We start from the raw sequence: 55,264 nt of genomic DNA on the forward strand, positions 1-55,264 counted from the left end.
TGCCGAGGAACATAAATAGAAAGAACGTAACGCCATGATTGAAGAAATTGGCTTTCACGTCAGCGGGTTAGCGCGTATTCCGCGCGCGATTGCTGGCATTTTGCAAACTAATCGTCAATTGATGTGTCGATAAAAACGGGCATTGTAAGAAGGTGTTTCGCGCAGGAGGCGTTTCGCTGATTTACACTGCCACCACCAAACTCATCTGTAACAAGGAAATAACTATGGGCGTGCTTAGCGAGTTCAAGGCCTTCGCGGTCAAAGGCAATGTGGTCGACATGGCCGTCGGTATCATCATCGGCGCGGCGTTCGGCAAGATCGTTTCGTCGTTTGTCGGCGACGTGATCATGCCGCCGATTGGCCTGTTGATCGGTGGGGTGGACTTCAGTGATCTGGCTGTCACGCTCAAAGCGGCCCAGGGCGATGCGCCCGCAGTGGTGCTGGCTTACGGCAAATTCCTGCAGACGGTGCTGGATTTCGTGATTGTCGCTTTCGCGATCTTCATGGGCGTCAAAGCCATCAACCGCCTCAAGCGCGAAGAAGCCGTGGCGCCGACCGCGCCGCCGATCCCGAGCAAGGAAGAGCAACTGCTGGGCGAAATCCGCGACCTGCTCAAAGCGCAGAACGAGCGGCCCTGAGGCATTCGCTACACATTGAAACGGCACCCGCGGGTGCCGTTTTCGTTACCAGTAATTCTCCACCGCGACCTGCCCCGGCTTGCGCGTCAGGCTCAGGCGCATGTCGCGCTGTTTCAGCAAGGCGCGGGTGTCGTCGATCATCTGCGGATTGCCGCACAGCATCACCCGCGAATGCTCTGGCGAGAGCTCAACTCCTGCCGCTCGCTCCAGCTCGCCATTTTCGATCAACGTGGTAATCCGGCCCTGCAACGCGCCTGGATGGGCTTCGCGGGTCACGGTAGGGATGAACTGCAACTTGTGGACGTATTCGCTCAGATAGTCACGTTGCGCCAACCCGGCGATCAACTCCTGGTAAGCCAGTTCCCGCGCCTCCCGCACGCTGTAAACCAGAATGATCCGCTCGAATTTCTCCCAGACCTCGAAGTCCTGCAGGATCGACAGAAACGGCGCCACCCCGGTGCCGGTCGACAATAACCACAGGTCTCGGCCGTCGACAAAGCGATCCAGAGTGAGATAGCCGAACGCCTGGCGCTCGACCATCAAGCTGTCGCCAACCTGTAGCCGGCTCAGCTCACTGGTGAATTCGCCGCCCGGCACGACGATGGAAAAGAACTCGAGAAACTCGTCGAACGGCGACGACACCATCGAATAGGCGCGCCAGACCGTACTGCCATCGGCCTTGGTGACGCCCAGCCGGGCGAACTGGCCGGCACGGAAGCGAAAACCGGGATCGCGGCTGGTGCGCAGCGTGAACAGGTTCGGCGTCAACGGTTGCACATCGAGCAAGGTCTGGGTGGTGTACTTCTCGGCACTGGCAGTCATGAGGCACTCCTTGAAACGATTGCCCACAGTGTCCCGCAAAATCGCGCTGCCAAACACCCGTGATTGGTAATGGTATTACCAGGATCTGCGTTGCGCATTCGATATGTTGTCAAGGTCGTATTTAAAGTAATAACTTGAGATGGCAATCTGAATATAACAGGCTGTATTGCTAAGAACGCTTTATGAATAACCTTCAGATATAAATCTCGAAATAATGTAAGGCAATTCTTCGGAATGATCCTACACTTCGATTCGTGCCGGGTCTTTTGGATCCATTCGGCGCCCCGCTATCAGGACATGGAGGCGAAAGCTCATGGAAACGTGGAAGGAATCACAACTCAAACAATTGACATTTGCCAAGGGCATAGAGGCGGCTTATCCGATCCTGCTGAGATTTGCCGAAAACCTGGGTTTTAATTTCTGCGCCATCGCGGTCACCTCACCCAATCGCGAAGTTCATCTGAACGCATTGCAAATCAATAATTACCCGAAAGAATGGAACACCCAGTACAACAAAGAAAACTACCGCAACATCGATCCCGTAATAGCGCATTGCAATCACTCAATATTGCCGATCGTTTGGGAAGAAAGAGTTTTCACTGATGCGCCCGAGTTGTGGCAGGCGTTGAAAAACAACGGGCTGCAGCATGGCTGGTCGCAAGCGTTTCATGACGAAGCCAGCGGTTTGTGCAGCATCATCAGCCTGGCCCGGACCCACTGCCCGATCAGCCCGCTCGAGCTATATGAGCATTACGGTTATCTGTTCTTCGCCAACCGACACTTCAGCGAATTATATGCGCGCACCGTTCCAATACAGGACAAGCCCAGCAGGCCCAGGCTATCGTCCCGGGAGCTGGAAATCATGAAACTTTCCGCCATGGGCAAGACCGCTCACGACATTTCGCGAATCCTCAGCCTGAGCGAACGCACCGTTAACTATCAGGTACAAAACGTCATCGAAAAATTCAACGTCTGCAACAAGATTTCCGCAGTGATTGCCGCCGCTCGGGCCGGGATCATCTGACAGCTGAACGTTATCGCGCGGTAATCCTGCAAGTATTTGCCCGCAAAAAAACGTACCATTCAGGCCTTTCCGAGTGATGACGCATACCGCTTGCATCGCAGTCCACTCGGTCGGATCCCGTCGCACGACATCCAGGCCACGGGATATCTGCCGAATATCCTGAGTCCCCGTCCCATGCCTTTGCTCGAAACGCCTTTCGCCCAACTCGACCTGATCCGCCAGCCCGAACAGCAGAATGAACCGCTGCAAGCATTCGACGCGGCAGACGAATACCTGCTCAATCATCTCGCCAGCGAACAACTGGCGAGCAGTACCCGCGTGCTGGTGCTCAATGACAGCTTTGGCGCCCTGGCGATCAGTCTGCTGGGCAAGGTCGAAGTCAGCAGCAGCGGCGACTCGTTCCTGGGTTTCGTTGGGCTGGAAAAGAATCTGCTGCGCAACAGCCAGGCGTTCGATGCAATCCGTCCGATTCCGGCAAGCGAGCCTTTGGTGGGGCCGTTTGACCGGGTGCTGATCCGCGTTCCCAAGACGCTGGCGCTATTGGAAGAGCAGTTGATCCGCCTGCAAGGACAACTCGCTCCCGGCGCGCAAGTGATCGCCGCCGCCATGGTCAAGCATCTGCCGCGCGCTGCCGGCGATCTGCTCGAGCGCTACATTGGCCCGGTACAGGCGTCGCTGGCAGTGAAAAAGGCGCGATTGCTGATCGCCACACCTGAAAGCAAAGCGCCCGCCACGTCTCCTTACCCGACCCGCTATCGCCTCGACGAACCGGCGATCGAACTGCTCAACCACGCCAACGTATTCTGCCGCGAAGGCCTCGACATCGGCACCCGCGCGTTTCTGCCGCATCTGCCGAAAAACCTTGGCAGCGCACGGGTCGCCGACCTCGGTTGCGGCAACGGTGTTCTGGCAATCGCCAGCGCCTTGCAGAACCCGGATGCGCATTACACGCTGGTCGACGAATCGTTCATGGCGGTGCAATCGGCTGCCGAAAACTGGCGCGCGGCATTGGCCGATCGCGACGTGATCGTGCGCGCTGGCGATGGTCTTGCCGGGCAGGCGCCGCAGTCGCTGGACGTGGTGCTGTGCAACCCACCGTTCCATCAGCAGCAGGTGGTCGGCGATTTCCTCGCCTGGCGCATGTTCCAGCAGGCGCGCGAGGCGCTGGTGGTCGGCGGTGCACTGTACATCGTCGGCAACCGGCATCTGGGCTATCACAGCAAACTGGCGCGCCTGTTCCGCGGTGTCGAGCAAGTCGCGGCCACGCCGAAATTCGTCATCCTCAAGGCGCGCAAATAAATCTGCGGCATAAAAAAACCCTCCGTGAGGAGGGTTGCAAACCCGTACCCGAAGGCGCCGGGACGGGATGTTTCAGTGGGTGGTCAAACCTGCGGCATTCATGAACATGCGCATCAGGCTGGCGGCGATGAACAACACGCCGACACTGCCAACCCAGATCAGGGCCAACCAGCCGAGCCGCTGCCACAGCGGCTTTTTTTCGGCTTCTTCAATGTCGTGCAGGGAATGTTTGCCGTTCATTGCATCGATCTCCGTTAAGCCAAGGCGTCACTGCGGACGCCTTCGCCAGCAGGCTCGCTCCCACAGGGCAAGCCCAGCATGGGATTAGTGGTAACCGTCTTCGTGGGTGACCTTGCCGCGGAATACGTAGTAGCTCCAGAAGGTGTAACCGAGGATGAACGGAATGATGAACAGCGTGCCGACCAGCATGAAGCCCTGACTTTGCGGCGGCGCGGCGGCGTCCCAGATCGAGATCGACGGCGGCACGATGTTCGGCCACAGGCTGATACCCAAGCCGCTGTAGCCGAGGAAGATCAGCACCAGGGTCAGCAGGAACGGCGTGTAGTTGGCATTACGTGCCACCGCGCGAATCAGGCCGTACAAGGTGACCAGCACCAGAATCGGCACCGGCATGAACCAGAACAGATTCGGCATGCTGAACCAGCGCGAAGCGATTTCCGGATGTGACAGCGGTGTCCACAGGCTGACGATACCGATCACTGCCAGCAGGACAAACGCCAGCGGCCGCGCCAGATCATGCATCTGCTCCTGCAACTTGCCTTCGGTTTTCATGATCAGCCAAGTACAGCCGAGCAAGGCATAGGCCACCACCAGCGCCGCACCGCAGAACAGCGTGAACGGCGTCAGCCAGTCCAGGGAACCGCCGGCGAACTGGCGGTTGACCACCGGCAAACCATCGATGAACGCACCGAGCGCCACGCCCTGAAAGAACGTCGCGGCGATCGAACCACCGATAAATGCCTTGTCCCACAGGTGACGTTTTTCATCCTTGGCCTTGAAGCGGAACTCGAAGGCCACGCCGCGAAAGATCAGGCCCATGAGCATGAAGATCAGCGGCAGGTACAGCGCCGACAACACCACCGAATAGGCCAGCGGGAAGGCGCCGAACAACGCCGCGCCACCCAGCACCAGCCAGGTTTCGTTGCCGTCCCAGACTGGCGCGACCGTGTTCATCATCACGTCGCGATCGGTCTTGCCGGGTACGAACGGGAAGAGAATGCCGATGCCCAGGTCGAAGCCGTCCATGACCACGTACATCATGATGCCGAAGATGATGATCACGGCCCAGATCAGCGGAAGATCGATACCCATGAGTCAAATCTCCTTGGTCAAGCGAGTGTTGTCTTCGTGCTCGCCCTCGGCCGGATCGTCGGCTGCGGACAGCGGACGCGCCGGGGTGCGTTTCTTGCCTGGACCACCGTCCGGCGTTTCGCTGCCTTCGCTGATCTTCGGCCCTTTGCGTACCAGACGCATCATGTAGCCGAGACCGGCGCCGAACAGGGCGAAATAGACCACGACGAACATGATCAGGGTGATGCTCATCTGCATGAAGCTGTGGTTGGACGAAGCATCGGCAGTGCGCATCAAGCCGTAGACCACCCATGGCTGACGGCCGATTTCCGTGGTGAACCACCCGGCGAGAATCGCGATCAGGCCGGACGGCCCCATCCACAAGGCCAGATGCAGGAACGGCCGCGAGGTATACAGCGACTCACGCTTGCGCAGCCACAGGCTCCACAACCCGGTGAAGATCATCAGGAAACCGAGGCCGACCATGATCCGGAACGACCAGAACACGATGGTCGAATTCGGCCGGTCTTCCGGCGGGAATTCCTTCAGTGCCGGCACTTGCTTGTCCAGCGAGTGGGTGAGGATCAGGCTGCCGAGGTAGGGAATCTCCACTGCGAACTTGGTGCGTTCTTCTTTCATGTCCGGCCAGCCGAACAGGATCAGCGGCGTCGCCTCGTCGCCATGGTTTTCCCAGTGGCCTTCGATCGCGGCGATTTTCGCTGGCTGATGCTTGAGCGTGTTGAGACCGTGGAAGTCGCCGATCACTGCCTGGATCGGCGCGACGATCAACGCCATCCACATCGCCATCGACAGCATGGTGCGGATCGCCGGGTTGTCCCTGCCGCGCAGCAGGTGCCAGGCCGCCGACGAGCCGACGAAGAACGCCGTCGCGACGAACGCGGCCGTGGCCATGTGCATCAGCCGGTAAGGGAATGACGGGTTGAAGATGATTGCCAGCCAGTCGGTGGGGATCACCTGACCGTTGACGATTTCAAAGCCTTGCGGGGTCTGCATCCAGCTGTTGGAGGCGAGAATCCAGAAGGTCGAAATCAGCGTGCCGATCGCCACCATCACCGTCGAGAAGAAGTGCAGGCCGCGCCCGACCTTGTTCCAGCCGAACAGCATCACGCCAAGAAAACCGGCCTCGAGGAAGAACGCTGTGAGCACTTCATAAGTCAGCAACGGCCCGGTGACGGCACCGGCGAAGTCGGAGAACCGACTCCAGTTGGTGCCGAACTGATAGGCCATGACCAGCCCGGAAACCACGCCCATGCCGAAGTTGACGGCAAAAATCTTCGACCAGAAATGGTAGAGATCGCGGTAGGTGTCGTTGCGGGTCTTCAGCCACAAACCTTCGAGCACTGCCAGGTAACTCGCCAGGCCAATGGTGATGGCCGGGAACAGAATGTGGAACGAGATGGTGAACGCGAACTGAATTCGGGCGAGATCGAGAGCCTCTAAACCGAACATATGGCTTCCTCTGTCAGGTAATACGGGTAGCTGGCCCGGAGGCCTGCACCACTGCCCCCACGGATATGGAGTGCGGCGAATTCGGATTCGTTCTTTTTTTGCAACCATCGCAACGCAGGGAGTCTGGCCAAATGGCCGCCAGATCAGTTCCGGTCGGGGTCTTGATCTGGATCAAGCAACGTTGAAAGAGTAGTCCCATTTCTGCCAATGAACTGCGTGGTGGTTTGCCGCGTGACAAGTTGCCTCACTCTCCTGTGGCCAAGGGATTTATCCCCGTTGGGTCGCGCAGCGGCGCCAAAATCTCGAAGCGACGACTGCTGCGCAGCCGAACGGGGATAAATCCCCTCACCACAGGGTTGATTGTCAGCATGAAAGATCAATGTCTGGCTAAGTGAATTGTTTCTCGTAGCAACTTCCTGTTACAGACTGGTGATAATCTCGCCGTTCACTCGTCCAAGACCTGCCTTCAGATGCCCACACAAGAGCCCCTGCTGTTACGTCACCATCGTCCGTTCCTGGCTTTCTGGCTGGCGCGGATTTTCACCGCCAGCGGTTTTCAGATGCTTACAGTGGCGATCGGCTGGAACCTGTATCAACTGACCGGCAACGTGCTGGATCTAGGTTTGGTCGGGCTGGTCGAATTCGCCCCGCGCGTGCTGTTCATGCTGCACACCGGGCATGTCGCGGATCGCTATGACCGGCGCAAGGTCGCCGCGCTTTGCCAGTCGTTGCAGGCGTTGATTGCCTTGGCGCTGGCTATCGGCAGCGCCAGCGACAATGTCACTCGCGAGATGATTTTCATCCTTGCCTTTCTGCTCGGCGCCGCTCGTTCGTTCGAAATGCCAACGACACAGGCGCTGCTGCCCAGCATCGTCCCCAGTGCGCTTTTTCCCCGCGCAGTTGCCGCCGCGCAATCGGCGCAACAGTCGGCCACTATCGTCGCGCCGGCCCTCGGCGGCTTGCTGTATGCATTCGGCAGCGTCTGGGTCTACGGCCCGACCGTGCTGCTGTACGTGATCGCCTGTTCGCTGATGCTCAACCTGCCGGCACGCCAGACGCCATTGAATAAAGGCAAAGCCACGCTGGACTCGCTGCTGGCGGGGATTCGCTTCATCCGCAGCCGCCCGGACATCCTCGGCGCGATCTCCCTGGACTTGTTCGCCGTGTTGCTCGGCGGCGCCACGGCGTTGCTGCCGGTGTTCGCCAAGGACATTCTGCTGACCGGCCCGTGGGGCCTTGGCCTGTTGCGCTCGGCGCCGGCGGTGGGTGCATTGCTGATATCGCTGTTTCTCGCGCGATTTGCCGTGGAACGCAATGTCGGCCGGGTGATGTTCACCGCCGTCGGCGTCTTCGGCGTCGCCACCATCGCGTTTGGTCTGTCGACCTCGTTCTGGTTCTCGCTGGCGGTGCTGGTGGTGCTCGGCGCAGCGGACATGATCAGCATGGTCATCCGTGCCTCGTTCGTACAACTGGAAACCCCCGACGAAATGCGCGGCCGGGTCAGCGCGGTCAATGGCTTGTTCATCGGCGCTTCCAACCAGTTGGGCGAATTCGAATCCGGCCTCACCGCCCACTGGTTCGGCACCGTGCCGGCAGTGGTCATGGGCGGGATCGGCACGCTGGTAGTGACGGGGACGTGGATCAAACTGTTTCCGACGTTGGCAAATCGGGACCGGATGCATGTGCCGGTGGAAGAGAAGGCCTGAGTTTTTTGGAAAAAACTCACCTGCTCAGCACATATCAAACGACAACGTGCGGTACAAAGTTACCGCACTGAGTGTAATGTATCGCCTTACACTCGCCGCCATGATCAAATCCTGTTTTGTCGGTTCGGATATCGAATTGGTCGATTATCTGGACTACCACTGACAGGAGGCAGGCTCATGCCCATGCACAACCCGCCACACCCCGGTGAAACCTTGCTGCTGGATGTCTTGCCTGAGCTTGGCCTCAGTGTGAGCGAGTTGGCCCGGCATCTGGGTTTTGCGCGCCCTCACCTTTCTCGCGTGCTGCACGGACACGCACCGATCAGCCCGGACCTGGCAGTGCGACTTGAGCGTGCAGGGATTGGCAAGGCGCGCGTGTGGCTAGGAGTTCAAACCGACTACGACCTGTGGCAAGCAGAGCATCGCGAGCAACCGAAGATTGAACCCATCGCTGCCCACGGCTGATCCTTCAGGCCATCAACTCCCCCGCCACCCTCGCCCGCAATGCCTTGCCACTGAGCTGCTCGACCAGGGTCAAGGCAAATTCCAGCGCCGCGCCCGAGCCTTGGGCGGTGATGCAGTTGCCGTCGACCACCACCGGTTGATCAGCAAACGTACAGCCGGACAACTGATGGCTGGCGCCGGGCAGGCAGGTCATGCGTCGCTGGCGCAGCACGCCTGATGCTTGCAGCGCGAGAGCCGGAGCTTCGCCGATGGCGGCGAACAGGCGGCCGGCGCTGGCCTGGTCCTTGAGCAACTGCTGCAAGGGCTGATGCGCCGCCAGATGCTGCGAGCCGACGGCACCGCCCGGCAGCACGATCAGGTCGAAGCTCTGCGCGAGCACATCGACCAGCATGCCATCGGCGGTCAGGCGGGTGCCGCGCGCGCAGGTCAGCATGCGCCGGCCTTCGATGCTGGCGGCGACCACTTCGATGCCGGCGCGGCGCAGCACGTCGATCAGGGTCACGCTTTGCAAATCGTCGATGCCCTCGGCGAGGGCAATCAGGGCTCTGGAAGTCATGGGCGCTTTCCGCTGGGTGGTCTGTAAAGCGTAGTCAGCTTTGTCCCACCCTGTTCGAAGACAGCCGTTACTTGATGTAAAGCTGGGTCGATAGCGTGTTGCGCGGAGCGTTGATCGAGGTGTTGCTGAAGCTGAAGGTGCCTTCCTGTTTGCCGGCCAGATCGAAGGTATAAAGAGAACCGACGGTTTTGCTGCCAGGCGTGCACTCGGTGAGGTTGCCATTATCGAAGGCGCACACCGGGCCTCGGGTGCCGTTGACCTCGAAGCCATCCAGAGTCACGTGTGGCTGATTCTGGCCATAGCCGACTTCCAGCACGTAGACCTTGATGTTCGGACCGCTGTGATTGCACTGGGTTTGCGGCTGGTTATCGGCAATATCTTCCAGGCCGCAGGACGGTGATTGAACCTTAATCACCTTCACCTCGGTGAGCGGAGGCGCCGAGGCCGCGAACGCCGGAGCTGTCAGCAGCAGTGCTGCAATCCATCCGAAAATCCTGATCCAACCGTTGCGCATGCCTGCCCACTCCAAAAAATCAGCGCGCAGTATGGCGCAGTTGTCGGCTGCGCAAAACTTCGCCGACGATCGACACCAACATCCGCCAAATTCCTCACGCGGCTGGTATGATGCGCGGCTTTTTCCGGCCCACGACAATTTTCCAGGCGCTTGCGACGGTCTGTGCTTTGCTGTTGAGGTCGATACATTCACGGCGCCACGCGCGCCACGGGGAGCAGACATGCTGGAAAGGCTGTTTCAACTCAAGGCACACAACACCAACGTGCGCACCGAAATTCTTGCGGGCGTCACGACTTTCCTGGCCATGGCTTACATTCTGTTCGTCAACCCGAGCATCCTCGGCGAGACCGGCATGGACAAAGGCGCGATCTTTGTCGCCACCTGCCTGGCGGCCGCCATCGGCTCGACCGTGATGGGCCTGATCGCCAACTACCCGATTGCTCTCGCTCCGGGCATGGGCCTGAACGCCTTCTTTACCTACACCGTGGTGCTGCACATGGGCCACACCTGGCAGGTGGCGCTGGGTGCGGTGTTCATTTCCGCCGTGCTGTTTTTCCTGCTGTCGATCTTCCGCATCCGTGAATGGATCATCAACGCCATTCCGCTGCCACTGCGCTCGGCGATCGCCGCCGGTATCGGCCTGTTCCTGGCGCTGATCGCCCTGCACAACGCGGGTATCGTGGTCAGCAACCCGGCGACCATGGTCGGCCTCGGCGATCTGACCAAGCCGGCACCGATTCTGGCGACCGTCGGCTTTGCCGTGATCGTAGCTCTCGAAGCACTGAAGGTGCGCGGCGCGGTGCTGATCGGCATTCTCGCCGTAACCATCGCCTCGATCGTACTGAACGTCACCGAGTTCGGCGGCATCATGTCAATGCCGCCGTCGCTGGCGCCGACCTTCCTGCAACTGGACATCAAAGGTGCGCTGGACATCGGTCTGGTCAGCGTGATCTTCGCTTTCCTGTTCGTCGACCTGTTCGACAACTCCGGGACCCTGATCGGCGTCGCCAAGCGCGCCGGCCTGATGGGCAAGGACGGCCACATGCCGAAAATGGGCCGCGCGCTGATCGCCGACAGCACGGCGGCCATGGCCGGCTCGCTGCTGGGTACTTCGACCACCACCAGTTACATCGAATCCGCTGCCGGCGTCAGTGCCGGTGGCCGCACGGGCCTGACCGCCATCGTCGTGGCAATCCTGTTCCTGCTGGCGCTGTTCTTCTCGCCCCTGGCGGCCAGCGTTCCGGCATTCGCCACCGCGCCAGCGCTGCTGTTCGTCGCCGTGCTGATGACTTCGGGCCTGGCGGAAATAGACTGGGACGACATCACCGTGGCAGCACCGGTTGTGGTCACCGCACTGGCGATGCCGTTCACCTATTCGATCGCCAACGGCATCGCCTTCGGCTTCATCGCCTGGACTGCCATCAAGCTGCTGTCCGGCCGTGCCCGTGAGCTGAACCCGGCGCTGGTGATCCTGTCGATTCTGTTTGTGATCAAGTTGGGTTGGTTCAACGCATGACTTTCGATTCCCAAGCCTACGCCGAACAACTCGAAGCCAAGGTCACGCGTTTGCGTGAACTGCTGGCACCTTTCGATGCACCCGAGCCGACGGTGTTTGACTCGCCGCTGCAGAACTTCCGCCTGCGCGCCGAATTCCGCCTGTGGCGCGAGGGCGGCGAACGGCATTACGCGATGTTCTCCCAGGACGACAAGCGCACGCCGATCCTCATCGAGGAATTTCCGATTGCCAGCCTGCGCATCAACCAGTTGATGCCGCAGTTGAAGGCCGCGTGGCAAGCCAGTTCGGCGCTGAGCCACAAGCTGTTCCAGGTCGAATTCCTGACCACGCTGGCCGGCGACGCGATGATCACCCTTTGCTATCACCGTCCGCTGGACGAGCACTGGCATGCGGCGGCAACTCAGTTGTCGGCAGATCTGGGCGTGAGCATCATCGGCCGCTCCAAGGGCAAGCGCGAAGTGCTCGGCCAGGACTATGTCGTCGAGAAACTCGAAGTCGGCGGCCGCACCTTCAGCTATCGCCAGCCCGAAGGCGCGTTCACCCAGCCCAACGGCACGGTGAACCAGAAGATGCTCAATTGGGCATACGAAGCCTTGGGCGATCGCAGCGACGATCTGCTCGAGCTGTACTGCGGCAACGGTAACTTCACCCTGCCGCTGGCGACTCGCGTGCGCAAAGTGCTCGCCACCGAGATCAGCAAGACTTCGGTCAACGCGGCCCTGAGCAATCTCAGCGAAAACGCTGTGGATAACGTCACGCTGGTGCGTTTGTCCGCCGAGGAGCTGACCGAAGCGCTCAACGAAGTGCGCCCGTTCCGTCGCCTGCACGGCATCGATCTGAAGAGCTACGAATTCGGCAGCGTCTTCGTCGACCCACCACGCGCCGGCATGGACCCGGACACCTGCGAACTGACCCGGCGCTTCGACAATATCCTCTACATCTCCTGCAACCCGGACACCCTGGCGGCCAACATCGCCCAGTTGCATGACACCCACCGCATTACAAAGTGCGCGATGTTTGACCAGTTCCCGTGGACCCATCACATGGAATCCGGTGTGCTGCTGACCCGGCGTTGATTGCGGGTATCTGATACGCAAAAGCCGTCATGATTGACGGCTTTTTTGTGGGTGCTATGGCGCAATATCAGTTTTGCGTGGACGCCCGCCTTTCTTGCCATTGGCTCGTGCGGCTGCAGATTTGGCAGCACTGCTTTGACGCCCGTTGCGCGAGGCGACGACCGACGCGGCCATCCGCATAAGCGGCGGGCTCGCTGAAATCATTCCGGCAATGGAAATATCCAGATCCTTGCCCTCATGGCACAGCGCAGTGCCGGCGAAGCCGATCGTCAGACTTGCATAATCGGCCGCTTCGAACCCCGCGAATTCGGGATACAGCTTCACCGGAAGCAACACACCGCTGCCGTCCTCGAAACGAATGACCAAAGAGGATTCTTCGAAACTCACTGACACGGCCTGCAAACTATTGGCCTGTCGTACTTCGCCAAGTGTGATGGCGGCATCGAGCATCTCTTCCGTCAGGGGGCGATGCACCGACGGTTTTGCCTTGATGACCTTCATAATTCGATCTCAACTCCTTCCAATTTGCCGATCAAGGACAGCAGCACTTTGTCTTCATCGGGGTCATAGCGCGCCGATCCGATCCTGTAGGTCTCGTCGGTGACTGGTTTCATTACGGGCACTTCGTTTGCCTGGCAGTCCCATATCTGATTATCGAGACAAGCGGTCTTCACGGCCGACCACCAGATCCCTCGTGCTCTACGCAAATGCGCCGGTTGTCCAAGTGACAGACACAAGCCGTTAAGCACAGTGAGCGGTGGTCGTCGGGACAACGGCACGACATCCCACAGATCAACTTCGTTGTGCCAGAAGCTGAACCGGAAGCGGGCATTCCAGGCACCCCCATCTACATGGGCGTGCGGTGGGCAGTGTTCGTCTCTCAACATGATGCGAATCGACATTCCCTTGTAGCTGCATATCTTCATGCTAACCCATCCGTTAGGTTAATGGATTTCAAGATCTCGAATTTCCTTTCGAGTCCGACGATCGGTTGCAACCGTGAACGTGGCGGAGGTCATCCAAGGCTAGCGGGCATGGGGGTCGAGGCCTGAGAAATGAACGGAAAAAACGTAAGAAAAGCTGTCGTTACGTTTTGAAATCAGGACTCGCCTGAATATGGCTGTGCGATCACCGAACATAAAACGCGCGGGGCATTCCTGTTCAATTGACCGATGTAACCATCTAGTACATTTTACCTCCACAGGCTTAAACCTCTCGGCCCATGCCAAAAACAATAAGTGGAGTTACCCCCATGTCCCCTATCGTTCTGGTGCTTAACGGCCCGAACCTGAACCTGCTTGGCACCCGCGAGCCGGCGACTTATGGTCATGAAACTCTGGCCGATATTTCGGCACTGTGTGGTCGCGCGGCTGACGAGTTCGGCCTGACCGTGGAATTTCGCCAGACCAATCATGAAGGCGAGCTGCTCGACTGGATTCACGCCGCGCGCGGTCGTTGTGCCGGGATCGTGATCAATCCGGCGGCGTGGACGCACACGTCCGTGGCGATTCGCGATGCGCTGGTCGCCAGTGAATTGCCGGTGATTGAGGTGCATCTGTCCAACGTGCATGCCCGCGAGCCGTTCCGTCATCACTCGTTTGTTTCCGGCATTGCCACGGCGGTGATGTGCGGGTTCGGCAGCCATGGCTATCGCCTGGCGCTGGAGCATTTCAGCCAGCGGTTGCAGAGGTAAGAACCATGTCGCGTTCCAAGGTGATACTCGCCGGGCTGATCGGCGCCGGGATTCAGGCTTCACGCACGCCGGCATTGCATGAGCACGAAGGTGATGCGCAGGGCCTGCGTTATCTATACCAGCTCATCGACCTCGATCAATTGCGCCTCGACAGCAAGGCCCTGCCCGACTTGCTGCAAGCGGCGGAGCGAATGAATTACACCGGGCTGAACATCACCTTCCCGTGCAAACAGGCCGTCATCCCGCTGCTCGATGAGTTGTCGCCGGAAGCCCGTGGCATCGGCGCGGTGAACACGGTGGTGCTGAAGGACGGCAAGCGTGTCGGCCACAACACCGATTGCCTCGGTTTCGCCGAGGGTTTTCGCCGGGGTCTGACAGACGCTGCCCGTGAACGCGTCGTCCAGATGGGCGCCGGTGGCGCTGGCGCGGCGGTGGCCCACGCGCTGCTCAGCGAAGGCGTACGGCAATTGACGATTTTTGATGTCGACCGCGAGCGTGCCGAGAGCCTGGCAAGCAACCTGAATCAACATTTCGGCCCCAGTCGCGCGCAGGCCGGACTGGATTTGCCCGGGGCGCTGGAGCAGACCGATGGTCTGGTCAACACCACGCCGATGGGCATGGCCAAGCTGCCGGGTTCACCAGTGCCGGCCGGGTTGCTGCGCAGGGAAATGTGGGTCGCGGAGATTGTGTATTTCCCGCTGGAAACCGAACTGCTGCGCGATGCCCGCGCCTTGGGCTGCCGCACCCTGGATGGCGGCAACATGGCGGTGTTTCAGGCGGTGAAGGCGTTTGAATTGTTCAGCGGCGTGGTGCCGGATGCGCAGCGCATGCTTGAGCATTTTCAAAGCATGAATGGCTGAATTTCAAAGCGGCCCCTGTGGGAGCGAGCCTGCTCGCGAAGGCGTCGATTCAGTCAACGAACAGGGCGACTGACACACCGCTCTCGCGAGCAGGCTCGCTCCCACAGGGGAGATCGAGTCAGGCCTTCAGGTAGCGCAACACCGATTCGCAGATCATCTCGCGGTGGCGCTGCTTGATGGTTTCGTCCGGCAGGTCGATCTGGAAGATTTCCCCCAGCGTGTGGCGGTTCGACACGCGATAGAAGCAGAACGAACTGATCAGCAGATGCACGTCCAGCGCATCGATGCCACGCCGGAACAGACCTTCGTCCGCGCCTCGCTGCAGAATCCCGCCCAAGGTGTCGAGGATGGTGTTGTTCAGCGCCTTGATCGCATCGGAACGCTTCACGTACTCGGCGTTGTGGATATTTTCGATGCTGACGATGCGCACGAAATCGACGTTGTGATCGTGGTGATCGAAGGTGAATTCCACCAGGCGGCGGATCGCCAGCTCGGGCGGCAGCTCATCCAGATGCAGACGGTTCTCCGTGCTGCGGATATCGCCGTATAGCTTCTCCAGCACCTCGACGTACAACTGCTCCTTGCTGCCGAAGTAGTAATAGATCATGCGCTTGGAGGTGTGGATGCGCTCGGCGATCGCGTCGACGCGGGCGCCGGACAAGCCCTGCTGGACGAACTCGACGATCGCCTCCTGCAGGATGTTCTCACGGGTCTTTTCCGGGTTGTTCTTGCGACTCTTGCGCGGCACTGCGTCGGACTCGACAGCAGCGGCGGAAAGTTCTGAATTCATGGTCATCGCGGGCTCACGGCCATCACTGCACAAGCGGCGATTATGGGCCGCGCGGGACAGTGAAGGAAGCCGCGCAGCCGGTGTTTGATCCCGCGTTTACGAATTCCCTACAACTTCGCCTGACGCACCGCACCGCTGCGGGATTTGGCCATCGCCGCCAGCCGCACCGCGACGTTGGCCGCGCCGTAGCCGGCATAGCCATTCTTGCGCTGGATGATCTCGAAGAAGAACCGCCCCTCGAACGGCTCGGTGTAGACATGAAACAACTCGCCGCCCTGGGCATCACGGTCGTAGAGCACGTTGTAATAGGCCAGTTCGCTGAGGAATTCATCGTCGAAATCGAAACGCGCCGCAAGGTCGTCGTAGTAGTTGAGCGGGATGTCCAGCAGCGGCACGCCGGCCTCTTTGGCGCGACTGACCTGGGCGAAGATGTCGTCACAATCGAAGGCGATATGGTGCACGCCGGAGCCGCGATAACTCGATAGCGCATGCGAAATGGCAGTGTTGCGGTTCTCGGAGATGTTCAGCGGCAGCCGGATCGAACTGTCGCGACTGCGCAGTGCGCGGCTCTTCACCAGGCCGTACGGATCGGGCAGCACCACTTCGTCGTCGGCCTCGAAATCGAGCAGGCTTTTGTAGAACAGCACCCAACTGTCGAGGCTGTCGGCCGGCAGCGCCATGGCCATGTGATCGATACGCTTGAGGCCGCCGCCGGTCTGCGCGTCCGGCAACAGATTGAAATCGGTGCCGTACACGTCGGCGTCCGCATCGACCAGATAAATCAGGCTGCCGTCCGGTGCGCGCACCGCCGCCAGCTCCAGTTCATTCGGCCCGACCAGCCCGCGATAGGGCTGCCCCTTGTAAGCGACGGCGCGGGCCAGCGCACTGGCGCTGTCCTTGACCCGCACGGCCGTGGCGCACAGCGACGGGCCGTGGGCTTCGAAAAAGCTGTGGGCGAACGAATACGGCTCGGAGTTGAGGATCAGGTTGATATCGCCCTGACGCAGCAGGCTGACGCTCTTGGAGCGATGCTGCCCGGCCTTGGCAAAGCCGAGGCGTTGCAGCCAGTGACTGAGCTTCGCGCCCAGCGCTTCGTCGACGGCAAATTCGAGAAATTCCACACCGTTGTATTCGCTGGCCGGCGGCGTTTCGAAAAGAATTTCACGGTTGGCCACCGGCGTCGCTTCTTGCTCGAGACGCTGGCGGGTCTTCTCTTCCAGATACAGCAGCGAGCGCAAACCGTCGGCGGCGTTGGCCCGTGGCGGTGCGGCGCGGAAGCCGTCGTTGAAGATTTCCAGCGACAACGGCCCGGTATAGCCACTCTTGATGATCGGTGCGAGGAAACCCGGCAGATCGAATTCGCCCTGCCCCGGGAAGCAACGGAAATGCCGGCTCCACTCCAGCACATCCATGGCCAGGATCGGCGCGTCGGCCATTTGCACGAAGAAGATCTTCTCGCCGGGAATGTCGGCGATCGCGCTGGGATCGCCCTTCAGCGACAGGGTGTGAAAGCTGTCGAGCAGCACGCCGAGGTTAGGGTGATCAGCCTGACGAACGATGTCCCAGACCTGTTGATAAGTATTGACGTGACGGCCCCAGGCCAGCGCTTCGTAACCGATGCGCAAGCCACGGGCGCCGGCGCGTTCGGCCAGCAGGCGCAAATCATCGACGAGGATTTTTTGATCGCCGACACTGTCCGGCGAGGCGTTGCTGCAGACCAGCACCAGATCGGTGCCAAGCTCCTGCATCAGATCGAACTTGCGCTCGGCACGCTCCAGGTTACGCGCCAGACGATCACGGCGGCAGCCTTCGAAATCACGAAACGGCTGAAACAGGGTGATGGCGATCCCCAGATCGGCGCACATCTGTTTAATTTCCCGGGGACTGCCGTCGTAGTACAGGAGGTCGTTTTCGAAAATCTCCACGCCGTCGAACCCGGCGGCGGCAATGGCTTCGAGTTTTTCCGGCAGGGTGCCGCTCAAGGAAACGGTGGCAATGGAACGCTGCATGTTTCAACTCCCGGACTGCGCCGCTTTATCTTTACTGTAGGAGCTGCCGAAGGCTGCGATCGTTTGATCTTGATTGCCAAAACAGCAAATTCAAAAGATCGCAGCCTTCGCCAGCTCCTACCGGGGAATGGGTTTTTATAGTGAGGGAAATTATTGGCTGCATCCCTGCGCGCAGCAATTTAAAGTGTACTACCCGGTTAGTTTTGCGTGCGATTATCGAACACTAAGGCGATTTGGCGAATTGACGATTTTTTGTTCACTGCCCAACATCGGTTGCACATCGAGTCCGGCCACTAACCACCGGGCAAGGTGTTCGACAGAAAAGAACACCAAATAACAAATCCAAAAACGGGTGGAACACATGATTCCTTCACAGACTTCCCGCATGGCTCCGGCCATGAGCACTGCCACGGGTGGCATTGGCGACAAGATCCGCGGCGCCATGGCCGTCGGCAAGACCCGCTGGGGCATGCTGGCGCTGGTGTTTTTTGCCACCACCCTCAACTACATCGACCGCGCCGCCCTCGGCGTCATGCAGCCGATCCTCGCCAAGGAAATGAGCTGGACGGCGATGGACTACGCCAACATCAATTTCTGGTTCCAGGTCGGCTACGCGATCGGTTTTGTCCTGCAGGGACGCCTGATCGACCGGGTCGGCGTCAAGCGCGTGTTCTTCTGCGCCGTACTGCTCTGGAGCCTGGCCACCGGCGCCCATGGCCTGGCGACCTCGGCAGTCGGCTTCATGGTCTGCCGCTTCATCCTCGGTCTGACGGAAGCGGCCAACTACCCGGCCTGTGTAAAGACCACGCGCCTGTGGTTCCCGGCCGGTGAACGTGCAGTCGCTACCGGCATTTTCAACGCCGGCACCAACGTCGGGGCGATGTTCACGCCGATGCTGCTGCCACTGGTCCTGCATGTGTGGGGCTGGCAAGCGGCGTTCCTGTGCATGGCGGCACTCGGCGGCATCTGGCTGCTGTTCTGGGGCTTGAAGTATTTCAATCCGGAAGATCACCCGACGGTGAAGCAGTCGGAACTCGATTACATCCAGCAGCAAGTCGAACCGGAACAGGCCCGCGTGCCGTTCAGCAAGATCCTGCGCATGCGCGGCACCTGGGCCTTCGCCCTCGCCTACTCGCTGACCGCGCCGGTGTTCTGGTTCTATCTGTACTGGCTGCCGCCGTTTCTCAATCAGCAATACAACCTCGGCATCAACGTGACGCAGATGGGCATTCCGCTGATCATCATCTACGTCACGGCTGACTTCGGCAGTGTCGGCGGCGGGATTCTGTCTTCGTTCCTGATTGGCCGCGGCATGAACTCGATCAAGGCGCGGCTGCTGTCGATGTTGCTGTTTGCCTGCTGCATCATCGGCGTGGTGATGGCCGCCGGATCGGCGAATCTGTGGGTGGCGGTGGCGGCGATCTCGCTGGCGATCGGCGCGCATCAGGCCTGGACTGCGAACATCTGGAGCCTGGTGATGGACTACACGCCCAAGCACATGATGAGCACGGTGTTCGGCTTCGGCGGCATGTGCGCGGCGATCGGCGGGATGTTCATGACCCAGATCGTCGGCCACATCCTCACCGTCACCAACAACAACTACACGGTGCTGTTCACGCTGATCCCGGCGATGTACTTCCTCGCACTGACGTGGATGTACTTCATGGCACCGCGCAAGATTCCGACCGTTACCGAATAACCTGCCTGCATACATCCCATTGTGGGAGCGAGCCTGCTCGCGAAGGCGTCACGTCAGCCGCTGAATATGGCGACTGACCCACCGCTTTCGCGAGCAGGCTCGCTCCCACAAGTTGTACCGGGATCCGCTCTTCAGCGCCGGCTCTGCTGCCACGCTGCCGCCAATCCGCTGCAACAGATCACCGCGATACCGATCACCGTCAACCCGCTCGGGGTGTGATTGAACAGCAGCCAGCCCAACAACCCGGCAAAGACGATTTGGCAATAGCCGAACGGCGCCAGCAAGGCTGGTGCGGCGTGACGGAAGGCCTGGGTCAGGAACAGATGCGCCGTCATCCCGCAACTGCCCAGCGCCAGCATCAGAGCGGCGTGAGTCCACGTCGGCACTTGCCAGAAGAACGGCACCAGCGCGCTCATCACCAGGGTATTGCACAGGCCGGCAAAGAAGTTGCTGGTGGTCGGACTGTCGATTTCGGCGAGCTTGCGCGTCAGCAGTTGGTAGAAGCAGAAGAACAGCGCCGAGCAGAACGGCAGCAGGATCGCCGGGGTGAACAGTTCGCCGCCCGGGTGGACGATGATCAACACGCCGATGAAGCCGCAGATCACCGCAATCCACTGCCCGCGCGTCACGCGTTCCTTGAGCAACGGCACCGATAACGCCGTCACCAATACCGGCGCGAGAAAGTTGACCGCCGTGGCTTCCGCCAGCGGGATGTACAGCAGCGCCGTGGTGAAAAACAGGCTGGTGCCGAGCAGGCACAGGGCACGGGCGAGCTGCCATAACGGTTTTTTCGTGCGCAGCACACGCAAGCCGGACTGCGGCAGGAAAATCCCCGCCATCAACAAGGTGTGCACCACATAGCGCGCCCACACCACCATCACGATCGGATAAAAACCGGAGAGGTATTTCGACAACGCGTCGTGGCTGGAAAACAGGAACGTCGCCACGACAATCAGCAGAATCCCCTTGAAGGGCTGGTTGACACCGGAGAGCGGGGTGCTGACGGTCATTGGCAATCTCTGAAAAAAATACCCGGGCGAGCGTTCGCGCTGGCGGCAATCGTTGTGGCAATCATAGTCGGCCGAGCTTTCAGCAACCGCACAGGTTGCACTCTTCTGCACCGGGAAACCGCCGCCAGGCAAAACCTTGAGGCAAGATTCCCGCCACTTCGGCGCCCGGCCAGTGTGCAACATCACAGACTGCCGTCGAAACAGGGGGTTCATGACTTCGACGGAAGAAATTCCTCTCGGGATTGAATTCACGGCCCGCTCGGCCGTCAATACCAGGCCCGCACCATGTGGGCGCGTGTGCATGGACGGACGACCGGACTGGCGCCACACTCACACAGCGGCAACACTCATCACCAGCAGATTCATCACCGGCAATAAAAGAGGATTCCCACATGCTATGGAAAAAAGGCCGACGCAGTGACAACGTCGTCGACGCCCGGGGTGATGATGCCGGCGGTGGCGGCGGCATGCGCTTCGGTGGCGGCAAGGGTCTGAGCCTGACCGCTATTGTGCTGATTGTCGGCATCGGCTGGCTCACCGGCCAGGACCCGATGCAGATTCTCGGCCAGTTGACCGGGCAGATGGAGCAGCCGGCGCCCTCCTCGCAAACCCGCCAGGCGCCACCGGCCAATGATGAACAGGCTGAATTTGTCCGCTCGATTCTCGGCGACACCGAAGACACTTGGGGTCCGATCTTCCAGCAGGCCGGACGCCAATACAAAGACCCGACACTGGTGCTGTTCAGCAATCGGGTGAACTCCGCGTGCGGCATGGCCACTTCTGCCACCGGCCCGTTCTATTGCCCGGCCGACCAGAAGGTTTATCTGGACATGGCCTTCTTCCAGGAAATGTCGCAGCGCTTCAAAGCCGCTGGCGATTTCGCTCAGGCTTACGTGATTGCGCACGAAGTCGGCCACCATGTGCAGACGCTGCTGGGCGTCTCGGCGAAGATGCAGGCGGCGCGTCAGCAAGGCCGGCAAATGGAAGGCGACGGCGGCTTGCTGGTTCGTCAGGAATTGCAGGCCGACTGTCTCGCCGGTGTCTGGGCGTATAACGCGCAGAAACGCTTGAACTGGCTGGAACCGGGCGACATCGAGGAAGCCTTGAACGCCGCCAACGCCATCGGCGATGATCGCTTGCAGCAACAGGGTCAGGGCCGCGTGGTGCCGGACTCGTTTACCCACGGTACGTCAGCGCAAAGGGTGCGCTGGTTCAAAACCGGATTCGCGCAAGGCCAGGTAAGCCAGTGCGACACCTTCGCGGCGAAAACCCTGTAAATGCATAAATGGCTTGTGGCGTTACTGTTCATCGCCGGCACCGCGCAAGCGGCCGGCGTCGATGCGATCAGCCCCGGTCGCCTGCAACTCAAGGCCGGGGAAATGGCAGTGGGCATCGGGCCGGCACCGGAAAAGATCGAGCGGGTGCTGATCGTCATTCACGGTCGCCTGCGCAACGCCGAGACCTACCGCAAAAGTGCGGAAAATGCCGCCGAACTCGCCGGGCAGACCGCGCACACGCTGGTGATCGCTCCGCAGTTTCTCAATGAAAGTGACGTCACCCTGTATTCCCTGCCGCCGACGGTGCTGCGCTGGCAGGGCAACGAGTGGATGGGCGGCGGCTTGTCCACCGGGCCGAATCCGCTGAGTTCCTACGCAGCGCTGGACGAAATAGTCGCGCGGCTCAGCGATCGCAAACAGTTTCCGGACGTGAAGCAGATCGTGATCTTCGGCCACTCCGGCGGTGGTCAGGTGGTGCAGCGTTACGCCCTGCTGGCCAAGGATCAGCCGGCGCTCAAGGCCAACGGCATTCGCTTGCGCTATGTGGTGGCCAATCCTTCTTCTTATGCGTACTTCAACGAGCAGAGGCCAGTGGCGTTCGATCACGCGCAATGTCCTGGCTTCAATCGCTGGAAGTACGGTCTGGCGGACATGCCGGTGTATGCCGGCGGGCAAACGCCGTTGCAGGTCGAGAGCGCTTACGTCAAACGCGAGGTGATTTATCTGCTCGGCCAGCAGGATGTCGACCCGGAACATCCGGCGCTGGACAAGAGCTGCGCGGCCGAGGCGCAAGGGGCTTACCGCTTGATGCGCGGGAAGCTGTATTTCGGTTATTTGCTGCGTCGCCATCCTGAGGGGGTCAATCAACGGCTGATTGAAGTGCCCGGGGTCGGGCATGACGGCGATGGAATGCTGACGTCGGCGGAGGGGCAGAAGGCGTTGTTCGATCAGTGAGTTTTTTGCTGAATCCACCGGCCCCTTCGCGAGCAGGCTCGCTCCCACATTTGGAATAACTGCCACATTTGGCATGCATTCCACTGTGGGAGCGAGTCTGCTCGCGAAGGCGTCCGATCAGACAACAACCATCTCAGCCCTGCAGCATCCGTCGCAACTCAACACAATCCTTCGCATGCCAATCGGTCAATTCCGGCCACGGGTTATCCGGCAGATTAACCAACACTGTCCGCGCCCCCGCTGCTCGGCCGCAATCCAGATCAAAGCGGTAATCGCCGACCATCACCATGTCACTGGCCGGCACTTGCCAGGCATCGGCCAGTTTCAGCAAACCGCCCGGATGCGGCTTCGGCGGTGCTTCGTCGCGACCCAGCACATCCTCGACCGCAAAGCAGTCGGCCAGGCCGATCGCCTCCAGCGTGACATGTGCCAGCTCCCGCGCATTGCGCGTGAGAATGCCGAGGCGATAACCGCGCGCATGCAGGTCGCGCACCAGCTCCACCGCGCCGGTGGCCGGGGTCGAGCCCAACGCCAGATCGCGTTCATGCTCAAGCAACCATGCATGTTTGGCCGCTGCTTCATCCGCTGGCAATGCAGCTAGATGGATGAGGATGTCGTCCTCGGGCGGAATCGCCAGCGCCACACGAATCGCGGCGAAATCATGCACGGCGACAGTCAGCGTGCCGTCCATGTCGAACACCCAATGACGAACCGCGGTCAGGCTCATGCCCAGTCCTTGCGATGGCGGATCAGGCCTTCCTGAGTCACCGAAGCGACCAGTTGCCCGGCCCGGTTGAACACGCTGCCACGGGAAAAACCACGGGAGTTGCCGGCCCACGGGCTGTCCATCGCGTAGAGCAACCAGTCATCGGCGCGCAGATCATTGTGGAACCACAGCGCGTGATCGAGGCTGGCGACCTGCATGTCTTTCTGCCAGACCGACTTGCCGTGGGGCAGCATCGAAGTGGTCAGCAGGCCGAAGTCCGAGGCGTACGCCAGCAGGTATTTGTGCAGCGCAGGAATGTCGGCCAGGGCGCCATCGGCGCGGAACCACACATATTTGATCGGATCGGCCGGTTGCGGGTTGTACGGATCCTTTTCGGTAACCGGGCGTACTTCGATCGGTTTCGGGCACAGCAGTTTTTCACGCATGTGCTCGGGAATCAGGTGCGCACGCTGCTGGATCAGTTCCAGCTCCGAGGGCAGGTTTTCCGGGCCGACCACCGCCGGCATCTGGCCCTGATGCTCGAAGCCTTTTTCGTCGTACTGGAACGAAGCGCTGCACGTGAAGATCGGGTGGCCCTTCTGGATCGCCGTCACGCGGCGGGTGCTGAAACTGCCGCCATCACGCACGCGATCAACCGAATAGACCACCGGCAACTTGGCATCGCCCGGGCGCAGGAAATAACCATGCAACGAGTGCACATGGCGCGCCTCTTCCACCGTCTGACTAGCCGCCGACAGCGACTGGCCGAGCACCTGACCGCCGAACAACTGGCGGAACCCCAGATCCTGGCTGCGACCACGGAACAGGTTTTCTTCGATCGGTTCCAGGGTCAGCAGATCGACCAGATCTTCCAGCACTTGGCTCATTCAGATTCTCCTCACACAAAGCAATGGCCGCGCAGTCTTGGCTGCGGCGGACGATTCAGGTTCTGGCACGGGCCAAATACGATGGCGGCCATTGTAAACGTCCGTGTCGGCTTATTCATGCAAGGTTTGCAGCCATTGTTCGCGGCTGATGCGATACAGAACATGACGGCGCAACGGGTGATCGAGCGCAAGCTTGGGGTGATCGAAATCATCCTGCGGATCGTGATGCATGCCGATCGCCTGCATGACCTTCTCCGACTGCGCATTCTGCCCGGCGGTAAACGAGACGATTTCCTCCAGTTTCAATTGGTCGAAACCCGCGCGCAGTGCCGTCCACGCCGCTTCGCTGGCGTAACCCAGGCCCCAGTGTTCCTTGGCCAGACGCCAGCCGATCTCCACCGCCGGGGTAAACGGCGCATCGAAGCCGACCACGCCCAACCCGGTGAAACCGATGAACTCGCCCGTGTCCTTGCGCTCCAGCGCCCACAGGCCAAAGCCGTGCTCGGCAAAATGTCCGCGCACGCGGCCGATCAATGCGGCACTTTCGAGCCGGGTCAACGGCGCTGGAAAGTAGCGCATCACCTGTGGATCGGCGCACATCGCGGCGAATGCCGGCAAATCCTCGTCCTGCCACTGACGCATCAACAAACGCGCGCTTTGCAGCTCCAGTATCGGCTCCATCGTCCCCTCCATTTCCATGCCGTTGAGTCTACATCGCTGGTAGGATCGTTCATTCTTTCCCTGGTTCTGCGCGAAACAAGCCATGCCCTTGCCGTTGATCTATCACGAAGACTACAGCCCCGAGTTTCCCGCGGATCACCGCTTTCCCATGGACAAGTTCCGGCTGCTGCGCGATCACCTGGTCGACAGCGGCCTGACCCGCGACGCCGACCTGCTGCGCCCGCAGATCTGCCCCAACGACATCCTCGCCCTCGCCCATGACCGCAGCTATATCGAACGCTACATGAGCGGCGAGTTGTCCCGCGAAGACCAACGGCGCCTCGGCCTGCCGTGGAATGAAGCGCTGGCGCGGCGCACCGTACGCGCAGTGGGCGGTTCGATCCTGGCGGCAGAGAAAGCCCTTGAGCATGGCCTGGCCTGTCATCTGGCCGGCGGCACCCATCACGCTCACTACGATTACCCCGCCGGCTTCTGCATCTTCAATGACCTGGCAATCATCAGCCAGTACCTGTTGCAGAGCGGTCGGGTCAATCGCGTGCTGATTTTCGATTGCGACGTGCATCAAGGCGACGGCACCGCGCGGATTCTGCATGACACGCCGGAGGCGATTACCGTTTCCCTGCACTGCGAAAAGAATTTTCCCGCACGCAAAGCCGAAAGTGACTGGGACATTCCGCTGCCCAAAGGCATGGGCGATGCCGATTATCTGCAGGTGGTCGATGACACGCTCAATTACCTGCTGCCGCTGTATCAACCGGATCTGGTGCTCTACGACGCTGGCGTCGATGTGCACAAGGACGATGCCCTCGGTTATCTGCAACTGACCGACGCCGGGGTGGCCGAGCGCGATGAACGGGTGATGCGCCATTGCCTGGGCCGCGATATTCCGGTGGTCGGGGTGATCGGCGGCGGCTACAGCAAGGATCGCCACGCCCTCGCCCGCCGCCACGGCATCCTGCATCACAGCGCGCAACGGGTCTGGGATTCACACGGCTGTCGTTGAAACATGCTGCGTTACCCACAATCGCTGTGGAACTGGCTGTGGATAACCTGCGCGAAAGAGACTGCAGGCCATGCTGGGCATGGCGTACAGCGCGCTGTTTATTTTTTAACCAGACTCGAAATACACCGCAGCCCCTGTGGGAGCGAGCCTGCTCGCGAAAGCTTTAGCACCCACAACATCTAATTGACTGACAGACCGCGTTCGCGAGCAGGCTCGCTCCCACATGGGGTCTCCCACAGGGTTCAGCGCTGTTAGAATGCGCGCCTTGTCCCGCCATACCGCAGTGCACAGCCATGACCCAGAACTCCGCCCCCGTTAACGCTCACGTCGCCATCATCGGCGGTGGCCCCGCCGGCCTGATGGCCGCCGAAGTGCTGAGCCAGGCCGGAGTCCGCGTCGACGTGTACGACGGCATGCCCTCGGTCGGGCGCAAGTTCCTGCTGGCCGGGGTCGGCGGCATGAACATCACCCATTCCGAAGCGTACCCGGCGTTCCTCTCCCGCTACGCTGAGCGCGCAGCGCAGATCGCCCCGCTGCTGCGCGCGTTCGATGCCGATGCCTTGTGCCAGTGGATTCACGATCTGGGTATCGAAACCTTCATCGGCAGCTCCGGCCGCGTGTTCCCCACCGACATGAAAGCCGCCCCACTGTTGCGCGCCTGGCTCAAGCGCCTGCGCGACAGCGGCGTGGTTATCCACACCCGCCATCGCTGGCTCGGCTGGGACGCAAGCGGTGCACTGCGCATCGCCAGCCCGGAAGGCGAAATCAGCGCAAACCCCGACGCCACCCTGCTCGCCCTCGGCGGCGGCAGTTGGTCGCGCCTGGGCTCGGATGGCGCGTGGATGTTGCCGCTGGAGCAGCGCGGCGTGGATCTGGCGCCGTTGCAGCCAAGCAATTGCGGCTTCGAGGTGCAAACCTGGAGCGAGCTGATGGTGAGCAAATTCGCCGGCGCACCGCTGAAAAACATTGCCATCGGTTTGAACGACGACATCCCGCGCTTGGGCGAATGCGTGATCACCGCGACCGGCATTGAAGGCAGCCTGATCTACGCCCTGTCGGCGCCGATACGCGAAGAAATCAATCGCTACGGCGCAGCGGTTATCCACATCGACCTGCTGCCCGGCCGGCCTGTGGATAAATTACAGGCAGCGCTGAGCAAACCACGTGGCTCGCGCTCAATGGCCAAGCATCTGCACAGTCAGGTGGGGATTGATGGGGTTAAGGCAGCATTGTTGCGCGAGCTGACCGATGCCGAAACCTTCGGCGATCCGGCGCTGTTGGCGCGAGCGATCAAAGCGTTGCCGCTGACTCTGGTGAAAACCCGTCCGCTGGATGAAGCGATCAGCAGTGCTGGTGGCGTGAGATTCGAAGCGATGGATGAGCGCTTGATGCTCAAGGCGCTGCCGGGGGTGTTTTGTGCCGGCGAGATGCTTGATTGGGAAGCGCCGACCGGAGGCTATTTGCTGACCGGGTGTTTTGCCAGTGGGCGGGCGGCAGGGCTGGGTATTGTGCAGTGGCTTAAGCAGTCCGACTGAAAACCGAGTTGCATCCTTCGCGAGCAGGCTCGCTCCCACATTGATCTCCAGTGACAAGGAGTTCCCTTGTGGGAGCGAGCCTGCTCGCGAAGACGTCCCTACAAACGCCTCATCAAATCACGGCTTACGCTTACGCGGTCCAGTGTTAAACACCGGCACCTTGCGCACCGGTTTGATCGATGGCTCCGGTGCCGAGGTCTCGCCGCTGTCGACCCACTTGCCCAGATTGCGTTTACCACCGCCACCGCCCGATGCTTTCGGCTTCTTCGGTTTTTTCGGCTTCTTGATCACCTGACCGCTGGCGTCGGTGTCCGGCACGCGGTGCTCGGGTTCGAAATCCGGCTCGTTCTGGCGCTTCAACGTCTGCCGAGTCAGCATTTCGATGGCCGAGAGCATGTTCACTTCATCGGCACACACCAGCGAAATCGCCTCACCGGTGGCACCCGCGCGACCAGTGCGGCCGATGCGGTGAATGTAGTCCTCGGCGACGATCGGCAGATCGAAGTTGACCACCAGCGGCAGGTCTTCGATGTCCAGACCACGGGCGGCGACGTCGGTCGCCACCAGAATCTGCACTTCGCTGAGCTTGAAACGGTCCAGCGCGCGCTGGCGCGTGGCCTGCGGTTTGTCTCCATGGATGCCGTCAGCATTCACACCGAGGCCCTGAAGTTTTTCCACCAGCGCATCGACGCCGTTGCGGGTCTTGGCGAACACCAGCACCTGCTTCCACTTGTTCTTGCGCATCAGGTGCACGAACAGTTCGGCCTTGCGCTTCTTGTCGACGGTGACGATCCACTGCTTGACCGTGTTGGCAGCGACGTTGCGCGGGCTGACTTCGACACTCAGCGGATCATTGAGCATCTGCCCGGCGAGCAGGCGGATGTCATCGGAGAAGGTCGCGGAGAACAGCAGGGTCTGGCGCTTTTTCGGCAGCATGCGGTAAATGTTCGCCAGTTCTTCCGAGAAGCCCAGGTCGAGCATACGATCGGCTTCATCCAGCACCAGCGTTTGCAGCTGATTGAGTTTCAGCGCGTTCTGGCGGAACAGGTCGATCAAGCGACCGGGTGTGGCGACCAGCACATCGACGCCGCCGCGCAGCTTCATCATCTGCGGGTTGATGCTGACACCGCCATACACCGCGTAAGTACGCAGCGGCAGATTTTCCGCGTACTGGCGCACGGCTTCGTGGACCTGCTCGGCCAGCTCGCGGGTCGGCACCAGAATCAGCGCACGCGCCGAGTTGGCGGTGACTTTCGGCCCTTCCATGGCCAGCAACTGCAACAGCGGCAAGGCGAAACCGGCCGTTTTACCGGTGCCGGTCTGGGCCGCTGCCATCAGGTCGCGACCGGCCAGCACCGCCGGAATGGCTTGCGCCTGCACCGGCGTCGGGGTCTGGTAGCCGAGCGTCTCAAGGGAGCGCAGCAAGGGTTCGATCAGGCCAAGGGAGGCGAAAGTCATGGGAGTACCGTAGGAAAAAATGACGCGGGGATGCAATGCCGCGCAGTTTACCCTAATTCGTACGCGCTTCCGTCGGAACGGCTTTCGCCTCTTCCACGGGTGGCTGCGCAGGTCGGCGCCACTGCGGCAGGCTGATCAGCAGCACGGCGCTGATGATCACCAGCATCGCCAGCGCTTCTTCGAAGCCGATGGTCTCGCCAACAAACACCACACCGAGCAACACCGCCACCGCCGGGTTGACGTAGGCATAACTGGTCGCTGCCGCCGGGCGCACATGTTTGAGCAGATACATGTAGGAATTGAAGGCGATGATCGAGCCAAAGAAAATCAGATAGGCCAGCGCCAGCCACCCTTCGAGCGGCGGCATGGCTTGCAGGTGCTCGCCACTCAGCGCACTGCCGATCAGCAAGACCACGCCGCCGACGAGCATTTCCACCGCGCTGGCCATGGCCCCCGCCGGCAATGGCAGGTATTTGCTCCACACCGAGCCGAACGCCCAGCTCGCCGCCGCGAAGATCAGCAACATCGCGCCGAGCGGGCTCGATTGCAGGTTGGAACCCATGTTGAGCATGGCGATGCCAATAATCCCCAACGCCACACCGGCCCACTCCAGCCGCGTATTGCGCGCACCCCAGAAGTAGCCGAACAACAAGGTGAACAGCGGCACCGTCGCCACCGCCAGCGCAGCGACACCTGACGCCACGCCGGTGTGCTCGGCGACGCTCACCGCGCCGTTACCAAAACTGAGCAGCAGAATGCCGACCAGCCCCGCCGCTTTCCACTGCGCCCAGGTCGGCGCCGCAGCCCCGCGCCAGCGCAGCCAGGCATACATCAAGCTGCCGGCAATGACGAAGCGCACCCCGGCCAGCAACAGCGGCGGCCAGTATTCGACACCGATGCGAATCACCAGATAGGTCGATCCCCAAATCACATACAACGCAAAAAACGCAGCGATCAACGGCAGGGAAAAACGGCGCAAGGCAGGCATGGGCAGCTCGACAGTCAGATTTCTGTGGACCGGTCATTCTAGAAAGGCCGCCACGCAAAAATAAGTTACAAAACCTGTTTTTCGCGCCGGTACACTTTTGCATGAAAGCAGCTGAGACCGACAAGGTCCTTGTGGGAGCGAGCTTGCTCGCGAAGGCGGTGTATCAGCAGACATCCATCTTGGATCGTTCCCACGCTCCGCGTGGGAATGCCTCAACGGACGCTCTGCGTTCGGCTTTGAAAGGGACGCGGAGCGTCCCGGGCTTAATTCCCACGCAGAGCGTGGGAACGATCAGTAGGAGTGCCTGGAATCAGCGATAACGCTGCAAATGCTCGCCCACTTTTGCGGCAGGGACTTTCTGCAATTTGCACAATAGGTCGTGATTCAACTCGCGCACTCCATGTTTGCCCCGCAGCTCTTCAGCCAGATGCGCCATCAGATTGGCCGCCATCTCCGCATCAGCCATGGCCCGGTGAGCCTGGCCGGTATGCGGTAGCTGCGCGAACGTGGTGAGCGTACCGAGCTTGTGATTCGGCGCCGCCGGCATCAGGCGCCGCGCCAGCAGCAGTGAACAGGCGAAATTCTGCAGGCGTGTGCGCTTGATCCGCCCCAGTTCGAAATCCCAGAACTTCTGGTCGAACGAGGCGTTGTGCGCCAGCAACGGCGTGCAGCCGACGAATTCGTTGACCTCTTCCATCACCCGCTCGGCCGGCGGCGCGGTGCGCAGCATGGCGTTGCTGATGCCGGTCAGTTGCTCGATGAACGCGGGGACGCGCACGCCGGCGTTCATCAGGCTCTGGTAACGCTCGACGATGCGGCCGTTTTCCAGCATGACCACGGCGATTTCCGTGGCGCGGCAGCTGCTGTTCGGCGACAGGCCGGTGGTTTCAAAGTCGATGACTGCGATGCGTTCCAAACCGGGTTCAACTCCGTACAGATCAGTTCTTGAGCTTAATTCTTTAACAGCAGCGCGCCTTCGATCGGCACGTAACGGCTGGCGGCGCGGATCAGCGAGTTGGCGGTCAGGCCGGGGACGCCGTAGGCCACCGCTTGCACGCCGTGCTTGTTGATGATGCGTTCGAGCAGCATGTCGAAATCGCCGTCACCGGAGGCCAGCACCACTTCGTCGACGTGGTCGGCGGCGTCCATGATGTCCAGGGTAATGCCAACGTCCCAGTCGCCCTTGGCCGAGCCGTCGCTGCGCTGGATGTAGGGCTTGAGCTTCACGGTGAAACCGAGGTTGCGCAGGATCTGCTGAAACTGCTGCTGCTTGCTGTCGCCCCGGTCGATCGCGTAGGCGTAGGCCTCGACGATCTGCCCGTTCTTGCTGATGTCGGCCCACAATGCGGCGTAGTTGAAGTGGCAACCATAGGCCTGACGCACGGTGTAGTAGAGGTTCTGCACATCGGCGAACACTGCGATTTTTTTCACCGGAGTTCCTGTGAGCGCGCAAGCGCACGAAGCGGGGTCGGGCGATCAGGCCCGAAAAAGGCGCTCAGTATGCCAGCCCGAAGGAGGGTTCCGCGAATAATCGGCCACAGGCGCAAAGGTGCTGCTGACGAGTGGTGAGTGTGGCGAGGGGATTCATCCCCGATGGGCTGCGCAGCAGTCCTCGCTCCAATCAGGAAAAGCGGGGCTGCTGCGCAGCCCAACGGGGATAAATCCCCTCGCCACAGTGTACATGTCAGCCTTCAGAGGCTATGTCAGTCTTCAAAGGCTATGTCAGACAAAGGAGTCGTCGTCATCGAAGAACGACGAATTGTCGCTGCTGTAATCGGCGTCGCTTAAACCGCCCTGGTCATTGCCAGAGAAGCCGTTGTCCGCCACGCGCTGATCATCGCCCCAGCCGTTGTTGCTCTGGTCGGCGACCTGCGCCGGTTCTTCCTTGATGACCTCGACGATTTCTTCCGGTTGCTGATTGTGGTGGAACAGGCTGCTGATGCCCTGCGCCAACATCACACCACCGGCCACGCCCGCAGCGGTTTTCAGCGCGCCGCCGAGAAAGCTGTTACCCGCCGCCGGGGCTGCCTGCTGCGCATAGTTGGGCGGCGCGGCGGCGAAGTTCTGTTGCGGTGCCGGAGCCTGGTAGCTCTGCTGCGGCGCCGGTTCACGCCAGCCGCCGGTGGACGATGGCGCTGCGCTCTGGCTCGGCGCCGGACGTGAATTGCCGCCGCCAAAGATACTCGACAGGAAGCCACCGCCGCCGCTCGCCGCTGGCGCGCCGCTCTGGGCCTTGGCCGATTGCAGTTCGGCCTGCAGGCGCTGGACTTGCTGGGTCAGTTGCTTGTTCTGCTCGTCGAGGCTTTTCAGCGCGGCCTCTTGCACCAGAATCGCCTGGGTCATGAAATAGCCTGCCGCCGGTTGGCGCGTCAGGTGTTCCTTGATCCGCGCCTCAGCCTGGGCGTCGCGCGGGGCTGCCTCCGTTTCGGCCTGTTGCAGCCGGGAAAACAGTCCATCGATCAGGGTTTGCTCTTCGCTGTTCATGGCGACCTCGTAGATTGCCGGTAATAACGTGCCCGCGCCCACTCTGAGCGCGGTGCTCTCCTGTAATGGAGACAGTGACAAAACGTTTCAATGGCCTTTACCGAATGTTTACGTTTGTGTCGGCCCGCGTTGCATCGGTTAAAGTGAGCCACTGTTTTCAACCTGCGATACCGACTGATGAATGCCCTCGAAGTACTGCGCGACTCTTTGTATTTTTTCAAACGCCATCTGGGCAGCATCGTGCAGTTGTGCCTGCCGCTGGTGATTGTCGAAGCCTTCTTGCAGCAGGCAGTCGATCACGCCACCGGGCCGGACACCTTCGCCGGGGTAAGCATCATCGTCGGCCTGCTGGTGTATCCGCTTTACACCGCCGCGCTGATCCTGTTTCTCGATGCACGCAGCCGTGGCGAGTCGCCGCGCAACCGTGACCTGCTGGCGATGGCCGCAACCCTGTGGCCGCGCTTCGCCGTGCTCACCGCGCTCAATACCTTGCTGATTCTGCTCGGCCTGTCGCTGTACTTCCTGCCGGGCCTGATGCTAATGGTCATGCTCGCCTTCGCCGAATACCTGCTGGTGCTGCGCGGGCTCGGGCCGTTGCAGGCGATGAAGGAAAGTCTGCGCCTGACGCGCGGGCACTTCTGGCGCATTCTGCTGTGCATTCTCTGCGTGATGACCCCGTTGTGGCTGCTCAAGGGCGCGACGCTAGCGGTCTACCCCGAACCGCAGAATCCACTGATTGCCGGGCTGATCGACAGCGCTCACAGCTTCCTGCAACTGTTCACCAGCGTGGTGCTGTTCCGCCTTTTCATGCTGATCAGCGAATTGCCTGACAAACGTAACGGAGCGGTCTGACCGCGCCGTGCTTGGGCTTCGCCGCTGCCGTCAGGTATGCTCGGGGCCACTTTCTGTAACGCTATAAGCCGAGCCATGACCCGTCTGCTGCGCTACACCCTGCTCCTCGTCATCCTCGCCGTCGTCCTGTTCGGCGTGCTGCTGTTCAGCCTGACCTGGCGCCCCGATGCCCGCGAAACCCTGCCGGTCAGTTGCGGCACCACGGCGCCGACACTGGTGCCCGGGCAAGCGCTGAAAGTCATGACCTGGAACGTGCAGTTCCTCGCCGGCAAGCGCTACGTGTTCTGGAATGATCTTGCCGAAGGCGACGATGAAGCGCCGACCGCTGAAGACATGGCCTTCAGCCTCGACGAAGTAGCGCGGGTGATCCGTGACGAACAACCCGATGTGGTGCTGTTGCAGGAGCTCGACGACGGCGCCAAGGCCAGCGACTACCAGAATCAGCTCAAACTGTTGCAGGAACGTGTCGCCGATCTGTACCCGTGCAGCACCAACGCCTTCGACTGGAAAGCCGATTTCGTCCCCGAGCCCCATATCTACGGCAGCGTCGGCCGCCAGTTGGCGACGTTGAGTCGCTATCGCATCGAACACGCCGAACGCCTGCAACTGCCCGTCGCCCCGAGCAACTTCATCAGCCGCCAGTTCCAGCCCAAAGACGCCTTGCTCGCAGTCAAACTGCCGCTCAGCGATGGCGGACAACTGACCGTGTTCAACACCCACTTGCAGCGCGCCAGCCAGGCGGACGGCAACGTGCAGGCGCAAGTGGCTGCCGTGGCCAAGGTGCTCGACAAGTATGAAAGCCAAGGCCTGCCGTGGCTGATCGGTGGCGATTTCAATCTGCTGCCGCTGGGCCAGTATCGACGCCTGCCGGTCGAGCGCCGCACGCCCTACTCTGCCGACAGCGAACTGCATCTGCTGTGGGACAAGTACCCGATGATCCCGACCAACAACGAAGCCGGCGGTATCGACCGGGCCAAATGGCTGACCCATTACCCCAATGACCCCGGCCTCAACGGCCCGGATCGCACAGTGGATTATCTGTTCTACAGCCCGAAGCTCAAACGCCTGCAAGCGCAGGTGCGGCAGGACGATACCTTGCGCATCTCCGACCACTTGCCGGTGATTGCGCGGTTCCTGCTGCCCGCTGCACCCTGAGCGCTTTGGCCTTATAAGCCGGGCGGAACGTAGCCCGGAACATAGCGAACGTTAGCGCACTTGCCGTGCAGTATCCGCCCGTCTTCGATCAGGAACTGGGCGATCTTCTTCTGTTGATTGATCTTCGCCTGCAACTTGCAGGTAGAACTATTGCCGACCTGTCGGTAGTGCTCGGTGTACACCATGCCATTGCCGGTATGGGTCATCGAAGTGCCGGCTGCTTCGGTAGAGGTCCAGCTCGCGGACTTGTGCCAGGTCAGTACGGCCAAGGGTTCGCCGTTCGGGCCGGTTTCCTTTGCCATCGCGTCGGGCGTGCCGAACAGGTCCAGTGCTTCCTGCATATCACGGCCTTCCCAGCGGCTTTGCGCGATAGTGGAACAGCCGCTCAAGAGCAATCCCGCCAGCAGGGTTGCCAGCCATAAACGTGTGGTAGTCATTGGATGCCTCGGCTTATTTCTTGAGTTCGAGCAGGCTGTCGATGTTGTCCATCATCTGGCTCTTTTGCTGGATCGGCGCGAGCTTGAAGAACATCTGCTGCAGCATCTCGATCATTTGCAGGTATTCCATCTTGCCGACGGCGGCCATGTCGTTTTTGGCGCGACTGCCAGGGGCACAGGCAAACTTCAGCGCTTGCTGGACCCAGAACTCTTTCGGGGTCTGCCATTGGTTGGCAACTTTCAGATGCCGCATGGTGTAGGCCAGACGCTCGATGGACTGGCCATTGATGAAACGCACCTTGCCCGTAGAGCATTGGGCTTCGAGGTTGTAGACGTCGATCATCGGTTTGCCCGGTTCTTCATAAACCAGCGTCACCGCGACCATGGTTGCGCCTTTGGTTTTCTGCGAAGGCACTACCGACGTCGCATCGGCAACGTACATGATGTTTTTCTGGGGCACGCCGTTGCCGTAGATAATCCACCAGTCGCCAATCGGATTGGGCTCTTCGGCCAAGGCCGAACTGGAGGCGGCCAATAGCGCAGCCGACAAGAAGATCAACTTCCTGAGCTTGAAGAAAGAGGTCATGGGCAGTTCCGTTCCTTGGGCGCAAGTTGCCAGGCAACAAGGCTGGTTATTGTTCAGGCGGCGATTTTGCGAGCCGGAACAACCAAGGGCAATTAGCACGGATGGGCTAATGGCGCGCAGCCATTGCGGGTCAGGTGCCGCGTGGTTTCGCCCGCGCCGTGGCTTCGGCGACCAAGGGATCGTCCGGCCAATAATGCTTGGGATAACGCCCCTTGAGATCCTTCTTCACCTCGGCATAGGTGCTGCGCCAGAAGTTGGCCAGGTCCTGCGTGACCTGCACCGGCCGCCGCGCTGGCGACAGCAGATGCAGCTTGACCACTTGCCGGCCGCCGGCGATCCGTGGCGTATCGGCCAGACCAAACAGCTCCTGCAAACGCACCGCGAGAATCGGCGGATGTTCGCTGTAATCCAGACGAATCGATGAGCCTGACGGCACGCTCAAATGATGCGGCGCGAGTTCGTCGAGTTTCTGTGGCAGCGGCCACGGCAGCAGATTACGCACGATGCTCGACAGGTCGAGGTTGGCGAAATGGCTGAGCCGCGAGACCTTGCCCAGATACGGCATCAACCAGTCTTCCAGCGTATCCAGTAGCGCTGCATCGCTGACATCCGGCCATTGGCTGTCGTCCTGCGTGCTCAGATCGAGCTGGCGCAACAGCGCCACCCGCGCCTGCCACTGGCGCAATTCCGGCGTCCACGGCAATAACTCCAGACCTTTGCGCCGCACCAGATTGACCAGCGCCTGACTGCGCGCGTTTTCATCCAGACCGGTCAACGGTTCGCGGCTCAGAATCAGCTCGCCGACCTTGCGCTGGCGCTCGGCACGCAGCACGCCTTCGCGTTCATCCCAATCGAGTTGATCGACGCTGCGCACTTGCTCGGCGAGCACCGAATCGAAGAGCGCCGGATCGAAATCCGCCGCCAGATAGATGCGTTCTTCGCGCTGGCCCTGGCGGCTGCCAAGGTCGGCGATGACGATCCACTCGTGCTTCATCAGGCTATCGGCCTCAGCGAACAGCGCCGCGCGACCGTTGGCCAACCGGTATTCGGCCCCGCCGGCACGCCGTTGCTGGGCGACGCGATCCGGGTAGGCCAGCGCCAGCAGGGCGCCGAGCCAGCGCGGATGCTCGGGATCGTTTACCGGTTCGCTCGGCTTGCCGCGCAGGTAACCGCGATACTGCCGAGCCAATTGCCGGGCGCGTTGCACCCCGCCCTGCGCGCCACGACCGGCACGTTCTTCGCCGGAAAGCAGAACCAATCGGCTGTGCAGATCCGCGCCAGCGCCGCGCAGGATATCGCGCTCGCCGAGCAGCGCCGCCACATCACAGGCCATCGCCGACAGCCCCAATGCCTGACCGCGCAACAGCAAATGCGCGATGCGCGGATGCGCCGGCAGCTCAGCCATGGCCTGGCCGTGGGCCGTCAGCGTATCGCCGTGCAAGGCGCCGAGCCGTTGCAGCAGATCCTGCGCTTGGGCATACGCGGCGGCGGGCGGTATGTCGAGCCAGACCAGTTCGCCCGGGGTCACGCCCCAGCGCCCCAGTTGCAAAGCGAGGCTGGCCAGATCCGCCGAGAGAATTTCTGCGCTGCCATAGGCTGCCAGTTGTTCGTGCTGATCCTGTGACCACAAGCGATAACACACGCCCGGCTCCAATCGCCCGGCGCGGCCGGCACGCTGGGTGGCGCTGGCCTTGGAGATGCGTTGAGTGTCGAGGCGGGTCATGCCGCTGCCCGGATCGAAACGCGGCACCCGCGCCAGCCCGGCATCGATGACCACGCGCACGCCGTTGATGGTCAGGCTGGTCTCGGCGATGTTGGTTGCCAGCACCACTTTGCGCTGACCGGGCGGCGCCGGATCGATCGCCGCGCGTTGCGCATTGAGGTCGAGTTCGCCGTGCAACGGGCACAGCAAGATGTCCTTGCGCTCACCGATGGCGTGGGCCAATTGCTGGTGCACGCGGCGTATTTCCGCTTGTCCCGGCAGGAACACCAACAGGCTGCCGGTTTCATCGTGCAGCGCTTCGAGCACGGTTTGGGTAACCCGCTGGTCGATGTATTCGCCTGGCTGAAACGGCCGGCCCCAGCGCATCGTCACCGGATACATGCGCCCTTCACTGCGCAGGATCGGCGCGTCATCGAGCAACCCCGCCAGGCGCTCGCCTTCAAGAGTGGCCGACATCAGCAGAATCTTCAGCGGCTGTTCAGCGCGAAACAGCTCGCGACCGTTCAGACTGAGGGCCAGCGCCAGATCGGCGTCGAGGCTGCGTTCATGAAATTCGTCGAAGATCAGCAGGCCCACGCCGTCCAGCGCCGGGTCGTCCTGCAAGCGCCGGGTGAGGATGCCTTCGGTGACCACCTCGATACGCGTCTTCGGGCCGACCTTGCTGTCGAGGCGGATGCGATAGCCGACGGTTTCACCGACCTGCTCGCCGAGCTCGCTGGCCAAACGCTCCGCCGCCGCCCGCGCAGCCAGACGCCGAGGTTCGAGCATGACGATGGTCTGCCCGGCCAGCCAGTCTTCACTGAGCAAGGCCAAAGGCACGCGGGTGGTTTTACCGGCGCCGGGCGGTGCTTCGAGCACGGCTTCGTGGCGTGACGCGAGGGCTTCACGCAGGGCGGGTAAAACATCGTCGATCGGCAAAGAAATCATGCTGGCTCCCAAACAGAGGCGCGAGTATAACGGCGAACTGCAACGCGTTCGTCAGGGTCTTAACTTCACAAGACGAAGCTTCGTAATTTAATGACTCAGGAGACATTTCCATGCGCTTACCCTCTCGCCTGATCGGCGGTGTTCTGGTTGCCACCCTGCTCACGCAACTGTCGGCGTGCGGTTCGATTTTCTACCCGGACCGGCGTGGCCAGATCGACGGCAAGATCGACCCGGCGATTGCCGTGCTCGATGCCGTCGGCCTGCTGTTCTACATCATTCCCGGGCTGATCGCGTTTGCCGTCGACTTCGCCACCGGGGCGATCTATTTCGAACCGGGCCACACCGCGCAGATCGATCCGGCCAAGCTCAAGCAAGCCATCGGCCCGGATGGACAGGTCGACAATCACAAGTTGCAGGCGATTCTGGAAAGCGAACTTGGCCGAGATTTTCCTCTGGATGATCCGCGCCTGATCCAGCACAAGGGCAGCACTCAGCAACTGGCGATGTTCGGCCTGCAACCCGCCGCTTGAATAAGGACGTTCAATGACCTCCAGCCCCGAACACGCCCGCCTGCTGCGGCTGGCGACCCGCGCCTCGGTGGCGGTCGCGTGCACGCTGATCGTCGCCAAGGCGATTGCCTGGTGGCTCAGCGGATCGGTGAGCATGCTCGCCGGCCTCACCGACTCGGCGCTGGATGGCGTCACTTCATTGCTCAATCTGCTGGCAGTGCATTACGCCTTGCGCCCGGCGGATGACGATCACCGCTATGGCCACGGCAAAGCCGAATCGTTGGCGGGCATGGCGCAGGCGTTGTTCATCGGTGGCAGCGCGGTGCTGATCGCGTTTCAGGCCTACGAGCGCTTGCAGAAACCAGAGCCGCTTGGCGCGCCGTGGCTGAGCATCGGTGTGATCGTGTTTTCCCTGCTGCTGACGGCCGCGCTGTTGATGTTGCAGCACCGGGTGATCAGGCAGACCGGCTCCAACGCCGTACGCGCCGACTCACTGCATTACCGTTCGGACCTGCTGCTCAACGGCAGCATCCTCCTCGCGCTGGTGTTGGCCGGGATGGGTTTTGCGCAACTGGATGCGTGGTTTGGCCTGGGGATCGCTGCGTATATTTTCTGGAGCGCGATCCAGATCGCCCGGGAAAGTTTTTCGGTGCTGATGGACGAGGAACTGCCGACCGATGTCAGCCAGCACATGCTCGAACTGGCCTGCAGCGTGCCGGGAGTGCTCGGCGCGCATGACCTGCGCACGCGGATCTCGGGCAACCACTGGTTCGTGCAATTGCACCTGGAACTGCCGGGCGAACTGACCCTGTCAGTCGCCCATGGCATCAGCGATCAAGCAGCGGCGGCAATACACAAGGCTTATCCCAAAGCCGAGGTACTGGTCCACGCCGATCCTGTAAAAACAGCCACAAGCGACAAGCCTCTAGCTTCAAGCTCGTAGCTTGCAGCTTGCAGCTTGCAGCTTGTAGCTGCCCCTATCTGACCTGATAACCGCGACTGCTCAGGCAGTTGCCCTGCGCCTGGCGATAGGCCTGAACCACTTCGGGTGCCGGTTGGTAGGTCGCGGTGCGCGGGTCGAAACCGCTTTGCTGCACCGCGTACTGAGAGCACTGGTAACCGTCCTGCTGCACCTGCTGCGGTGACTGGCCGTTGGCCGGGTAGGCTTCGACGTCATAGCCCTGAGCTTGCGGTTGCGACGGTTGCTGCAGCGGCGGCTCGACCACCACGTAATCCTGCGTCGCCTCCTGATAGGCGTAATAGGAACCGGCGGCGAGGAACAGCAACGAACCACCGATCCACACTTCACGGGCGTAATCCGGCAAATACTGGATGCGGATCCCGCGCGGCGGCTGCACGACGATGTAGCGCGGGCCTTGCGGGCGATACCAGTAGCCGCCGGAATAGAAGTAATCCTGACCGCGATACGGCACGCGGTAATCACGATCCGGGAAACGATCGATCACATGGCCCGGGCGATATTGCGGGCCAGGCCCCCAGCCATTGCCATGACCGTTGGGCCGTCCCGGCCAGCGGTTGTCATCGGGACGCGGCTGCGTCTGCCACTGTTGATTGTGGTAACCGTTCTGCGGGCGCTCGTCGCGGTAGTAACCCTGACGCGGCTCCTGGGTCTGGTGCACGGCGTCGGGACGCGGCTGGATCGGCAGGTTATTACCGGGCTGGCGAGGCGGTTGCGGACGCTCATCGGCACGGTTGCGGTTCTGCCATTGACCGTCATTGTTATGCGGCTGGCCGTTGTGCTCGAACTGACGGCTGTTGTCGCCACGGATGATCCCGTCGTTCTGCGGCCCGTTGCCCGGCCCGCGATTCTGCGGCTCATCGGCCAGCGCTTGCGCACTGACCCCCACACAGAGCAAACCAACACCGGCCAGACGCCAGATGCGCGAATTCATGCTTTTCCTCACTGCGGGAGCCTGTCGTTGGCAGGGCTTATTGCTGAGACTCGAAACAGCCCCACCGGGTTCTGCAACAGGTTATCAGTCGCGCGACTTATTTATTGAGGCGCCAACATGAAATCGCAGGCAAGAAAAAAGGGAGACCCGTCGGCCTCCCTTCTGAGAACTTCGTCCTGGCTCGACGCTTTTGACGTCGGCTCACCTCACGCCGTCTTCTGGACAGTGTGCAGCTCGGGGGCCGGCACATCCCCGGTGGGGGTGGCGGCCGCGGCGGGCCTGATTGGGCGGGCCGCGTGGACTGTGTTACCGAGCAGTGATTCTGGTGATAAGAATAGGCCTGAAGCCGCGACAGAGGATTGCGAAAATTGCTCAATTAAACACTGCTTGCGCAATTTTTAACCCTGGATAGATAATCCGCCGCAATAGTTACGACCAAGGACAGATTGATGAGCAAACTCGACCGGTATGACCTGAGTATTTTGGCGGAATTGCAGCGCGACGCCCGTATCTCCAACCAGGAACTGGCCGAACGCATCGGTCTGTCGCCCTCGCCCTGCTCGCGCCGGGTCAAGCAGCTGGAAGACGATGGCTATATCTCGCGCCAGGTGGCGCTGCTCGATCGCAAGATGCTCGGCTTGAGCCTGACCGCGTATGTGCTGATCGGCATGGACCGGCACACGCCGGAACGTTTCGAGAATTTCGAAGCGGCAATCCGTACATTGCCGCAGGTGCTGGAATGCAGTCTGGTGACCGGAGTGGATGCCGACTACCAGTTGAAAGTGGTGGTGCCGGATATGGATCACTACCAGAAATTGCTGCTGGGGCATCTGACCCGGATCGAGGGGGTCACCAGCGTGCGGTCGAGTTTTGTGCTGAATCAGGTGCTCAACAGCACCGAACTGCCGCTGACTCATTTGCGTAGCTGATATCGCTTTCGCGAGCAGGCTCGCTCCCACAGGGAATGCATTTCAACCTGTGGGAGCGAGCCTGCTCGCGAAGGGGCCGGCACAGGCGACGCAGATCAATGCCCCGCCATCCGCCCTTGGCGTATACTCGCCGCCGCCCTTTCAGCCCTGTCCGCGCCGGAGATCGCCAATGGATCCAGCACTGTTCGAAGAGTGGATGATGACCGGTCTGGTCAGCATCCTGATCATTTTCATGGGTTTCATCGTCTGGGATCTGGCGAAGAAGTCCAAGGCCGGGCGGTTCGGCTCGTTCATTCTGTTTTTCGTGCTGGGCCTGGGCGTGGCCGCGTTCATCATCAAGAGTGTGGTGATCGGCCTGATCGAATCCGGCGCCTTATAAGCGCGCCGGCACTTCCTGCCACTGGCCCTGATCCAGCCCTTCAATCGTCCAGTCGCCAATCCTGACCCGCACCAGACGCAACGTCGGTAACCCGACTGCCGCCGTCATGCGCCGCACCTGACGGTTGCGCCCTTCGCGAATCACCAGTTCCAGCCATGAAGTCGGTATGGTTGCGCGAAAGCGTACCGGCGGATTGCGCGGCCACAACTGCGGCTCAGCCAGTTGCCGCGCTTCGGCGGGCAGGGTCATGCCGTCATTCAACTCGACGCCATCGCGCAGGCGCTGCAACTGCTCGGCCGTCGGCTCGCCCTCCACCTGCACCCAATAAGTCTTCGCCAGTTTGTGTTTCGGATCGGCGATGCGCGCCTGCAACTGGCCGTCGTTGGTCAGCAGCAACAAACCTTCGCTGTCGCGATCCAGACGTCCGGCCGGGTAAATCCCCGGCACATCGATGTAATCCTTGAGTGTCGCCCGCCCTTCACCGTCGCTGAATTGCGTCAGCACATCGAAGGGTTTGTTGAACAGGATCAGTTTCGGCTCGGCCGGTGGTGCCTTGGCAACACGGCGCGGGGCAGAAGACTGAGGCTTCACGCCGGGACGGCGCGAAGGTGGACGCGGGAGACGGGACATAAGAGACAGAACATTTAGCGATCAGGGCTGACAATGCTAGTGCCCCGACCGCCAAATGACCACGACTAACCGTTAACGGAACGGCGGCTCGTCGAAGCTGCGCAACTTGCGCGAGTGCAGCGAGTTGAGCTCGGTGCGCAGCAGATCCACTGCTTCGATGCCGATTTTCAAATGCTGGCTGACCGCGCGTTCATAGAAGGCGTTGGCCGAGCCCGGCAGTTTGATTTCGCTGTGCAGCGGCTTGTCCGAAACGCAGAGCAACGTGCCGTAAGGCACACGCAGGCGATAACCCTGCGCTGCAATAGTGCCGCTTTCCATGTCCACCGCGACCGCGCGGGACAGGTTGATCAGCGGCCGCTCCTGAGCCCAGCGCAGTTCCCAGTTACGGTCGTCGTAGGTCAGAACCGTGCCGGTGCGCAGGCGCTTCTTCAGATCGTCGCCCTTCTCGCCAGTGACATTCGCCGCTGCCTGTTGAAGCGCAAGCTGCACTTCGGCCAGTGCCGGGATGGGGATATTCGGCGGCACCACGCGGTCGAGAATGCCGTCGCGACGCATGTAAGCGTGCGCCAGCACATAGTCGCCGATGGTCTGCGACTGACGCAGGCCGCCGCAATGGCCGATCATCAGCCAGCAATGCGGGCGCAGCACGGCCAGGTGATCGGTGATGTTCTTGGCGTTGGACGGGCCGACACCGATGTTGACCAGCGTCACGCCGTGACCATCGCTGGCGATCAGGTGATAGGCGGGCATCTGGTAACGGTGCCAGACCACACCGGCGGCAATTGCCGAGGCTTCGCCGTGGTCCATGCTCTTCTCGATGATCACGTTGCCCGGCAGGACCATGCGCACGAACCGCGGGTCGCGGCGCAACTGCTCCAGACCATGAACGATGAACTGGTCGACGTAGCGGTGATAGTTGGTCAGCAGAATCCACGGCTGCACATGGCGCCAGTCGCTGCCGGTGTAATGCACCAGACGGCGCAGCGAGAAATCCACGCGCGCGGCGTCGAACAGTGCCAGTGGCAGCGGATCGGTGTTTTCCCAGTCGTAGAGACCGTCGGCAATGCCATCGGTAGCGGCGGACAGATCGGTACTCGGGAATACCCGCGCCAGCACCGCCGCAGTGACGCCGGAACCGGCCAGTTCATCGCCCTGTTCGACCACGTACGGATAAGGAATGTTCTGCTGGCTGACGCCGACTTCGACGGTCACGGTGAAGTCGTGCATCAACGGCGTCAGTTGTTCAAGCAGGTATTTGCGAAACGCCGCCGGGTGGGTGACGGTGACGCTGTAAGTGCCCGGCAACTGCACCTTGGCGTAAGCGCGGGTGGTCTGCGGCACTTCGCCCTGGCAGTGGTAGGTCAGACGCAGTTCGGGATAACGAAACAGAGCACGCTGTTCGGCGTCGGGCTCGACGCGGTCCTTGAGGTAACGCTTGAGGGCAGAATTCAGCGCAGTGGTGGCCCGCTCATGCAGCTCGGCCAGACGATCCACGGCTTGTTCGGCGGTTTGAACGACAATAAACGCTTCGGTCACGATCAGCTTCCTGTGTTCTGACTTGCAGAGCTTCATCTTGCCTGCATCGTGGACGCACGGGAACAGTGGCGTTGTGGCGACACTTAAATCTGCAGACCAATGATGTCCCCTGTGGGAGCGAGCCTGCTCGCGAATGCGGTGGATCATCCAATAAAGATGTCGACTGACACACCGCTTTCGCGAGCAGGCTCGCTCCCACAGAGGAGGGATTTGAGGTGGGTCAGAAAAGCTGTGGAGTCGAGCGGGCGACGATCGCTTCGACGTCCAGCCCACGCGGCAACGCGCCATAGACGCGACCGCCACCGCTCAGACGGCTGGCAATGAAAGCATCACTGACCGCCGAATTCCCCGCCTCCAACAGAAGCCTGGCCTGCAACCCGAGCGCGATGTCTTCGGTCAACTGCCGCGCTCGATACTGAATATCACTGGTGTCCTTGAACTGCGCCTGCAACTGCTGGATATGCGCGGCCAGACGCTTGTCGCCATGGCCATCGCCCAGTTCGCTGAACAGCACATCCAGCACGCCCGGCTCCTTTGACAATGCGCGCAGCACATCCAGACATTGCACATTCCCCGAACCTTCCCACGTCGAATTCACCGGCGCTTCGCGGTACAGGCGCGGCAGGATGCTGTCTTCGACATAACCGGCGCCGCCCATGCATTCGGCGGCTTCGTTGATCATTCCTGGCGCGCGTTTGCAGATCCAGTATTTGCCCACCGCCGTCACCAACCGCGCGAACTGCGCTTCGTGGCGATCATCCAGATGATCGAGCGCCTTGCCCATGCGCAGACTCAGCGCCAGCGCCGCTTCGCTTTCCAGGGCCAGATCGGCCAGCACGTTCTGCATCAGCGGCTGCTCGCTGAGCAATTTGTCGCCGACCTTGCGGTGCGCGCAGTGATGGCTGGCCTGGGTCAGCGCCTGGCGCATCAGCGAACTGGAACCGACCATGCAATCGAAACGGGTCATCGCCACCATCTCGATAATGGTCGGCACGCCGCGCCCTTCTTCGCCGATCATCCATGCCAGTGCGCCACGAAACTCCACTTCGCTGGAGGCGTTGGACTGGTTGCCGAGTTTGTTTTTCAGACGCTGGATGTAGAACTGATTGCGCGTGTCGTCCGGGCGATGGCGCGGCAGCAGGAAGCAGCTCAAGCCCTTGTCGGTTTGCGCCAATGTCAGGAAGGCGTCGCACATCGGCGCCGAGCAGAACCACTTGTGCCCGACCAGTTCATAGGCCTGACCCGGGCCGCTGGGGCCGACCGGATAGGCTTTGGTGGTGTTGGCGCGGACATCGGTGCCGCCCTGCTTCTCGGTCATCGCCATGCCGATGGTCACGCCGGCCTTGTGCGCCATGCCGACGTTGCGCGGATCGTATTCGGTGGCGAGGACTTTCGGCAGCCACTGTTCGGCCAGCTCCGGCTGCAAGCGCAGGGCCGGCACGCTGGCGAAGGTCATGGTCAGCGGGCAACCACTGCCGGCCTCGGCCTGGCTGTGCAGATAGGTCATCGAAGCGCGGGCGACATGCGCGCCGTCCTGCGGGTGTGCCCAAGGCAGCGAGGTCAGGCCATGTTCGATCGCGGTGCGCATCAGCTCGTGGTAAGCCGGGTGAAACTCGACCAGATCGATGCGATGGCCGTAGCGATCATGGCTGGCAAATAGCGGTTTGTTCTGGTTGGCGAGAAACCCCGCTTCCATCAGCGGCCCACCCGCCAGTGCGCCATAGGCATCGATGCGCGACTCGGCCCAACCGGCACCAAAACGCCGCGACCACTCCTGTAGCGGCAGGTCGATGCGGTACAGGTTGGTGCCGTCCAGCGACGGCGGCTGATTGGTGACTTCGTGGGTTTCGGCGAACTGATGCAGGTTCATGACGGCGCTCCTTGTTCAGCAATGGCACCAGTTAAGCACTGGTGCTTTTTTGAACAAAGTGTCATAGGCGCCGTTTTTGCGGCGCTTTTACCCCATCAGCAACTGAGCACGCGGCGCTGCAAGGCAGCCTGCAGATCCTCGAATTTCACTGGTTTGTGCAGATAGTCGATAGGCGCGCCCGGGGCGCATTGTTCGAGATCCGCACCCAGCGCCAGCATGAACACTGGCAAATGCGCGCAGCCTGGCAATGCATGGATCTGGCAGCACAGCGATGCGCCTTCGTGGCGGGGCAACTGGCAATCGATCAGCACCGCATCAAAACTTTCCCGTTGCAGGCAGTCCAGCGCGGCGGCGCCGTTGTCAGCGCTGCGCACGCGAAAACCGAGCTTGAGCAACATGCCACGCATCACCAGTTGATTGACGCTGTCGTCGTCCACCAGCAGCACCGTGCAGTCCTGCGGCGCACGAATGCAATCGCGGGTCGGCTGATCCGCAGGCGCTTCGATCACCGGCAGTTCGAATTCGACATCGAGCTGGAAGCGGCTGCCGCGTCCCGGCTCGGAACGATGGGTGAGTTTGCCGCCGAGCAACTCGACCAGTTGCCGACAGATCGCCAGACCAACACCGAGGCCGCCGTATTCGCGAGTCATCGAACCATCGAGCTGGAAGAAACGCTGATACAGGGTCGCCTCGCCCAGATCAGTGAAACCGATGCCGGTGTCGATCACCGCAAACGACAGCGCCATGCGCTCATCCGCCGACGGCCGACCGGTAACGCGCAACGCCAGGCCGCCGACGCGGGTGAACTTGATCGCATTGTCCAGCAGGCATTCCAGGCACTGCGCCAGTTTCGCGCTGTCGCCGAGCAAGCGATCCGGCAGGGTCGGCAGCACCTCGACCTTGAAGTCCAGTGACTTGCTCGCTGCATTACCTTCGAACTGCACGCGCAACGCCTCGACCACTGCGCGCAGGCTGAAACTGCCCGGCGTCGCCTTGAGCTTGCCGGCCTGCAACTCAGTGAGCGTGAGGATGCCATTGACCATGCGCATCATGTCGCGGGCGGAACCGGCGGCGGTCTGTTGATATTGCTCTAGCTCGGGATCGAGGTCGACGGTCTGCATCAGCTCCAGCGAACCGATCACGCCGTTCATCGGCGTGCGCAATTCGTGGGTCAGCGTGGCGAGGAATTCATCCTTGAGCTTGTTGCTGTGGGCCAGTTGCTGGTTGAGCACTTCGAGTTTCTGCCCGGCGTCGAACAAGGTCTGCGCCTGTTGTTCGCGCATGGCGTTGATGCGATCGGCCAGCGCCAGCGACAGCAGCGCCACCTCGATCGCCGAGCCGATCTGGCTGGCGTACATGGTCAAAAACACGTTGGGCAGCAGGCCCAGCACCATCAGCGTATTGACGATGCCGCCGAGCAGGAACGCCGACCAGGCGATGATGAAGTAACGCGCAACGCGCAAGCCGCGCCACCAGGCAAGAATCCCGGCGGCAAAGATCACCACGGTGAAGGTCAGCGCCAGTGTGGTCGCCAGGCGCAGGGCCAGGGCGTAACTGGTCATCAGCGACAGGCCGATCACCAGCGCACTGAAGGCAATCAGGCCGATCAGCAAGCGATCCAGCCAGGGGCTGTGGGTCTTGGTCTGCAGGAAACTGCGGGCGAACTGGCTGCCGAACAGCCCGGCGCATCCGATGAAAAACGGCGTCGCGGCGTTGGCCCACCATGGGTTGTCCGGCCAGAAATACTCGACCGCCGCGCCGTTCACCGACAATTGATAGAGGCCGAACGAGCCGATATAGAAGATGTAATAGAGGTAACTGGTGTCGCGCACGCTCAGGTAGATGAACAGGTTGTAGACCAGCATCCCCAGCAGCACGCCATAAATGATGCCGAGTACATACAGGCGCACCGGTTGATCTTCGAGGTACGCAGTACTCGACCACAACGTCACCGGCGCCTGGATCGAGCCTTCGCTGGCCAGGCGCAGGTACAGCGTCTGTTGTTGATCCGGTTTGAAGGGAAGGTCGAACAGGTAATTGTTCTGGCGGATCTCGCGACTGGCGAAGGGCAAGGCATCGCCGGTCTGGCGCACCAGTCGGTATTCGCCGCGGGCATCAGGCAAGTACAGATCAAGGAGATCGAGTGGCGGATACGCCAGCTCCAGCAGCCAGGTGCGCTGGGCGGCCGGGTTGCTCGGGCGGTAATGCAGGTCGATCTTCAGCCAGAACGCCGAGCGCGAGTAACCGGCGTTGAGCGTGGCTTTGTCGTGGGTTTTGAACTGGCCGGCGGCATCTTGCGCGCGGACGTCGGCAATCGTCGCCTGACCGCTCGGGTCTTCGAACACTTGCAGCGATCGGCCCAGTGGCAGGCTCTGGGTGAATTCGTCGAATTCGACAGCGCTCGCCATAAGGGGCAAGCAGAACAGCAACATCAGCAAATAGCGCATTGAAGCCCCAGCGTGGCTCGTCCGGTTGTGTCAGGAAGCCCCCCATTCCTTTTGAGTAGACGTAAAACCGGTATTACCTGTGATTGTTTGGATCCAGCCTAGCATAGCCGTTGATGGCCATTGAGCACCATGGAAATTTTTCCTACAACAGCTCTAGAACGGGCGTTCCAGGGCAAAGCGCCGAGATAGAGCTGTTGGGTTGGTCAACTCGCGCCGACGGCCTCATTGATAGGTGACCAATTGTGGCGAGGGGATTTATCCCCGTTCGGCTGCGAAGCAGTCGCAAGTCCATCCAGCGAGGTGTGTCAGAAAGAACCGGATTGCAGGGTTTGGGGCCGCTTCGCAGCCCAGCGGGGCGGTGCGACGTTTCGCTAAATCCCCTCGCCACAGTTGTGGTTCATCTCCTCACTGCAGTGTTGTCAGACAATCTGTTGCGGATCGCTGTCAGGACTGAACCCCAAAATCAGCTTTGGTGGTAAGCTCGCGCACCATGAATATCTACAGCTCCCGCCCCGTTGTCCTCTGTCTCTCCGGCCACGACCCCAGTGGTGGCGCCGGCTTGCAGGCAGATATCGAAGCCTTGCTCGCGCAGGGTTGCCATGCGGCTCCGGCCGTCACCGCCCTGACCGTGCAAGACACCGTCAACGTCACGGACTTCCGCGTCCTCGACCGTGAGTGGGTACTGGCCCAGGCCAACGCCGTGCTCAACGACTCCGAAGTCGCAGCGGTGAAACTGGGCATGCTCGGTTCGCTGGAGATGGTCGACACCGTGGTCGAACTGCTCTCGGCGCACCCGCACCTGCCAGTGGTCTGCGACCCGGTGCTGCGTGCCGGCGGCGGCGGACGCCTGGGCAAGGATGAGGTCGGCTACGCGATGCGCGAGCGTCTGCTGCCGCTGTCGATCATTGCCACCCCTAATCTTCCTGAAGCGCGCATCCTCGCCGAACTGCCCGAAGGCACGGCCGACGAGTGCGCAGAAAAACTCCTGCCATTCGTCAAAAACCTGCTGATCACCGGCGGCCATGGCGACGAAACTGAAATCCACAACCGCGTGTACAGCCGCGACGGCCTGCGCGAAACCTTTATCTGCCAGCGCCTGCCGGGCAGCTATCACGGCTCCGGTTGCACGTTGGCCAGCGCCCTCGCCGGTCGCCTGGCTCAGGGCGAACACCTGGCCAGTGCCGTGCGCAGTGCGCTGGATTACACCTGGCGGACCCTGCGCGATGCCGAACAACTGGGCAAAGGCCAGTTCGTGCCGCGTCGCCTGCCGCTGGATTTCTGCTCGTAACGTCGTGAGGTCTGCCCGATGAAACTCCGTGGCCTGTATGCCATTACCGACAGCCAGTTGCTGGCCGGCAAGTTTCTGTCTTATGTGGAGGCGGCGCTCGACGGCGGCGTCACCCTGCTGCAATACCGCGACAAGAGCAGCGATGAGGCCCGCCGTCTGCGCGAGGCCGAGGCGTTGCGCAACCTGTGCGAGCGCTACAAGACGCAACTGATCATCAACGATGACGCCGAACTGGCCGCGCGCCTCAACGTCGGCGTGCACCTCGGCCAGACCGACGGCCCGCTGTCGCCGACCCGTGCCCTGCTCGGTTCGAAAGCCATCATCGGTTCGACCTGCCATGGGCAAATCGCTCTGGCCGAACAGGCTGCCAAAGAAGGCGCGAGTTACGTCGCCTTCGGCCGCTTCTTCAATTCCACCACCAAACCCGGTGCGCCGAGTTGCAGCCTCGACTTGCTCGACGAAGCCAAACGCACGCTGCACTTGCCGGTCTGCGCGATTGGCGGCATCACCCTCGATAACGCCGCGCCGCTGGTGGAGCACGGTGTCGATCTGCTCGCCGTGATCCACGGTTTGTTCGGCGCCGAGAGCAGCGCCGAAGTGACCCGCCGCGCCCGCGCCTTCAACGAACTTCTGAAAATCTGATTTGAGAGCCCGATCATGTCTCGTTCCGAAACCCTGTTTGCCAATGCTCAGAAACACATCCCCGGCGGCGTCAACTCGCCGGTGCGCGCGTTCAAGAGCGTCGGCGGCACCCCGCTGTTCTTCAAACACGCCGAAGGCGCTTATGTCACCGACGAAGATGACAAGCGTTATGTCGATTACGTGGGTTCGTGGGGCCCGATGATCCTCGGCCACAGCCATCCGGACGTGCTCGACGCGGTGCGCAATCAGCTGCAACACGGCCTGTCCTACGGCGCACCGACCTCGATGGAAACCGAGATGGCCGATCTGGTCTGCTCGCTGGTGCCGTCGATGGACATGGTGCGCATGGTCAGCTCCGGCACCGAAGCGACCATGAGTGCGATCCGTCTGGCCCGTGGTTACACCGGGCGCGACAGCATCATCAAGTTCGAAGGCTGCTACCACGGCCACTCCGACAGCCTGCTGGTCAAGGCCGGTTCCGGCGCTCTTACCCAAGGCGTACCGAGCTCGGCCGGCGTGCCGGCAGCGTTCGCCAAACACACCCTGACCCTGCCGTTCAACGACATCGACGCGGTTGAAGCGATGCTCGCCGAAGTGGGCGAAGAGGTGGCGTGCATCATCGTCGAGCCGGTGGCTGGCAACATGAACTGCGTGCCGCCAGCGCCGGGCTTTCTCGAAGGCCTGCGTTCGCTGTGCGACAAGCACGGCGTGGTGCTGATTTTCGACGAAGTGATGACCGGTTTCCGCGTCGCCCTCGGCGGTGCCCAGGCGCACTACGGTGTGACGCCGGACCTGACCACGTTCGGCAAGATAATCGGCGGCGGTATGCCGGTGGGCTGCTTCGGTGGCAAGCGCGAGATCATGCAGCGCATCGCCCCACTGGGTCCGGTGTATCAGGCCGGTACGTTGTCGGGTAATCCGCTGGCGATGGCTGCCGGCCTGACGACCTTGCGTCTGATCAGCCGCCCGGGCTTCCACGCCGAACTGACCGACTACACCGCGCGCATGCTCGACGGTCTGCAGCAGCGCGCCGATGCCGCCGGCATTCCGTTCGTGACCACTCAGGCCGGCGGCATGTTCGGTCTGTACTTCAGCGGCGCCGACGACATCGTCACCTTCGACGACGTGATGGCCAGCGACGCGGCAATGTTCGGTCGCTTCTTCCACTTGATGCTGGAAGGTGGCGTGTACCTGGCGCCGAGCGCTTTCGAAGCCGGTTTCACCTCGATTGCCCACGGCGAAGCCGAGTTGCAACTGACGCTGGACGCTGCCGAGCGTGCCTTCGCTGCACTGAAATAATCGCCGTACCGCTGACGTTGGCTATGGCCAGCGTCAGCTTTCACCTACATCCGCTCGGTTTTTCCGACGCGTCTGCGAAAATCCTGCCCGAATCGGGCGATATATTCCCCAAGCAGCAGAAAAACGAGTAAAGACTTTGTAAGGATGGCCCTGCTTATTTCATAATGCGCGCTTATTGGATCCCTCGACGGGTCCGCGTGCCCTCCAGAGGTAAGTCGATTCCCATGAACCGCACCGGCCGCACCCTTGCATTGGGCTGCCTGTTGCTCCTTCAGCCCCTGCTCGCGCATGCACAAGCAGGCGGCAACTCGTTGTTGATCCCGGCGATGGGTCGTTGCACCCTCAATACTCAGCCGCAAGACGTCACGCAGGCACTGGCCGCCTGCCAGAAAGCGGCGGACGAAGGGGACGCGCAAGCGCAATACGAGTTGGGTGAGTTCTACTACGACGGCAAGAACGCGCCGCGCGACCTCAATCAAGCCCTGAGCTATTTCGAAAAGGCCTCGTTGCAAGGCCACGCCCAGGCGCAATACAAGCTCGGCAGCATGTTCTTCCACGGTGAAGGCGTGCAGGCCAACAATATCCAGGCCTACATCGTGCTGAAGATGGCAGCGGTCAACGGTGCCGAAGAGGCGCTGGACACGGCCGACGAAGTCTCGGAAAAAATGTCCCGCGAAGATCTCGAAACCGCCACTCAGGTGCTCGGGCAGATTTTCCGCAAATACCTCATGGAACTGCAGAACGCCGATGGGCGTACGCCGTTTTCACCTCTTCCCTGATTTTTGCGCCGACCTTTCTGGCCTCTTCGCGAGCAGGCTCGCTCCCACAGAGAATCTTCTGAACACTGGAGATCTACTGTGGGAGCGAGCCTGCTCGCGAATGAGGGCGACGCGGTCCTGAAGCTTACTTCTCAGGCATCGGCATCGGAAACGGCATGACATTGCCGACCGCGCCCCGGGCCTCGCTGATTTTCGGCGTGCCCAGACGTTCCACTTCGTCGATGCGCACGATCGAATGCATCGGTACAAAGCTGCGCACCACGCCTTCGAACTGCGCCTTGAGCTTTTCTTCGCTCGGATCGACGACCATTTGCGTACGCTCGCCAAAGACGAATTCTTCAACTTCCAGGAAACCCCACAGATCACTTTGATAGATCTGCTTGGCGTACATTTCGAACACCTGGCCCTGGTTGAGGAAAATCACCTTGTAGATTGGAGCTTCGCGTTTGGTCATGGCGGGCGGATAACATCGGGGTAAAAATGAGGGCGCGAACTATAGCATAGCCACCGGACGCACAGCGGTAGGAACCTGACGGCTTGTTCCCTATAATGCGCGGTTCTTTGAATCACGTGACGACCCGAATCCATGGCCAACAAGCTTTACATCGAAACCCACGGTTGCCAGATGAACGAGTACGACAGCTCGCGCATGGTCGATCTGCTGGGCGAACATCAGGCCCTGGAAGTCACCGCTCGCGCGGAAGACGCCGACGTGATTCTGCTCAACACCTGCTCGATCCGCGAGCGCGCCCAGGATCGCGTGTATTCGCAGCTCGGCCGCTGGCGCGAACTGAAGCTGGCCAACCCGGACATGGTCATCGCCGTCGGCGGTTGCGTGGCCAGTCAGGAAGGCGCGGCGATCCGCGATCGCGCTCCCTACGTTGACGTGGTGTTCGGCCCGCAGACCCTGCACCGGCTGCCGGAAATGATCGATGCCGCGCGCATTACCAAGCTGCCGCAAGTCGACGTCTCCTTCCCGGAAATCGAAAAATTCGACCACCTGCCGGAGCCGCGTATCGACGGCCCGAGCGCTTATGTGTCAGTGATGGAAGGTTGCAGCAAGTACTGCACGTTCTGCGTGGTGCCGTATACCCGTGGCGAAGAAGTCAGCCGGCCGTTCGATGACGTGATCGCGGAAATCATTCACCTTGCCGAACACGGCGTGCGTGAAGTGACCTTGCTCGGGCAGAACGTCAACGGCTATCGCGGCCAGACTCACGACGGTCGTCTGGCCGATCTGGCCGAACTGATTCGCGTGGTCGCCGCTGTCGATGGCATCGACCGCATCCGCTACACCACCTCGCATCCGCTGGAGTTCTCCGACAGCCTGATCCAGGCCCACGCCGAAGTGCCGGAACTGGTCAAGCACCTGCACTTGCCGGTGCAGTCGGGTTCGGACCGAATTCTCGCGGCGATGAAGCGCAACCACACGGCGCTGGAGTACAAATCCAAGCTGCGCAAATTGCGCGCCGCCGTACCGGGGATCTGCATCAGTTCGGACTTCATCGTCGGTTTCCCCGGCGAGACCGAGAAAGACTTCGAACAGACCATGAAGTTGATTGCCGATGTCGGCTTCGATTTCTCCTACTCGTTCGTCTATAGCCAGCGCCCGGGCACGCCCGCTGCCGATCTGGCCGATGACACGCCGGAAGAATTGAAGAAAGAACGTCTGAACGCGCTGCAACATCGTTTGAATCAGCAGGGCTTCGAGATCAGCCGACAAATGGTCGGTTCGATCCAGCGCATTCTGGTGACCGATTATTCGAAGAAAGACCCGGGCGAGCTGCAGGGCCGTACCGAGAATAATCGTATCGTCAACTTCCGCTGCGACAATCCGACCCTGATCGGCCAGTTCGCCGACGTGCACATCGACGCCGCGCAACCGCACTCACTGCGTGGTTCGCTGATTCAATAACGCTGCATTTCTCCTGTGGGAGCGAGCCTGCTCGCGAAGGCGATCTGTCAGACAAATCAATATTGAATGTGTCGCCGCCTTCGCGAGCAGGCTCGCTCCCACAGGTACAGCGTCAGAGGCATGAATCGGGCGGGCTCATTTAAGAGCTTTCGCACCCACGCCACTGGCGTTATCCTTGATTTCATCCTAATTGCCCCAGGGCGGCTAAATACGACCTTGAACGCACCCATCGAACCACATCGTTTTCTCCTCGAGCCTTTTGAGGCTCGCCGCTTCGCCAATCTGTGCGGGCAATTCGACGAGCATTTGCGCTTGATCGAACAGCGCCTGGCCATCGAGATCCGCAATCGCGGAAACCAGTTCGAGTTGATTGGCGATCCAAAACTCACCACGTCCGCGGAAAACCTGCTGCGCCGCCTGTACCGGGAAACCAAGGGTACCGAGCTGTCGCCAGACCTGGTGCACCTGTTCATTCAGGAATCAGCAGATATCGACAACCCGGCCCCTGCCGAAGCGACCGTCGCCCTGCGCACCAAGAAAGGCATGATTCGCCCGCGCGGCTTGAATCAGCAGCGCTACGTGAAGGAAATCCTCGGTAACGACATCAACTTCGGCATCGGCCCGGCCGGTACCGGCAAGACCTATCTGGCCGTGGCCTGCGCGGTGGATGCGCTGGAGCGCGAGCAGATCCGCCGCATCCTGCTGGTGCGTCCGGCGGTCGAAGCGGGCGAAAAACTCGGCTTCCTGCCCGGCGACCTTTCACAGAAGATCGACCCGTACCTGCGCCCGCTATACGACGCGCTGTACGAAATGCTCGGTTTCGAATACGTCGCCAAGCTGATCGAGAAACAGGTAATCGAAGTCGCACCGCTGGCCTACATGCGCGGTCGCACGCTGAACAACAGCTTCATCATTCTCGACGAGAGCCAGAACACCACCGTCGAGCAGATGAAGATGTTCCTCACGCGCATCGGCTTCGGCTCCACCGCCGTGATCACCGGTGACATCACGCAGGTC

At 61.1% G+C, this 55,264-nt stretch carries 54 protein-coding genes and 2 pseudogenes (1 of these 56 cut by a window edge); 27 read left to right on the forward strand and 29 right to left on the reverse strand.

The features are described from left to right. The first annotated feature begins 224 nt into the window (after positions 1-224). Positions 225-638: a large-conductance mechanosensitive channel protein MscL gene (gene mscL / locus PspCFBP13508_RS21400; protein ID WP_024014404.1), complete on the forward strand. Its 414-nt coding sequence runs from the start codon at positions 225-227 to the stop codon at positions 636-638. A gap of 45 nt (positions 639-683) precedes the next feature. Here the strand turns inward: mscL and PspCFBP13508_RS21405 are convergent, their stop codons facing one another. Beyond that, positions 684-1,460 carry a ferredoxin--NADP reductase gene (locus tag PspCFBP13508_RS21405; RefSeq protein WP_137215631.1) on the reverse strand — a complete coding sequence of 259 codons (777 nt, stop codon included), beginning with the start codon at positions 1,458-1,460 and terminating at the stop codon, positions 684-686. 313 nt (positions 1,461-1,773) lie between these two features. On the opposite strand from PspCFBP13508_RS21405, the gene PspCFBP13508_RS21410 reads away from it, so the two are divergent. Then, positions 1,774-2,484 carry an autoinducer binding domain-containing protein gene (locus PspCFBP13508_RS21410; protein WP_178084503.1) on the forward strand — a complete coding sequence of 237 codons (711 nt, stop codon included), beginning with the start codon at positions 1,774-1,776 and terminating at the stop codon, positions 2,482-2,484. A 174-nt stretch (positions 2,485-2,658) separates the two neighbouring features. Next, the gene (locus PspCFBP13508_RS21420; protein ID WP_137215633.1) at positions 2,659-3,783 is read left to right on the forward strand and encodes a class I SAM-dependent methyltransferase; all 1,125 of its coding nucleotides are present in this window, start codon (positions 2,659-2,661) and stop codon (positions 3,781-3,783) included. Between the two features lie 72 nt (positions 3,784-3,855). Here PspCFBP13508_RS21420 and PspCFBP13508_RS21425 read toward each other — a convergent pair whose 3' ends face one another. The 3 genes from PspCFBP13508_RS21425 to PspCFBP13508_RS21435 form a co-directional block, all read right to left on the reverse strand. Next, the gene (locus tag PspCFBP13508_RS21425) at positions 3,856-4,023 is read right to left on the reverse strand and encodes a DUF2474 domain-containing protein (protein ID WP_137215634.1); all 168 of its coding nucleotides are present in this window, start codon (positions 4,021-4,023) and stop codon (positions 3,856-3,858) included. A gap of 84 nt (positions 4,024-4,107) precedes the next feature. Then, positions 4,108-5,115: a cytochrome d ubiquinol oxidase subunit II gene (gene cydB / locus PspCFBP13508_RS21430; protein WP_016773089.1), complete on the reverse strand. Its 1,008-nt coding sequence runs from the start codon at positions 5,113-5,115 to the stop codon at positions 4,108-4,110. 3 nt (positions 5,116-5,118) lie between these two features. Beyond that, positions 5,119-6,564, reverse strand: a complete 1,446-nt coding sequence (locus tag PspCFBP13508_RS21435; protein WP_137215635.1) for a cytochrome ubiquinol oxidase subunit I — start codon at positions 6,562-6,564, stop codon at positions 5,119-5,121. A 470-nt stretch (positions 6,565-7,034) separates the two neighbouring features. Between PspCFBP13508_RS21435 and PspCFBP13508_RS21440 the strand changes: the two genes are divergently transcribed. Both PspCFBP13508_RS21440 and PspCFBP13508_RS21445 read left to right on the forward strand, forming a co-directional pair. After that, on the forward strand, positions 7,035-8,270 hold the full coding sequence (locus tag PspCFBP13508_RS21440; RefSeq protein ID WP_137215636.1) for an MFS transporter: 1,236 nt from the start codon (positions 7,035-7,037) through the stop codon (positions 8,268-8,270). 177 nt (positions 8,271-8,447) lie between these two features. Then, on the forward strand, positions 8,448-8,735 hold the full coding sequence (locus tag PspCFBP13508_RS21445; RefSeq protein ID WP_130912639.1) for a HigA family addiction module antitoxin: 288 nt from the start codon (positions 8,448-8,450) through the stop codon (positions 8,733-8,735). Between the two features lie 4 nt (positions 8,736-8,739). On the opposite strand, the gene PspCFBP13508_RS21450 is transcribed toward PspCFBP13508_RS21445, so the two are convergent. Together PspCFBP13508_RS21450 and PspCFBP13508_RS21455 are read right to left on the reverse strand one after the other, a co-directional pair. Next, entirely contained in the window at positions 8,740-9,291 is a 552-nt protein-coding gene (locus PspCFBP13508_RS21450) for a DJ-1 family glyoxalase III (protein ID WP_137215637.1), read from the reverse strand. A gap of 67 nt (positions 9,292-9,358) precedes the next feature. Next, the gene (locus PspCFBP13508_RS21455) at positions 9,359-9,805 is read right to left on the reverse strand and encodes a DUF4879 domain-containing protein (RefSeq protein WP_130912641.1); all 447 of its coding nucleotides are present in this window, start codon (positions 9,803-9,805) and stop codon (positions 9,359-9,361) included. Between the two features lie 220 nt (positions 9,806-10,025). Between PspCFBP13508_RS21455 and PspCFBP13508_RS21460 the strand changes: the two genes are divergently transcribed. Both PspCFBP13508_RS21460 and trmA read left to right on the forward strand, forming a co-directional pair. Beyond that, a complete protein-coding gene (locus PspCFBP13508_RS21460; protein WP_016773083.1) occupies positions 10,026-11,321 on the forward strand; it encodes an NCS2 family permease in 1,296 nt (431 codons plus the stop codon). Further along, entirely contained in the window at positions 11,318-12,397 is a 1,080-nt protein-coding gene (gene trmA / locus PspCFBP13508_RS21465; RefSeq protein WP_137215638.1) for a tRNA (uridine(54)-C5)-methyltransferase TrmA, read from the forward strand. Before PspCFBP13508_RS21460 ends, trmA begins: the two co-directional genes overlap by 4 nt. 54 nt (positions 12,398-12,451) lie before the next feature. Here the strand turns inward: trmA and PspCFBP13508_RS21470 are convergent, their stop codons facing one another. Further along, entirely contained in the window at positions 12,452-12,898 is a 447-nt protein-coding gene (locus PspCFBP13508_RS21470; RefSeq protein ID WP_122706020.1) for a DUF2442 domain-containing protein, read from the reverse strand. Then, a complete protein-coding gene (locus PspCFBP13508_RS21475; protein ID WP_133339128.1) occupies positions 12,895-13,323 on the reverse strand; it encodes a DUF4160 domain-containing protein in 429 nt (142 codons plus the stop codon). Before PspCFBP13508_RS21475 ends, PspCFBP13508_RS21470 begins: the two co-directional genes overlap by 4 nt. A 326-nt stretch (positions 13,324-13,649) precedes the next feature. Here PspCFBP13508_RS21475 and aroQ point away from each other — a divergent pair, with 326 nt between their 5' ends. The 3 genes and pseudogenes from aroQ to PspCFBP13508_RS27720 form a co-directional block, all read left to right on the forward strand. Next, a complete protein-coding gene (aroQ, locus tag PspCFBP13508_RS21480) occupies positions 13,650-14,090 on the forward strand; it encodes a type II 3-dehydroquinate dehydratase (protein WP_137215639.1) in 441 nt (146 codons plus the stop codon). A 5-nt stretch (positions 14,091-14,095) separates the two neighbouring features. Further along, complete coding sequence (locus PspCFBP13508_RS21485) at positions 14,096-14,950, forward strand: shikimate dehydrogenase (RefSeq protein ID WP_137215640.1); 855 nt, start codon at positions 14,096-14,098, stop codon at positions 14,948-14,950. Further along, positions 14,947-15,057: pseudogene (locus PspCFBP13508_RS27720) on the forward strand (DUF4381 domain-containing protein); the annotation flags it as partial. The gene PspCFBP13508_RS21485 and the pseudogene PspCFBP13508_RS27720, both read left to right, overlap by 4 nt. Positions 15,058-15,068: 11 nt before the next feature. Here PspCFBP13508_RS27720 and PspCFBP13508_RS21495 read toward each other — a convergent pair. Together PspCFBP13508_RS21495 and quiC are read right to left on the reverse strand one after the other, a co-directional pair. Further along, on the reverse strand, positions 15,069-15,746 hold the full coding sequence (locus PspCFBP13508_RS21495) for a TetR/AcrR family transcriptional regulator (RefSeq protein ID WP_016773079.1): 678 nt from the start codon (positions 15,744-15,746) through the stop codon (positions 15,069-15,071). A gap of 101 nt (positions 15,747-15,847) precedes the next feature. Continuing rightward, a complete protein-coding gene (gene quiC / locus PspCFBP13508_RS21500) occupies positions 15,848-17,749 on the reverse strand; it encodes a 3-dehydroshikimate dehydratase QuiC (protein ID WP_137215641.1) in 1,902 nt (633 codons plus the stop codon). A 361-nt stretch (positions 17,750-18,110) separates the two neighbouring features. Here quiC and PspCFBP13508_RS21505 point away from each other — a divergent pair, with 361 nt between their 5' ends. After that, positions 18,111-19,448 carry an MFS transporter gene (locus tag PspCFBP13508_RS21505; protein WP_024014417.1) on the forward strand — a complete coding sequence of 446 codons (1,338 nt, stop codon included), beginning with the start codon at positions 18,111-18,113 and terminating at the stop codon, positions 19,446-19,448. 131 nt (positions 19,449-19,579) lie between these two features. On the opposite strand, the gene PspCFBP13508_RS21515 is transcribed toward PspCFBP13508_RS21505, so the two are convergent. Further along, a complete protein-coding gene (locus tag PspCFBP13508_RS21515; protein ID WP_137215642.1) occupies positions 19,580-20,458 on the reverse strand; it encodes a DMT family transporter in 879 nt (292 codons plus the stop codon). Between the two features lie 392 nt (positions 20,459-20,850). Between PspCFBP13508_RS21515 and PspCFBP13508_RS21520 the strand changes: the two genes are divergently transcribed. Both PspCFBP13508_RS21520 and PspCFBP13508_RS21525 read left to right on the forward strand, forming a co-directional pair. Then, positions 20,851-21,735 (forward strand): neutral zinc metallopeptidase, encoded by an 885-nt coding sequence (locus PspCFBP13508_RS21520; RefSeq protein WP_071173669.1) that lies wholly within the window; start codon positions 20,851-20,853, stop codon positions 21,733-21,735. Continuing rightward, positions 21,736-22,689: an alpha/beta fold hydrolase gene (locus PspCFBP13508_RS21525; RefSeq protein WP_137215643.1), complete on the forward strand. Its 954-nt coding sequence runs from the start codon at positions 21,736-21,738 to the stop codon at positions 22,687-22,689. A gap of 133 nt (positions 22,690-22,822) precedes the next feature. Here the strand turns inward: PspCFBP13508_RS21525 and PspCFBP13508_RS21530 are convergent, their stop codons facing one another. The 3 genes from PspCFBP13508_RS21530 to PspCFBP13508_RS21540 all read right to left on the reverse strand — a co-directional run bounded on the left by PspCFBP13508_RS21530 (position 22,823) and on the right by PspCFBP13508_RS21540 (position 24,963). Further along, on the reverse strand, positions 22,823-23,416 hold the full coding sequence (locus PspCFBP13508_RS21530; protein WP_137215644.1) for an HAD family hydrolase: 594 nt from the start codon (positions 23,414-23,416) through the stop codon (positions 22,823-22,825). Then, positions 23,413-24,282, reverse strand: a complete 870-nt coding sequence (gene tesB / locus PspCFBP13508_RS21535; RefSeq protein ID WP_016773073.1) for an acyl-CoA thioesterase II — start codon at positions 24,280-24,282, stop codon at positions 23,413-23,415. The genes PspCFBP13508_RS21530 and tesB overlap by 4 nt, the downstream gene beginning before the upstream one ends. A 111-nt stretch (positions 24,283-24,393) precedes the next feature. Next, complete coding sequence (locus tag PspCFBP13508_RS21540) at positions 24,394-24,963, reverse strand: GNAT family N-acetyltransferase (RefSeq protein ID WP_024014420.1); 570 nt, start codon at positions 24,961-24,963, stop codon at positions 24,394-24,396. An 82-nt stretch (positions 24,964-25,045) separates the two neighbouring features. Here PspCFBP13508_RS21540 and PspCFBP13508_RS21545 point away from each other — a divergent pair, with 82 nt between their 5' ends. Both PspCFBP13508_RS21545 and PspCFBP13508_RS21550 read left to right on the forward strand, forming a co-directional pair. Further along, entirely contained in the window at positions 25,046-25,966 is a 921-nt protein-coding gene (locus tag PspCFBP13508_RS21545) for a histone deacetylase (protein WP_137215645.1), read from the forward strand. Between the two features lie 293 nt (positions 25,967-26,259). Beyond that, positions 26,260-27,501, forward strand: coding sequence for a TIGR03862 family flavoprotein (locus tag PspCFBP13508_RS21550; protein WP_137215646.1), 1,242 nt, complete (start codon positions 26,260-26,262; stop codon positions 27,499-27,501). A 117-nt stretch (positions 27,502-27,618) separates the two neighbouring features. On the opposite strand, the gene PspCFBP13508_RS21555 is transcribed toward PspCFBP13508_RS21550, so the two are convergent. The 5 genes from PspCFBP13508_RS21555 to PspCFBP13508_RS21575 all read right to left on the reverse strand — a co-directional run bounded on the left by PspCFBP13508_RS21555 (position 27,619) and on the right by PspCFBP13508_RS21575 (position 32,431). Then, on the reverse strand, positions 27,619-28,959 hold the full coding sequence (locus PspCFBP13508_RS21555; protein WP_039761769.1) for a DEAD/DEAH box helicase: 1,341 nt from the start codon (positions 28,957-28,959) through the stop codon (positions 27,619-27,621). 52 nt (positions 28,960-29,011) lie between these two features. Then, on the reverse strand, positions 29,012-29,947 hold the full coding sequence (gene yedA, locus PspCFBP13508_RS21560) for a drug/metabolite exporter YedA (protein WP_137215647.1): 936 nt from the start codon (positions 29,945-29,947) through the stop codon (positions 29,012-29,014). Between the two features lie 310 nt (positions 29,948-30,257). Then, positions 30,258-30,863: a 3'-5' exonuclease gene (locus PspCFBP13508_RS21565; protein WP_095181881.1), complete on the reverse strand. Its 606-nt coding sequence runs from the start codon at positions 30,861-30,863 to the stop codon at positions 30,258-30,260. Positions 30,864-30,898: 35 nt separating this feature from the next. Then, complete coding sequence (locus tag PspCFBP13508_RS21570) at positions 30,899-31,378, reverse strand: NYN domain-containing protein (RefSeq protein ID WP_016773064.1); 480 nt, start codon at positions 31,376-31,378, stop codon at positions 30,899-30,901. A gap of 291 nt (positions 31,379-31,669) precedes the next feature. Continuing rightward, entirely contained in the window at positions 31,670-32,431 is a 762-nt protein-coding gene (locus PspCFBP13508_RS21575) for a DUF2076 domain-containing protein (RefSeq protein ID WP_137215648.1), read from the reverse strand. Positions 32,432-32,608: 177 nt separating this feature from the next. On the opposite strand from PspCFBP13508_RS21575, the gene PspCFBP13508_RS21580 reads away from it, so the two are divergent. Together PspCFBP13508_RS21580 and PspCFBP13508_RS21585 are read left to right on the forward strand one after the other, a co-directional pair. Then, positions 32,609-33,283, forward strand: coding sequence for a YciC family protein (locus tag PspCFBP13508_RS21580; protein ID WP_016773061.1), 675 nt, complete (start codon positions 32,609-32,611; stop codon positions 33,281-33,283). A gap of 75 nt (positions 33,284-33,358) precedes the next feature. Beyond that, positions 33,359-34,438, forward strand: coding sequence for an endonuclease/exonuclease/phosphatase family protein (locus PspCFBP13508_RS21585; protein ID WP_137215649.1), 1,080 nt, complete (start codon positions 33,359-33,361; stop codon positions 34,436-34,438). 11 nt (positions 34,439-34,449) lie between these two features. On the opposite strand, the gene PspCFBP13508_RS21590 is transcribed toward PspCFBP13508_RS21585, so the two are convergent. The 3 genes from PspCFBP13508_RS21590 to hrpB all read right to left on the reverse strand — a co-directional run bounded on the left by PspCFBP13508_RS21590 (position 34,450) and on the right by hrpB (position 38,111). Continuing rightward, positions 34,450-34,875 (reverse strand): hypothetical protein, encoded by a 426-nt coding sequence (locus PspCFBP13508_RS21590; protein WP_137215650.1) that lies wholly within the window; start codon positions 34,873-34,875, stop codon positions 34,450-34,452. A gap of 13 nt (positions 34,876-34,888) precedes the next feature. After that, a complete protein-coding gene (locus tag PspCFBP13508_RS21595) occupies positions 34,889-35,461 on the reverse strand; it encodes a hypothetical protein (RefSeq protein WP_130911847.1) in 573 nt (190 codons plus the stop codon). Between the two features lie 130 nt (positions 35,462-35,591). After that, positions 35,592-38,111: an ATP-dependent helicase HrpB gene (gene hrpB, locus PspCFBP13508_RS21600; protein ID WP_137215651.1), complete on the reverse strand. Its 2,520-nt coding sequence runs from the start codon at positions 38,109-38,111 to the stop codon at positions 35,592-35,594. 110 nt (positions 38,112-38,221) lie between these two features. Here hrpB and PspCFBP13508_RS21605 point away from each other — a divergent pair, with 110 nt between their 5' ends. Together PspCFBP13508_RS21605 and PspCFBP13508_RS21610 are read left to right on the forward strand one after the other, a co-directional pair. Next, on the forward strand, positions 38,222-38,641 hold the full coding sequence (locus tag PspCFBP13508_RS21605) for a hypothetical protein (RefSeq protein WP_016773056.1): 420 nt from the start codon (positions 38,222-38,224) through the stop codon (positions 38,639-38,641). A gap of 13 nt (positions 38,642-38,654) precedes the next feature. Beyond that, on the forward strand, positions 38,655-39,563 hold the full coding sequence (locus PspCFBP13508_RS21610; protein ID WP_137215652.1) for a cation diffusion facilitator family transporter: 909 nt from the start codon (positions 38,655-38,657) through the stop codon (positions 39,561-39,563). Between the two features lie 34 nt (positions 39,564-39,597). Here PspCFBP13508_RS21610 and PspCFBP13508_RS21615 read toward each other — a convergent pair whose 3' ends face one another. Further along, positions 39,598-40,533 (reverse strand): DUF6515 family protein, encoded by a 936-nt coding sequence (locus tag PspCFBP13508_RS21615; RefSeq protein WP_130911850.1) that lies wholly within the window; start codon positions 40,531-40,533, stop codon positions 39,598-39,600. A 449-nt stretch (positions 40,534-40,982) separates the two neighbouring features. Here PspCFBP13508_RS21615 and PspCFBP13508_RS21620 point away from each other — a divergent pair, with 449 nt between their 5' ends. Both PspCFBP13508_RS21620 and PspCFBP13508_RS21625 read left to right on the forward strand, forming a co-directional pair. Continuing rightward, complete coding sequence (locus PspCFBP13508_RS21620) at positions 40,983-41,462, forward strand: Lrp/AsnC family transcriptional regulator (protein WP_007909658.1); 480 nt, start codon at positions 40,983-40,985, stop codon at positions 41,460-41,462. A 169-nt stretch (positions 41,463-41,631) separates the two neighbouring features. Continuing rightward, positions 41,632-41,841 (forward strand): DUF2788 domain-containing protein, encoded by a 210-nt coding sequence (locus tag PspCFBP13508_RS21625; protein WP_016773053.1) that lies wholly within the window; start codon positions 41,632-41,634, stop codon positions 41,839-41,841. On the opposite strand, the gene PspCFBP13508_RS21630 is transcribed toward PspCFBP13508_RS21625, so the two are convergent. The 5 genes and pseudogenes from PspCFBP13508_RS21630 to PspCFBP13508_RS21650 all read right to left on the reverse strand — a co-directional run bounded on the left by PspCFBP13508_RS21630 (position 41,836) and on the right by PspCFBP13508_RS21650 (position 48,324). After that, a complete protein-coding gene (locus tag PspCFBP13508_RS21630) occupies positions 41,836-42,471 on the reverse strand; it encodes a pseudouridine synthase (RefSeq protein ID WP_137215653.1) in 636 nt (211 codons plus the stop codon). The two genes, PspCFBP13508_RS21625 and PspCFBP13508_RS21630, sit on opposite strands and share 6 nt — an antisense overlap. Positions 42,472-42,543: 72 nt before the next feature. Continuing rightward, a complete protein-coding gene (gene amn / locus PspCFBP13508_RS21635) occupies positions 42,544-44,043 on the reverse strand; it encodes an AMP nucleosidase (RefSeq protein WP_016773051.1) in 1,500 nt (499 codons plus the stop codon). A gap of 73 nt (positions 44,044-44,116) precedes the next feature. Continuing rightward, positions 44,117-44,206 (reverse strand): annotated as a pseudogene (locus tag PspCFBP13508_RS27835) (metal ABC transporter ATP-binding protein); the annotation flags it as partial. Between the two features lie 21 nt (positions 44,207-44,227). Then, positions 44,228-45,877 (reverse strand): acyl-CoA dehydrogenase family protein, encoded by a 1,650-nt coding sequence (locus PspCFBP13508_RS21645; RefSeq protein WP_137215654.1) that lies wholly within the window; start codon positions 45,875-45,877, stop codon positions 44,228-44,230. Positions 45,878-45,972: 95 nt separating this feature from the next. Then, positions 45,973-48,324: a hybrid sensor histidine kinase/response regulator gene (locus PspCFBP13508_RS21650; RefSeq protein WP_137215655.1), complete on the reverse strand. Its 2,352-nt coding sequence runs from the start codon at positions 48,322-48,324 to the stop codon at positions 45,973-45,975. Positions 48,325-48,814: 490 nt separating this feature from the next. Here PspCFBP13508_RS21650 and PspCFBP13508_RS21655 point away from each other — a divergent pair, with 490 nt between their 5' ends. From PspCFBP13508_RS21655 to PspCFBP13508_RS21670, 4 genes are all read left to right on the forward strand, one after another. Beyond that, positions 48,815-49,612: a hydroxymethylpyrimidine/phosphomethylpyrimidine kinase gene (locus PspCFBP13508_RS21655; protein ID WP_007909650.1), complete on the forward strand. Its 798-nt coding sequence runs from the start codon at positions 48,815-48,817 to the stop codon at positions 49,610-49,612. 18 nt (positions 49,613-49,630) lie between these two features. After that, a complete protein-coding gene (thiE, locus tag PspCFBP13508_RS21660; protein ID WP_024014437.1) occupies positions 49,631-50,254 on the forward strand; it encodes a thiamine phosphate synthase in 624 nt (207 codons plus the stop codon). 15 nt (positions 50,255-50,269) lie between these two features. Further along, entirely contained in the window at positions 50,270-51,553 is a 1,284-nt protein-coding gene (hemL, locus tag PspCFBP13508_RS21665) for a glutamate-1-semialdehyde 2,1-aminomutase (RefSeq protein ID WP_130912138.1), read from the forward strand. Positions 51,554-51,777: 224 nt separating this feature from the next. Then, entirely contained in the window at positions 51,778-52,332 is a 555-nt protein-coding gene (locus tag PspCFBP13508_RS21670) for a tetratricopeptide repeat protein (RefSeq protein ID WP_041477733.1), read from the forward strand. Between the two features lie 124 nt (positions 52,333-52,456). Here PspCFBP13508_RS21670 and PspCFBP13508_RS21675 read toward each other — a convergent pair whose 3' ends face one another. Further along, entirely contained in the window at positions 52,457-52,786 is a 330-nt protein-coding gene (locus PspCFBP13508_RS21675; protein WP_016773045.1) for a DUF1820 family protein, read from the reverse strand. Positions 52,787-52,918: 132 nt separating this feature from the next. Between PspCFBP13508_RS21675 and miaB the strand changes: the two genes are divergently transcribed. Both miaB and PspCFBP13508_RS21685 read left to right on the forward strand, forming a co-directional pair. Further along, positions 52,919-54,247, forward strand: coding sequence for a tRNA (N6-isopentenyl adenosine(37)-C2)-methylthiotransferase MiaB (gene miaB / locus PspCFBP13508_RS21680; protein WP_137215656.1), 1,329 nt, complete (start codon positions 52,919-52,921; stop codon positions 54,245-54,247). Positions 54,248-54,463: 216 nt separating this feature from the next. Beyond that, positions 54,464-55,264, forward strand: the 5' portion of a protein-coding gene (locus tag PspCFBP13508_RS21685; protein WP_016773043.1) for a PhoH family protein. Its footprint extends 192 nt past the window's final position; the window shows 801 of its 993 coding nt (coding positions 1-801); its start codon is at positions 54,464-54,466; its stop codon lies beyond the right edge, outside the window.

It is taken from the genome of Pseudomonas sp. CFBP13508 (assembly GCF_005233515.1).
Classification (GTDB): Bacteria; Pseudomonadota; Gammaproteobacteria; order Pseudomonadales; family Pseudomonadaceae; genus Aquipseudomonas; species Aquipseudomonas mercuritolerans.

Bases quoted from the DNA above. Each gene is read 5' to 3' on its own strand.
- mscL (WP_024014404.1), top strand. From the start codon at position 225: ATGGGCGTGCTTAGCGAGTTCAAGGCCTTCGCGGTCAAAGGCAATGTG.
- PspCFBP13508_RS21405 (WP_137215631.1), bottom strand. From the start codon at position 1,460: ATGACTGCCAGTGCCGAGAAGTACACCACCCAGACCTTGCTCGATGTG.
- PspCFBP13508_RS21410 (WP_178084503.1), top strand. From the start codon at position 1,774: ATGGAAACGTGGAAGGAATCACAACTCAAACAATTGACATTTGCCAAG.
- PspCFBP13508_RS21420 (WP_137215633.1), top strand. From the start codon at position 2,659: ATGCCTTTGCTCGAAACGCCTTTCGCCCAACTCGACCTGATCCGCCAG.
- PspCFBP13508_RS21425 (WP_137215634.1), bottom strand. From the start codon at position 4,023: ATGAACGGCAAACATTCCCTGCACGACATTGAAGAAGCCGAAAAAAAG.
- cydB (WP_016773089.1), bottom strand. From the start codon at position 5,115: ATGGGTATCGATCTTCCGCTGATCTGGGCCGTGATCATCATCTTCGGC.
- PspCFBP13508_RS21435 (WP_137215635.1), bottom strand. From the start codon at position 6,564: ATGTTCGGTTTAGAGGCTCTCGATCTCGCCCGAATTCAGTTCGCGTTC.
- PspCFBP13508_RS21440 (WP_137215636.1), top strand. From the start codon at position 7,035: ATGCCCACACAAGAGCCCCTGCTGTTACGTCACCATCGTCCGTTCCTG.
- PspCFBP13508_RS21445 (WP_130912639.1), top strand. From the start codon at position 8,448: ATGCCCATGCACAACCCGCCACACCCCGGTGAAACCTTGCTGCTGGAT.
- PspCFBP13508_RS21450 (WP_137215637.1), bottom strand. From the start codon at position 9,291: ATGACTTCCAGAGCCCTGATTGCCCTCGCCGAGGGCATCGACGATTTG.
- PspCFBP13508_RS21455 (WP_130912641.1), bottom strand. From the start codon at position 9,805: ATGCGCAACGGTTGGATCAGGATTTTCGGATGGATTGCAGCACTGCTG.
- PspCFBP13508_RS21460 (WP_016773083.1), top strand. From the start codon at position 10,026: ATGCTGGAAAGGCTGTTTCAACTCAAGGCACACAACACCAACGTGCGC.
- trmA (WP_137215638.1), top strand. From the start codon at position 11,318: ATGACTTTCGATTCCCAAGCCTACGCCGAACAACTCGAAGCCAAGGTC.
- PspCFBP13508_RS21470 (WP_122706020.1), bottom strand. From the start codon at position 12,898: ATGAAGGTCATCAAGGCAAAACCGTCGGTGCATCGCCCCCTGACGGAA.
- PspCFBP13508_RS21475 (WP_133339128.1), bottom strand. From the start codon at position 13,323: ATGAAGATATGCAGCTACAAGGGAATGTCGATTCGCATCATGTTGAGA.
- aroQ (WP_137215639.1), top strand. From the start codon at position 13,650: ATGTCCCCTATCGTTCTGGTGCTTAACGGCCCGAACCTGAACCTGCTT.
- PspCFBP13508_RS21485 (WP_137215640.1), top strand. From the start codon at position 14,096: ATGTCGCGTTCCAAGGTGATACTCGCCGGGCTGATCGGCGCCGGGATT.
- PspCFBP13508_RS21495 (WP_016773079.1), bottom strand. From the start codon at position 15,746: ATGACCATGAATTCAGAACTTTCCGCCGCTGCTGTCGAGTCCGACGCA.
- quiC (WP_137215641.1), bottom strand. From the start codon at position 17,749: ATGCAGCGTTCCATTGCCACCGTTTCCTTGAGCGGCACCCTGCCGGAA.
- PspCFBP13508_RS21505 (WP_024014417.1), top strand. From the start codon at position 18,111: ATGATTCCTTCACAGACTTCCCGCATGGCTCCGGCCATGAGCACTGCC.
- PspCFBP13508_RS21515 (WP_137215642.1), bottom strand. From the start codon at position 20,458: ATGACCGTCAGCACCCCGCTCTCCGGTGTCAACCAGCCCTTCAAGGGG.
- PspCFBP13508_RS21520 (WP_071173669.1), top strand. From the start codon at position 20,851: ATGCTATGGAAAAAAGGCCGACGCAGTGACAACGTCGTCGACGCCCGG.
- PspCFBP13508_RS21525 (WP_137215643.1), top strand. From the start codon at position 21,736: ATGCATAAATGGCTTGTGGCGTTACTGTTCATCGCCGGCACCGCGCAA.
- PspCFBP13508_RS21530 (WP_137215644.1), bottom strand. From the start codon at position 23,416: ATGAGCCTGACCGCGGTTCGTCATTGGGTGTTCGACATGGACGGCACG.
- tesB (WP_016773073.1), bottom strand. From the start codon at position 24,282: ATGAGCCAAGTGCTGGAAGATCTGGTCGATCTGCTGACCCTGGAACCG.
- PspCFBP13508_RS21540 (WP_024014420.1), bottom strand. From the start codon at position 24,963: ATGGAGCCGATACTGGAGCTGCAAAGCGCGCGTTTGTTGATGCGTCAG.
- PspCFBP13508_RS21545 (WP_137215645.1), top strand. From the start codon at position 25,046: ATGCCCTTGCCGTTGATCTATCACGAAGACTACAGCCCCGAGTTTCCC.
- PspCFBP13508_RS21550 (WP_137215646.1), top strand. From the start codon at position 26,260: ATGACCCAGAACTCCGCCCCCGTTAACGCTCACGTCGCCATCATCGGC.
- PspCFBP13508_RS21555 (WP_039761769.1), bottom strand. From the start codon at position 28,959: ATGACTTTCGCCTCCCTTGGCCTGATCGAACCCTTGCTGCGCTCCCTT.
- yedA (WP_137215647.1), bottom strand. From the start codon at position 29,947: ATGCCTGCCTTGCGCCGTTTTTCCCTGCCGTTGATCGCTGCGTTTTTT.
- PspCFBP13508_RS21575 (WP_137215648.1), bottom strand. From the start codon at position 32,431: ATGAACAGCGAAGAGCAAACCCTGATCGATGGACTGTTTTCCCGGCTG.
- PspCFBP13508_RS21580 (WP_016773061.1), top strand. From the start codon at position 32,609: ATGAATGCCCTCGAAGTACTGCGCGACTCTTTGTATTTTTTCAAACGC.
- PspCFBP13508_RS21585 (WP_137215649.1), top strand. From the start codon at position 33,359: ATGACCCGTCTGCTGCGCTACACCCTGCTCCTCGTCATCCTCGCCGTC.
- PspCFBP13508_RS21590 (WP_137215650.1), bottom strand. From the start codon at position 34,875: ATGACTACCACACGTTTATGGCTGGCAACCCTGCTGGCGGGATTGCTC.
- PspCFBP13508_RS21595 (WP_130911847.1), bottom strand. From the start codon at position 35,461: ATGACCTCTTTCTTCAAGCTCAGGAAGTTGATCTTCTTGTCGGCTGCG.
- hrpB (WP_137215651.1), bottom strand. From the start codon at position 38,111: ATGATTTCTTTGCCGATCGACGATGTTTTACCCGCCCTGCGTGAAGCC.
- PspCFBP13508_RS21605 (WP_016773056.1), top strand. From the start codon at position 38,222: ATGCGCTTACCCTCTCGCCTGATCGGCGGTGTTCTGGTTGCCACCCTG.
- PspCFBP13508_RS21610 (WP_137215652.1), top strand. From the start codon at position 38,655: ATGACCTCCAGCCCCGAACACGCCCGCCTGCTGCGGCTGGCGACCCGC.
- PspCFBP13508_RS21615 (WP_130911850.1), bottom strand. From the start codon at position 40,533: ATGAATTCGCGCATCTGGCGTCTGGCCGGTGTTGGTTTGCTCTGTGTG.
- PspCFBP13508_RS21620 (WP_007909658.1), top strand. From the start codon at position 40,983: ATGAGCAAACTCGACCGGTATGACCTGAGTATTTTGGCGGAATTGCAG.
- PspCFBP13508_RS21625 (WP_016773053.1), top strand. From the start codon at position 41,632: ATGGATCCAGCACTGTTCGAAGAGTGGATGATGACCGGTCTGGTCAGC.
- PspCFBP13508_RS21630 (WP_137215653.1), bottom strand. From the start codon at position 42,471: ATGTCCCGTCTCCCGCGTCCACCTTCGCGCCGTCCCGGCGTGAAGCCT.
- amn (WP_016773051.1), bottom strand. From the start codon at position 44,043: ATGAAGCTCTGCAAGTCAGAACACAGGAAGCTGATCGTGACCGAAGCG.
- PspCFBP13508_RS21645 (WP_137215654.1), bottom strand. From the start codon at position 45,877: ATGAACCTGCATCAGTTCGCCGAAACCCACGAAGTCACCAATCAGCCG.
- PspCFBP13508_RS21650 (WP_137215655.1), bottom strand. From the start codon at position 48,324: ATGCGCTATTTGCTGATGTTGCTGTTCTGCTTGCCCCTTATGGCGAGC.
- PspCFBP13508_RS21655 (WP_007909650.1), top strand. From the start codon at position 48,815: ATGAATATCTACAGCTCCCGCCCCGTTGTCCTCTGTCTCTCCGGCCAC.
- thiE (WP_024014437.1), top strand. From the start codon at position 49,631: ATGAAACTCCGTGGCCTGTATGCCATTACCGACAGCCAGTTGCTGGCC.
- hemL (WP_130912138.1), top strand. From the start codon at position 50,270: ATGTCTCGTTCCGAAACCCTGTTTGCCAATGCTCAGAAACACATCCCC.
- PspCFBP13508_RS21670 (WP_041477733.1), top strand. From the start codon at position 51,778: ATGAACCGCACCGGCCGCACCCTTGCATTGGGCTGCCTGTTGCTCCTT.
- PspCFBP13508_RS21675 (WP_016773045.1), bottom strand. From the start codon at position 52,786: ATGACCAAACGCGAAGCTCCAATCTACAAGGTGATTTTCCTCAACCAG.
- miaB (WP_137215656.1), top strand. From the start codon at position 52,919: ATGGCCAACAAGCTTTACATCGAAACCCACGGTTGCCAGATGAACGAG.